The sequence below is a fragment of the Aliivibrio sp. A6 genome (genome assembly GCF_028765505.1).
Taxonomy (GTDB): domain Bacteria; phylum Pseudomonadota; class Gammaproteobacteria; order Enterobacterales; family Vibrionaceae; genus Aliivibrio; species Aliivibrio finisterrensis_A.
In genome coordinates this window covers 115,344-173,014 of the sequence record NZ_JARACR010000005.1, presented here as the reverse complement: position 1 = coordinate 173,014, position 57,671 = coordinate 115,344, and the positions used below count along the sequence as shown (strand labels likewise).

General features: G+C 38.4%; 48 protein-coding genes and 2 tRNA genes (2 of these 50 cut by a window edge). 24 read left to right on the top strand and 26 right to left on the bottom strand.

Translation table 11 applies throughout. From position 1 onward, the window contains the following. The 5 genes from PVK70_RS05220 to PVK70_RS05200 form a co-directional block, all read left to right on the top strand. Nucleotides 1–401, top strand: partial view of an MIP/aquaporin family protein gene (locus tag PVK70_RS05220; protein ID WP_130047585.1) — the final stretch only. It extends 454 nt beyond the left edge of the window; the window shows 401 of its 855 coding nt (coding positions 455–855); the start codon falls outside the window, past its left edge; it ends in the stop codon at nucleotides 399–401. Between the two features lie 71 nt (nucleotides 402–472). Beyond that, nucleotides 473–1,987: a glycerol kinase GlpK gene (gene glpK / locus PVK70_RS05215; RefSeq protein ID WP_130045213.1), complete on the top strand. Its 1,515-nt coding sequence runs from the start codon at nucleotides 473–475 to the stop codon at nucleotides 1,985–1,987. A 190-nt stretch (nucleotides 1,988–2,177) separates the two neighbouring features. Beyond that, nucleotides 2,178–2,945 carry a DeoR/GlpR family transcriptional regulator gene (locus PVK70_RS05210; RefSeq protein WP_130047586.1) on the top strand — a complete coding sequence of 256 codons (768 nt, stop codon included), beginning with the start codon at nucleotides 2,178–2,180 and terminating at the stop codon, nucleotides 2,943–2,945. A gap of 180 nt (nucleotides 2,946–3,125) precedes the next feature. Next, entirely contained in the window at nucleotides 3,126–4,673 is a 1,548-nt protein-coding gene (gene glpD, locus PVK70_RS05205; RefSeq protein WP_130047587.1) for a glycerol-3-phosphate dehydrogenase, read from the top strand. Between the two features lie 123 nt (nucleotides 4,674–4,796). Further along, nucleotides 4,797–5,885 carry a linear amide C-N hydrolase gene (locus tag PVK70_RS05200; protein ID WP_130047588.1) on the top strand — a complete coding sequence of 363 codons (1,089 nt, stop codon included), beginning with the start codon at nucleotides 4,797–4,799 and terminating at the stop codon, nucleotides 5,883–5,885. A 22-nt stretch (nucleotides 5,886–5,907) separates the two neighbouring features. Here the strand turns inward: PVK70_RS05200 and PVK70_RS05195 are convergent, their stop codons facing one another. The 4 genes from PVK70_RS05195 to glpA all read right to left on the bottom strand — a co-directional run bounded on the left by PVK70_RS05195 (nucleotide 5,908) and on the right by glpA (nucleotide 12,163). Continuing rightward, nucleotides 5,908–7,608 carry a GGDEF domain-containing protein gene (locus PVK70_RS05195; protein WP_130047589.1) on the bottom strand — a complete coding sequence of 567 codons (1,701 nt, stop codon included), beginning with the start codon at nucleotides 7,606–7,608 and terminating at the stop codon, nucleotides 5,908–5,910. Between the two features lie 225 nt (nucleotides 7,609–7,833). Then, nucleotides 7,834–9,105: an anaerobic glycerol-3-phosphate dehydrogenase subunit GlpC gene (gene glpC, locus PVK70_RS05190; protein WP_130047590.1), complete on the bottom strand. Its 1,272-nt coding sequence runs from the start codon at nucleotides 9,103–9,105 to the stop codon at nucleotides 7,834–7,836. Beyond that, the gene (glpB, locus tag PVK70_RS05185) at nucleotides 9,102–10,469 is read right to left on the bottom strand and encodes a glycerol-3-phosphate dehydrogenase subunit GlpB (RefSeq protein ID WP_130047591.1); all 1,368 of its coding nucleotides are present in this window, start codon (nucleotides 10,467–10,469) and stop codon (nucleotides 9,102–9,104) included. The genes glpC and glpB overlap by 4 nt, the downstream gene beginning before the upstream one ends. Then, nucleotides 10,466–12,163 carry an anaerobic glycerol-3-phosphate dehydrogenase subunit A gene (gene glpA, locus PVK70_RS05180; RefSeq protein WP_130047592.1) on the bottom strand — a complete coding sequence of 566 codons (1,698 nt, stop codon included), beginning with the start codon at nucleotides 12,161–12,163 and terminating at the stop codon, nucleotides 10,466–10,468. The genes glpB and glpA overlap by 4 nt, the downstream gene beginning before the upstream one ends. Nucleotides 12,164–12,457: 294 nt before the next feature. Between glpA and fdhF the strand changes: the two genes are divergently transcribed. Further along, complete coding sequence (fdhF, locus tag PVK70_RS05175) at nucleotides 12,458–16,618, top strand: formate dehydrogenase subunit alpha (protein WP_130047593.1); 4,161 nt, start codon at nucleotides 12,458–12,460, stop codon at nucleotides 16,616–16,618. Nucleotides 16,619–16,701: 83 nt separating this feature from the next. Here fdhF and pepT read toward each other — a convergent pair whose 3' ends face one another. Together pepT and PVK70_RS05165 are read right to left on the bottom strand one after the other, a co-directional pair. Then, a complete protein-coding gene (pepT, locus tag PVK70_RS05170) occupies nucleotides 16,702–17,931 on the bottom strand; it encodes a peptidase T (RefSeq protein WP_130047594.1) in 1,230 nt (409 codons plus the stop codon). Nucleotides 17,932–18,058: 127 nt separating this feature from the next. Next, entirely contained in the window at nucleotides 18,059–18,439 is a 381-nt protein-coding gene (locus PVK70_RS05165) for a helix-turn-helix domain-containing protein (RefSeq protein ID WP_130045205.1), read from the bottom strand. A 498-nt stretch (nucleotides 18,440–18,937) separates the two neighbouring features. Between PVK70_RS05165 and PVK70_RS05160 the strand changes: the two genes are divergently transcribed. Beyond that, entirely contained in the window at nucleotides 18,938–19,726 is a 789-nt protein-coding gene (locus PVK70_RS05160) for an AraC family transcriptional regulator (protein ID WP_130047595.1), read from the top strand. 6 nt (nucleotides 19,727–19,732) lie between these two features. On the opposite strand, the gene PVK70_RS05155 is transcribed toward PVK70_RS05160, so the two are convergent. Continuing rightward, nucleotides 19,733–19,924: a hypothetical protein gene (locus tag PVK70_RS05155; RefSeq protein ID WP_130045203.1), complete on the bottom strand. Its 192-nt coding sequence runs from the start codon at nucleotides 19,922–19,924 to the stop codon at nucleotides 19,733–19,735. Nucleotides 19,925–19,965: 41 nt separating this feature from the next. Here PVK70_RS05155 and PVK70_RS05150 point away from each other — a divergent pair, with 41 nt between their 5' ends. Next, entirely contained in the window at nucleotides 19,966–20,346 is a 381-nt protein-coding gene (locus PVK70_RS05150) for an MmcQ/YjbR family DNA-binding protein (protein WP_338000488.1), read from the top strand. Between the two features lie 157 nt (nucleotides 20,347–20,503). Further along, nucleotides 20,504–21,856 carry a diguanylate cyclase gene (locus tag PVK70_RS05145; RefSeq protein WP_130047596.1) on the top strand — a complete coding sequence of 451 codons (1,353 nt, stop codon included), beginning with the start codon at nucleotides 20,504–20,506 and terminating at the stop codon, nucleotides 21,854–21,856. 76 nt (nucleotides 21,857–21,932) lie between these two features. On the opposite strand, the gene PVK70_RS05140 is transcribed toward PVK70_RS05145, so the two are convergent. Beyond that, nucleotides 21,933–22,496: a hypothetical protein gene (locus tag PVK70_RS05140; protein ID WP_130047597.1), complete on the bottom strand. Its 564-nt coding sequence runs from the start codon at nucleotides 22,494–22,496 to the stop codon at nucleotides 21,933–21,935. Nucleotides 22,497–22,631: 135 nt separating this feature from the next. Between PVK70_RS05140 and PVK70_RS05135 the strand changes: the two genes are divergently transcribed. Beyond that, nucleotides 22,632–24,146, top strand: coding sequence for a DUF3612 domain-containing protein (locus PVK70_RS05135; protein ID WP_130047598.1), 1,515 nt, complete (start codon nucleotides 22,632–22,634; stop codon nucleotides 24,144–24,146). 111 nt (nucleotides 24,147–24,257) lie between these two features. On the opposite strand, the gene PVK70_RS05130 is transcribed toward PVK70_RS05135, so the two are convergent. The 6 genes from PVK70_RS05130 to PVK70_RS05105 all read right to left on the bottom strand — a co-directional run bounded on the left by PVK70_RS05130 (nucleotide 24,258) and on the right by PVK70_RS05105 (nucleotide 30,651). Continuing rightward, nucleotides 24,258–26,174: a monovalent cation:proton antiporter-2 (CPA2) family protein gene (locus PVK70_RS05130; RefSeq protein ID WP_130047599.1), complete on the bottom strand. Its 1,917-nt coding sequence runs from the start codon at nucleotides 26,172–26,174 to the stop codon at nucleotides 24,258–24,260. Between the two features lie 6 nt (nucleotides 26,175–26,180). Further along, nucleotides 26,181–26,798, bottom strand: coding sequence for an NAD(P)H-dependent oxidoreductase (locus PVK70_RS05125; protein ID WP_130047600.1), 618 nt, complete (start codon nucleotides 26,796–26,798; stop codon nucleotides 26,181–26,183). A gap of 208 nt (nucleotides 26,799–27,006) precedes the next feature. Beyond that, nucleotides 27,007–27,423, bottom strand: coding sequence for an RNA-binding S4 domain-containing protein (locus PVK70_RS05120; protein ID WP_130047601.1), 417 nt, complete (start codon nucleotides 27,421–27,423; stop codon nucleotides 27,007–27,009). Between the two features lie 85 nt (nucleotides 27,424–27,508). Further along, nucleotides 27,509–28,681 carry a YcbX family protein gene (locus PVK70_RS05115; protein ID WP_130047602.1) on the bottom strand — a complete coding sequence of 391 codons (1,173 nt, stop codon included), beginning with the start codon at nucleotides 28,679–28,681 and terminating at the stop codon, nucleotides 27,509–27,511. Between the two features lie 67 nt (nucleotides 28,682–28,748). Further along, the gene (locus PVK70_RS05110; protein ID WP_130047603.1) at nucleotides 28,749–30,011 is read right to left on the bottom strand and encodes a sensor histidine kinase; all 1,263 of its coding nucleotides are present in this window, start codon (nucleotides 30,009–30,011) and stop codon (nucleotides 28,749–28,751) included. Further along, the gene (locus PVK70_RS05105; RefSeq protein WP_130047604.1) at nucleotides 29,986–30,651 is read right to left on the bottom strand and encodes a response regulator transcription factor; all 666 of its coding nucleotides are present in this window, start codon (nucleotides 30,649–30,651) and stop codon (nucleotides 29,986–29,988) included. Before PVK70_RS05105 ends, PVK70_RS05110 begins: the two co-directional genes overlap by 26 nt. A gap of 83 nt (nucleotides 30,652–30,734) precedes the next feature. Here PVK70_RS05105 and PVK70_RS05100 point away from each other — a divergent pair, with 83 nt between their 5' ends. After that, the gene (locus PVK70_RS05100) at nucleotides 30,735–31,616 is read left to right on the top strand and encodes a DUF5666 domain-containing protein (protein WP_130047605.1); all 882 of its coding nucleotides are present in this window, start codon (nucleotides 30,735–30,737) and stop codon (nucleotides 31,614–31,616) included. 145 nt (nucleotides 31,617–31,761) lie between these two features. Continuing rightward, nucleotides 31,762–32,667: a DUF808 domain-containing protein gene (locus PVK70_RS05095; RefSeq protein WP_130047606.1), complete on the top strand. Its 906-nt coding sequence runs from the start codon at nucleotides 31,762–31,764 to the stop codon at nucleotides 32,665–32,667. Nucleotides 32,668–32,723: 56 nt separating this feature from the next. Here the strand turns inward: PVK70_RS05095 and PVK70_RS05090 are convergent, their stop codons facing one another. Next, the gene (locus PVK70_RS05090) at nucleotides 32,724–34,775 is read right to left on the bottom strand and encodes an alkyl/aryl-sulfatase (RefSeq protein ID WP_130047607.1); all 2,052 of its coding nucleotides are present in this window, start codon (nucleotides 34,773–34,775) and stop codon (nucleotides 32,724–32,726) included. 187 nt (nucleotides 34,776–34,962) lie between these two features. Here PVK70_RS05090 and PVK70_RS05085 point away from each other — a divergent pair, with 187 nt between their 5' ends. Next, nucleotides 34,963–35,868 carry a LysR family transcriptional regulator gene (locus tag PVK70_RS05085; RefSeq protein ID WP_130047608.1) on the top strand — a complete coding sequence of 302 codons (906 nt, stop codon included), beginning with the start codon at nucleotides 34,963–34,965 and terminating at the stop codon, nucleotides 35,866–35,868. A 4-nt stretch (nucleotides 35,869–35,872) separates the two neighbouring features. Here the strand turns inward: PVK70_RS05085 and PVK70_RS05080 are convergent, their stop codons facing one another. Next, complete coding sequence (locus PVK70_RS05080) at nucleotides 35,873–36,886, bottom strand: acyltransferase (RefSeq protein ID WP_130047609.1); 1,014 nt, start codon at nucleotides 36,884–36,886, stop codon at nucleotides 35,873–35,875. Nucleotides 36,887–37,093: 207 nt separating this feature from the next. Between PVK70_RS05080 and PVK70_RS05075 the strand changes: the two genes are divergently transcribed. Beyond that, nucleotides 37,094–38,068 (top strand): S1 family peptidase, encoded by a 975-nt coding sequence (locus PVK70_RS05075; RefSeq protein ID WP_130047610.1) that lies wholly within the window; start codon nucleotides 37,094–37,096, stop codon nucleotides 38,066–38,068. 70 nt (nucleotides 38,069–38,138) lie between these two features. Here PVK70_RS05075 and PVK70_RS05070 read toward each other — a convergent pair whose 3' ends face one another. Beyond that, complete coding sequence (locus PVK70_RS05070; protein WP_130047611.1) at nucleotides 38,139–39,266, bottom strand: acyl-CoA desaturase; 1,128 nt, start codon at nucleotides 39,264–39,266, stop codon at nucleotides 38,139–38,141. A 202-nt stretch (nucleotides 39,267–39,468) separates the two neighbouring features. On the opposite strand from PVK70_RS05070, the gene PVK70_RS05065 reads away from it, so the two are divergent. Beyond that, a complete protein-coding gene (locus PVK70_RS05065; RefSeq protein WP_130047612.1) occupies nucleotides 39,469–39,705 on the top strand; it encodes a DUF3389 domain-containing protein in 237 nt (78 codons plus the stop codon). A gap of 10 nt (nucleotides 39,706–39,715) precedes the next feature. On the opposite strand, the gene PVK70_RS05060 is transcribed toward PVK70_RS05065, so the two are convergent. From PVK70_RS05060 to PVK70_RS05040, 5 genes are all read right to left on the bottom strand, one after another. Further along, entirely contained in the window at nucleotides 39,716–40,948 is a 1,233-nt protein-coding gene (locus PVK70_RS05060) for a sensor domain-containing diguanylate cyclase (RefSeq protein ID WP_130047613.1), read from the bottom strand. Nucleotides 40,949–42,048: 1,100 nt separating this feature from the next. Next, nucleotides 42,049–42,125, bottom strand: a tRNA-Asp gene (locus PVK70_RS05055). Between the two features lie 38 nt (nucleotides 42,126–42,163). Beyond that, nucleotides 42,164–42,254 (bottom strand) — tRNA-Ser (locus PVK70_RS05050). A gap of 82 nt (nucleotides 42,255–42,336) precedes the next feature. Continuing rightward, entirely contained in the window at nucleotides 42,337–42,834 is a 498-nt protein-coding gene (locus PVK70_RS05045; protein ID WP_130047614.1) for an ATP-dependent zinc protease family protein, read from the bottom strand. Between the two features lie 162 nt (nucleotides 42,835–42,996). Continuing rightward, nucleotides 42,997–43,941: a TerC/Alx family metal homeostasis membrane protein gene (locus PVK70_RS05040; RefSeq protein WP_130047615.1), complete on the bottom strand. Its 945-nt coding sequence runs from the start codon at nucleotides 43,939–43,941 to the stop codon at nucleotides 42,997–42,999. A gap of 390 nt (nucleotides 43,942–44,331) precedes the next feature. Here PVK70_RS05040 and PVK70_RS05035 point away from each other — a divergent pair, with 390 nt between their 5' ends. Next, nucleotides 44,332–45,510, top strand: a complete 1,179-nt coding sequence (locus tag PVK70_RS05035) for a tetratricopeptide repeat protein (protein WP_130047616.1) — start codon at nucleotides 44,332–44,334, stop codon at nucleotides 45,508–45,510. Between the two features lie 76 nt (nucleotides 45,511–45,586). Here PVK70_RS05035 and PVK70_RS05030 read toward each other — a convergent pair whose 3' ends face one another. Next, nucleotides 45,587–46,471, bottom strand: coding sequence for an endonuclease/exonuclease/phosphatase family protein (locus PVK70_RS05030; RefSeq protein ID WP_242504760.1), 885 nt, complete (start codon nucleotides 46,469–46,471; stop codon nucleotides 45,587–45,589). A 240-nt stretch (nucleotides 46,472–46,711) separates the two neighbouring features. On the opposite strand from PVK70_RS05030, the gene nrdD reads away from it, so the two are divergent. From nrdD to PVK70_RS05010, 4 genes are all read left to right on the top strand, one after another. After that, the gene (gene nrdD / locus PVK70_RS05025; protein WP_130047617.1) at nucleotides 46,712–48,832 is read left to right on the top strand and encodes an anaerobic ribonucleoside-triphosphate reductase; all 2,121 of its coding nucleotides are present in this window, start codon (nucleotides 46,712–46,714) and stop codon (nucleotides 48,830–48,832) included. After that, entirely contained in the window at nucleotides 48,832–49,302 is a 471-nt protein-coding gene (gene nrdG / locus PVK70_RS05020) for an anaerobic ribonucleoside-triphosphate reductase-activating protein (RefSeq protein WP_130047618.1), read from the top strand. Before nrdD ends, nrdG begins: the two co-directional genes overlap by 1 nt. 90 nt (nucleotides 49,303–49,392) lie before the next feature. After that, entirely contained in the window at nucleotides 49,393–50,580 is a 1,188-nt protein-coding gene (locus tag PVK70_RS05015) for an amino acid aminotransferase (protein ID WP_130047619.1), read from the top strand. Nucleotides 50,581–50,647: 67 nt separating this feature from the next. Next, nucleotides 50,648–51,301, top strand: coding sequence for a putative ATP-dependent zinc protease (locus PVK70_RS05010; protein WP_130047620.1), 654 nt, complete (start codon nucleotides 50,648–50,650; stop codon nucleotides 51,299–51,301). A gap of 242 nt (nucleotides 51,302–51,543) precedes the next feature. Here the strand turns inward: PVK70_RS05010 and PVK70_RS05005 are convergent, their stop codons facing one another. From PVK70_RS05005 to PVK70_RS04995, 3 genes are all read right to left on the bottom strand, one after another. Then, nucleotides 51,544–52,962 (bottom strand): lytic transglycosylase F, encoded by a 1,419-nt coding sequence (locus tag PVK70_RS05005; RefSeq protein WP_130047621.1) that lies wholly within the window; start codon nucleotides 52,960–52,962, stop codon nucleotides 51,544–51,546. Between the two features lie 257 nt (nucleotides 52,963–53,219). Further along, on the bottom strand, nucleotides 53,220–53,759 hold the full coding sequence (locus PVK70_RS05000) for a hypothetical protein (RefSeq protein WP_130047622.1): 540 nt from the start codon (nucleotides 53,757–53,759) through the stop codon (nucleotides 53,220–53,222). An 81-nt stretch (nucleotides 53,760–53,840) separates the two neighbouring features. Then, nucleotides 53,841–54,221, bottom strand: coding sequence for a YgiW/YdeI family stress tolerance OB fold protein (locus PVK70_RS04995; RefSeq protein WP_130047623.1), 381 nt, complete (start codon nucleotides 54,219–54,221; stop codon nucleotides 53,841–53,843). A gap of 212 nt (nucleotides 54,222–54,433) precedes the next feature. On the opposite strand from PVK70_RS04995, the gene PVK70_RS04990 reads away from it, so the two are divergent. The 4 genes in view from PVK70_RS04990 to modC are tightly spaced (at most 13 nt apart) and all read left to right on the top strand, a layout consistent with a single transcriptional unit that may run on beyond the window. Continuing rightward, entirely contained in the window at nucleotides 54,434–55,939 is a 1,506-nt protein-coding gene (locus PVK70_RS04990; protein ID WP_130047624.1) for a cobyric acid synthase, read from the top strand. Nucleotides 55,940–55,952: 13 nt separating this feature from the next. Beyond that, nucleotides 55,953–56,687: a molybdate ABC transporter substrate-binding protein gene (gene modA / locus PVK70_RS04985; RefSeq protein ID WP_130047625.1), complete on the top strand. Its 735-nt coding sequence runs from the start codon at nucleotides 55,953–55,955 to the stop codon at nucleotides 56,685–56,687. Next, entirely contained in the window at nucleotides 56,687–57,376 is a 690-nt protein-coding gene (gene modB, locus PVK70_RS04980) for a molybdate ABC transporter permease subunit (RefSeq protein WP_130047626.1), read from the top strand. The genes modA and modB overlap by 1 nt, the downstream gene beginning before the upstream one ends. A gap of 3 nt (nucleotides 57,377–57,379) precedes the next feature. Beyond that, nucleotides 57,380–57,671, top strand: partial view of a molybdenum ABC transporter ATP-binding protein ModC gene (gene modC, locus PVK70_RS04975; RefSeq protein ID WP_130047627.1) — the 5' portion only. The gene runs 803 nt beyond the window's last position; the window shows 292 of its 1,095 coding nt (coding positions 1–292); its start codon is at nucleotides 57,380–57,382; its stop codon lies off the right edge, out of view.

Below are 57,671 nucleotides of genomic sequence, written 5' to 3'. Positions count from 1 at the left end.
CTGTTGAGTTTGTTATTACTGCTGTTCTTATGTTCGGAATTCTTGCTTTAGGTGATGAACATAATGGCGCTTCTCGCGGTCCTATGAATCCACTTCTTATTGGTTTACTAATTGCGGTTATAGGTGGTTCTCTTGGTCCTCTAACCGGTTTTGCAATGAACCCTGCGCGTGATTTTGGTCCAAAACTATTTGCTTACTTAGCGGGTTGGGATTACGCATTAACAGGTGCAAAAGAAATTCCTTACTTTATCGTTCCAATTTTAGCACCAATTGCTGGCGCATGTTTCGGTGGTTGGGCATATCCAAAAATGATTGGTGCTTATCTACCAAAAGCAGGTCATGGTTGTACGATTCCAAACCAGTGTGATGTGGAAGAAGACACCAAAACTGCTGAAGTTTAATAAAATAGTTAACTAACAAATATAGCCCTACGAGCTAATACATTACAACTAATACATAAAAGGATTCCATCATGACTGAGCAAAAATACATTGTTGCACTTGACCAAGGAACTACCAGCTCTCGTGCCGTCATTCTTGACCACAATGCAAATATTGTCAGTGTTTCTCAGCGTGAATTTACTCAGATTTATCCTCAAGCAGGCTGGGTAGAGCATGACCCACTAGAGATCTACGCAACGCAAAGTTCGACTCTAGTTGAAACCTTAGCAAAAACAGGCATTCGCAGTGATCAAATTGCTGCAATTGGTATTACGAACCAACGTGAAACGACGATTGTTTGGAATAAAGAAACCGGAAAACCTGTCTATAATGCGATTGTTTGGCAGTGTCGTCGTACTGCTGACACCTGTGAAAAGCTAAAAGAAGCAGGTCTAGAAGAGTATATTCGTGAAAATACAGGTTTAGTTGTTGACCCATATTTCTCAGGTACAAAAATTAAGTGGATTCTTGATAATGTGGAAGGCGCTCGTGAAGACGCTGAAGCAGGTAAATTATTGTTTGGTACCGTTGATACTTGGCTTGTGTGGAAGATGACACAAGGGCGTGTTCACGTTACAGATTACACCAATGCTTCACGTACAATGGTGTTTAATATCAATACGCTTCAGTGGGATGAAAAACTGCTGAAAGAGTTAGATATTCCACTTTCAATGATGCCTGAAGTGAAATCATCATCAGAAGTATATGGCGAAACAAACATTGGTGGTAAAGGCGGTACACGTATTCCGATTGCTGGTATTGCAGGAGACCAACAAGCCGCACTTTATGGTCAAATGTGTGTGGAGCAAGGCCAAGCGAAAAATACCTACGGCACAGGTTGCTTCTTGCTAATGAATACAGGCAAAGAGAAAGTAACGTCTCGCAATGGCCTATTAACAACACTAGCATGTGGCCCACGTGGTGAAGCCTCTTACGCACTTGAAGGTGCAGTATTTATGGGGGGAGCATCAATTCAATGGCTACGTGATGAGATGAAATTACTGGCAGATGCAAAAGATTCAGAATACTTTGCAACTAAAGTCGATTCATCAAATGGCGTGTATGTGGTTCCAGCTTTTACCGGGCTTGGAGCACCATATTGGGATGCGTATGCGCGTGGTACGATTGTTGGCCTAACACGCGGTTGTGGTTCAAACCATATTATTCGTGCAACATTAGAGAGTATTGCTTATCAAACTCGTGATGTAATTGATGCGATGCAAGCGGATTCAGGGATCAAATTATCAGCACTTCGTGTCGATGGTGGTGCGGTTGCCAATAACTTCTTAATGCAATTCCAATCGGATGTATTGGATGTTGCAGTTCACCGTCCACAAGTTACAGAAGTAACGGCGTTAGGGGCTGCTTATCTTGCTGGCTTAGCGGTTGGTTTCTGGGGTAGCCTTGATGAGTTGGCAGATAAAGCCGTCATTGATCGCTCTTTTGAACCTCATCATGATGAAGAGAAGCGTAACCAACGTTATCGTGGTTGGAAACGCGCAGTAAAATGTGCGCAAGCATGGGCAGAGTTACATGATGAAGAGTAATTAACCTAATCTGATTATTAATCAAACAAAAGGAGCGCATTTAATGTGCTCCTTTTTTCTTTTCCGAACTTTGTTTGATATATATCACGCATATTTACATCAAAAACTACCACTATTTATTCCTTCTTTAGTACACTAATTCGAGTTGAAAATATAAGTCATTGATTGTTCGAAATTAGGGGAGTAATTCGTGAAGCAATTATCAAGACATCAAGAAATAGTAAACCTTGTGCAGCAACATGGATACGTCAGCACTGAGGATTTAGTCGAACAGTTTAAAGTAAGTCCGCAAACCATTCGTCGTGATTTAAATGAATTGGCTGACGAGAACAAAATTCGCCGTCATCATGGCGGAGCTACCATTCCACTAAGCTCGGTAAATACAGCATATACAACGCGTAAAGTGATGCAGTTAAACGAGAAAGATACGATAGCAGAAGCGTTAGCGAAACATATTCCAGATGGTGCAACCTTGTTTATTGATATTGGCACAACGCCAGAATCAGTAGCAAAAGCATTGGTAAAAAATCATAAAGATTTACGAGTAGTAACCAATAACATCAATGTCGCTATGATCTTAATGGCAAATCCTGATTTTAAAGTGATTCTTGCTGGCGGTGAAGTTCGTAACCGAGATGGTGGTATTGTTGGTGAAGCTACGTTAGATTTCATTAAACAATTCCGTTTAGATTTCGGAATATTGGGGATCAGTGGTATTGATTATGATGGTTCGCTATTGGATTTCGATTATCATGAAGTTCGAGTAAAAAAAGCCATTATTGAAAATAGCCGCAGCGTATACCTTGCGGTTGACCATACAAAATTTGGTCGTAATGCGATGGTGAATCTAGGTAGTATTACTGAGTTGCAAATGATCATTACCGATCAAGAACCACCAGAAGAGATCGTGGTGATTTTAAAAGATAATGAAATTCCTTATGAAGTAATTTCTAAGTAACTCTCATTATTCATAAATAAAAAATCCCTGCTCTTGATTAAGATCAGGGATTTTTTGTATCTGTATCACAGTAAATGTTCGGAATCGAAAATAAAAAGTGACTCAAAGCGAAAGTTAAGTTATCGTGTTTTTGTCGTAATTAATGTTCGTTCGCTCATTTGAGTCTTTAAGGTCACTACTATGAATAATGAAAACCAAACACACACAACCTGCGCTGTTTTAGATTTAATTGTAGTTGGTGGTGGTATTAACGGGGCTGGCGTTGCTGCTGATGCCGCTGGTCGAGGATTAACCGTTGGTCTATACGAAGCGTCTGATTTTGCTTCAGCAACCTCTTCAGCAAGCTCAAAGTTAATTCACGGTGGCTTACGTTATTTAGAACATTATGAATTTCGTTTAGTGTCTGAAGCGCTTGCCGAGCGTGAAGTGTTATTAGCTAAAGCCCCACATATTGCCAAACCAATGCGTTTTCGTTTACCTCATCGCCCATTTTTACGTCCTGCATGGATGATCCGTGCTGGTCTTTTCCTTTACGATAATTTAGGTAAACGAACTACACTTCCTGCAAGCCATTCAGTTAACTTAGCGAGCTCTGGCTTACTAAAACCTGAAATGACCAAAGGTTTTGAATATTCAGATTGTTGGGTTGATGATGCGCGTTTAGTGATCCTAAATGCAATGGCTGCAGAAAAAAATGGTGCAGAAGTGAAAAACTACTGCCGAGTTGAGAAAGCCGATCGTATTGATGATATTTGGCATGTCACTATTTTTGATGAGCAAACAAACACACGTTTTGAGCGAAAGGCCAAAGCACTGGTTAATGCTGCGGGTCCATGGGTTAAACAGTTTTTTGATGACAGTTTAGAAGATGAATCCCCTCGTAATATTCGTTTGGTTAAAGGCTCGCATATTGTGGTGCCTAGAATACATAATGAAGAGCAGGCGTATATTTTACAAAATAAAGATAACCGAATTGTATTTGTTATTCCTTACATGGAAGATTTTTCAATCATAGGTACAACGGATGTTGAATATAAAGGTGACCCAAGAAAAGTTGCGATCTCAGAAGATGAAGTAAATTACTTAATTGATGTTGTAAATCAGCACTTTGTTGATCAAATAAAACGCGATGATGTCGTTTGGACTTACAGCGGTGTGCGTCCATTGTGTGATGATGAGTCTGATTCACCTCAAGCGATCACTCGTGATTATACTCTGGAGTTAGAGCAAGAATTAGATCAAGCACCATTGTTGTCTATTTTTGGTGGGAAGCTTACGACGTATAGAAAGTTGGGTGAAACAGCAATGAAGATGCTAAACCCATACTTTTCTAAAATGGGAAAACCATGGACAAGAAATGTGGCGTTACCGGGCGGTGATTTTGATTACCCTCGTTCGCAATTAGTAAGTAATATTTGCAGCCAATACCCATGGTTATCAGAGAAAACAGCCACTCGTTATGTAAATCAATTTGGAACACTGGTTTGGACGTTATTAGAAAATGTAACTTCAGAAGCAGATATGGGCCGAGTATTTTCTGAAGGTGTGTACCAAACAGAAATCGACTACTTAATGCAGCATGAGTTTTCTCAAAAAGCCGAAGATGTATTGTGGCGTCGAACCAAGTTAGGGTTGTATTTAACTCAAGACCAGCAAGATGCCGTAGCTCAATATATGAATGAGAAATTAGGAACAAAGAAGGGGGTTAAACTTGCGCAAGTGAGTTAATGTTAAATTTAAATCTTTTGATTAAGCCTGAAGTATGCTTCAGGCTTTTTTGATTTTATAGAAATACTTGGATTTATCATCTATAAGAGTACTATCTTAAGGTCATATTAATGGGATCGTAAAATGAAAATTAAACTTCTTTCAGTGCTTATTGCGTCTTGTGTCGCGTATTCAGCGAGTGCCTGTACGGGTATTTCTCTTTCAACGGTTAATCATGATTACATTCAGGCTCGAACGATTGAGTGGGGTCAAAATGATCTGAACAGTAAATTAATTGTATCTCCTCGTGATTATTCATACGTATCTACCATGCCAGATCAAAAGCAGGGATTAAAGTGGGATTCTAAGTATGGATTTGTTGGTATCTCGGTCAGCGATGATCGTTTTATTGCTGATGGTGTTAATGAGGAAGGATTAACGGCAGGCCTATTTTATTTTAAAAATTATGGGTCGTTAGAGAAATACAACCCAAATGATACTAAGACAACGATTACTGATATGGACTTTAACCGTTGGATGTTATCGCAGTTTAAAACAGTAGCTGAAGTCGAACAAGCGATTAAGCACATAAAGATAGTACCAGTTTATATTGATGCTAAAGGAGTGCCATCACCAACAGCACACTGGCGCGTAGCTGATAAGCAAGGTAATAACATTGTTATTGAAATCATGAATAATGGTGAAGTTAATATCCATAAAAATGCGGCTAAAGTGCTGACAAATGCTCCAGATTACCAATGGCAGGTAACTAATTTAAATAATTATATTCATTTAACTCCAGGAGTAAGTCCGGGACAAAAGATCAACGATGTAGATGCTTTCTCTTTTGGTGTTGGTTCTAGCTTTTTAGGGTTGCCGGGTGATATTACGCCACCGTCAAGATTTGTGCGTGCTGCCTTTTATGTAAATTCAACGCCTGTAATGAAGGAAGGGTCCGATGCGGTATCTCAGGCATTCCATATTTTAAATAATTTTGATATTCCGATTGGAAGCGAATTTAATGATAAAGCACATATTTCTGATTTACCAAGTGCGACGCAATGGACTTCTGTCGTAGACCAAACAAATGGATTATTCTTTTATAAAACCATGCGTGATAGTACGATAAAAAAAGTGGATTTAAATAAGATCAATTTTACTGGAAAAGTAGAAGAAAAACGGTTGTTAGATTCAGGAACATTCCATGTTCAAGATGTGACTCCAGATATATAGATAACTCTTTAATCAAGCCTCACTATGAGGCTTGATTATTAATGATTTTTTTACGTTTTCTTTTATTGATGTACATCTTTTTATCAGCACTATCTAAGGCAAGCTGGATATCCATGTCTAATGGAGTTACCCCAAAAGAATAAGATAAAAAGATCTCTCTCTGTTGAAAATGATGTTCAAGATTGGTTCGGATCATTCTCATCTTAGTTTGAATATCTTGAATTGAATGAGAGTCAAAACAAAGCACAAACTCATCCCCACCAAAACGAATAAGAAGATCTTCTTTTCTTAAGTTTTGATTGATTAATCGTGCAGCTTCCTTAAGTTGTTGATCTCCAAATTGATGTCCATATTGGTCATTAATATTCTTAAACCCATCTAAATCAATAAATACCATGGTGTTATAGGCGTTTACATCAATATGATTAAGTTTAGCTTTAGTAAAGCATCCTGTTAATGGGTCAATCGGCGATTGTACATCTTGGTTATCTTCATAAACAAATATCATGACAAAGGTTTTATCAAAATACTTTATTTTTTGGCGATAAGTATGGAAATGCGTTGTTGTTGAATCGACCTCTACCGTCTCATTCGACATTAATATATCGGACTCATTATTGAGTAACTGTTGATCAAGTTGCAGACAAGTTTGATAGTCTGGGAATCGTTCTAATACTTTAGATACAGGCATTCCAACTAAATCACAACCAAGGTAGTCAGTGTGTTTTTTATTATTGTATATTGCTACACCGTGCTCATCTCTTAGAATAAAAAGACAATTACAGTGTTTCATTAGATTGGTTGTAAATAGAATCGAAGGACTTTTTATGCCATCGAGTAATTCTTGGTATTTTGTATTAAGTGCCTGCAAGTTGAAATTGTTGTAGTCAATACCTAATAAATTAAATGGGTCCTGTGGCTTTAGGGCTTCTAACGCTTGATTTAATTGGGTATTGTCTTTTGCTACATTGATATTGTAAATGAAGCGATCAATTGGTGGCATTGAGTCATTTAATTGATTATCAATAGTAGGAGCATGTGATTTAAGTTTTTGATCTAACTCAGAAAGCGAGATAGGGTAAGACAGGTAATACCCTTGAGATATTACTGACCCTAAAGATTGAATCAAATTTAATTGATTAACGTTTTCAATTCCCTTAATCACGACGTTATTACCTAAAAATTTATTTAACTTTTGGTACAACGAGCGTAAGAAACAAAATGATAAGTAGTCATCTTCAATTGGGCTAATTAAAGAGCGGTCGATCTTTATATAGTCAAAGTTAAGGCTTAATAATGGATCTGAATTTTTGCATTCTGTGCCGTAGTCATCAAGCGTAAAAAACAGGTTGAGTTTTTTTAGCCGCTGCATATTTGAACGTATTTTTTCAAGATTCACGTTTTGATGCTTAAAGTTTAACTCAAACGAGAAGCCTTTATGATGTTTGAATACGGATTCACAATATTCAATAAAAGATTCAGACTCTAAACTGCTGACTGATATGTTGATTGAGATATGAACATTATCTTGATTATTTAGACTCAATTTATCGGAAATAATATGAGAAATTACTGCTTTATCAAACTCTTCTTTATTATTAATCGTTGAAATAAAGTCTAGAGGTAAGTCGTCAGAGCCCTTAACTCTTATTAATGCTTCATAAGAAACAATGGAGCCTTCGAAGAAATTTGGTTGATAAATGAAGTAGGTATTCTCAAGCATTATTATAATTATATTCTAGATTAAATTTGTGGCTAATCTATCACGCTTAGCTGTTTAGTTACTATGTTAATAGGTGTTTAAATTGAGATCTAAGTCACATTTATAAAATGAATGTATTTGCATTAATTATATGGAATTCTGGTGTTGTTTTTGAGGGTTTGTTTGGTGCTGGATATATCTAATACAACAGCCTGATCACTTATGAGGCAGGCTGTTGAGGTTAATTTACACCAATGCTTCACACAATAACGAAATTGGATGAATAGTTGTCACATTGGTATTCTCTTCAATTTGCCATTTACAGGTTTCACAATCAGTAATTGCATAATCTGGTTTAGCCGCTTTTATTTGGTCAAAGATATTTTTACCAATAGCGATAGAGGTATCGTAATTCTCTGTTTTAAAACCGTAAGTTCCAGCTAAACCACAGCATTCACTGTCTAGTACTTGCACTTCCAAACCGGGGATAGCACGCAGCAATTCGATAGTGTAGATATTGCCACCACTGCGCTCTAAATGACAAGGCGTATGGTAGACAATCTTCTTATTTAAGGGTTTCATTTTAGGCCCACGACCATTCATTATTTCTTTTAGTATGAAGCGTGTAACGTATTCTATTTTTTTCGCTACTTTGCTGTTATCGACATCTAATACGTGTGGATACTCTTGTTGTAAGGTGAATGAACAGGTAGAAGAGGTCGATAGAATCGGCACATCTCTACGTTCAATCGCCGCTTCTAAATTAGCCACATTAAACTCGGCGTTTTTCTGTGCTTTTTTATGGAAGCCATTAGCAATAAGAGGGACACCACAACATTTCTCTTTATCTAATAACTGCACGCCAATGTGCATGTTATTCATGACGCGGATAAAGTCTTTCCCTAGTTGCGGGTGGTTATAGTTTACAAAGCATCCGTGAAAATAGTGGACTTGTTGCTGGTAAATCGATTGATCAGACACTTCTTTTTTATACCAACGGCGGAACGTTCCGTGAGAATACTTAGGCAGTGATTTATGGTCATGAACACCAATGGTTTTGTGCATTACTTTTTTTACTAAGGGTACACTCGTGACAGCGTTTACAATAGGGGCAACAGGCGTTGCTACCGAGCCAAATAGATCGGTATGACTTAATACGAAGTCACGGATCCCCTTCATGTTATAAGCTGGTTTTCCGTGTTTACCACGCGCAACTGCAATCATGTCACCAATTTTAACCCCTGACGGACAAGCGGTTTCACAGCGCTTGCAGTTGGTGCATAGCTTTAAGGTTTCGTCATAATATTCTGGGCTTTTAAAGCGTAAACGCTCGCCATCAGGGCCGCATTGTTTTGGCCCAGGATAATCAGGGTTCTCTTTAGCAACAGGACAATACACGGTACATACGGTGCATTTTAAACACTGATCAAAACTCGTATTTGCTGGTGCTCTGAAGATTAAGTTATCTTTTGCAAAACGATCTTTTAATAGATTTGAATTAAATAGTGGGCTGCTCATAATGCGACCTCTTGTTGTTCTGTTTTATTATGGGATAAACATTCAGGTTTTATCTGCTTGATTATTGATTCTGCAGCATGAAACCCAGAGCTAATTGCAACACCACTGCCGCTGCCTTCTAATACAGGGTTATAACCCGATAAGATCGCTCCGGCGCAATACAGATTATCAATAATATGACCTGATTTTATTGCTTGTAGTTGTGAGGTTGTTGTTACGCCCATACTTAAAAATGGGTGAGATTGAGGGCTAAAGAAGCTTGGATTATACCAACCCGTTCGAGTGTTACTTTGATTAAGATCTAAACCAAAAATAGGTTCTTCCATTGAACTTGCACTTGCTTTTAAACCTTGGCTAAAAAAGCTGCCGGTTGCTAGTACAAACTGCTTTGCTTGCAGTGGGAAGTCACCATGATTTTTAGTGAATATACGGTTTAATCTGTAGTGCGAATGCTCAGGATCTTCTCTATCAACATACGAAAATTCACCCTGAATAACGTGGTCCCCATTGAGTAGGGTTCCACCTTGTTCAATGAAAGCGTGTTTCATGGTTTCTTCTAATCGAATACCCAATAATGATGGTGGCATAGTTGGAACTTCACATAAGGTCAATTGAGTTAACGCTTCAATCTCCTTTAAAAGCCCCAAACCTTTGCCATTACCAAAAATAGCCGGAATTACGACAAGATCGCCGGGATTCGCGTGTTGCTGCAGTGCATGTGCAAATTCTTGTAGGTTCGCTCGTTTTGCTAATAATCGAGAAAGATCAATAGAGCGTAATTCACAGTGATTGCGTTGAATGTCATTAAAAGCAGACAAAGAGACGGTTGCTGTTGAAATTTCAACATCAGATAATTGACTGATTTGCTTTAGGTTATCTTGCGCTAACTTTGGTTGAAAATCACGAAAGCCATCAATCGTCACCAATACTATTTTTTGCACTGTATTGCTTTCTAGTGCCATTGGGAATTGATGAACAAAAGGTTGCGATAACCACGTTGATTTCATTGTGCCTAGTGGCGTTAATCGATAATGATTACGTCCGTTTGTTTGAGAGGTTAGTGGAACACCAATACTAGATAGCGTCGCTTGGTACCAATCAATCGCACGGTTTACCGTTTCTTTTCCTAATGTGGCATAAGGGTGTTCAGGATAATGAGTCGAAAAGCCATCAATTGCTGACATAGGGTCGATAACATGCGTGCCATCAGGTGTTTTTGCTAATACATCAATAGAGCCTGATGAGAAGTGTAGGGCACTTTGACCAGAGGCAATCACCGCTGTTTTTAACCCTGCTTCTAAGCAGCGAAGAGCACAGCTTAAGCCAGCCATGCCACCGCCAATGATAATGGTATCGAAGTTCATAATGTTGCCTCTTGTTCTTTTTGTTGTTGAGACGTCTCTGTTTGTTCTGACGTTATCGCTGTATCAGTACTGGTGTTCGCGGTTGGTATATCGCTTGCACCAAATAAGCCTTCATAAATCCAATAGCTAAATTCAGCCTCACGCAGAGCATCACCCCAGAAAACGGGCTTGATACCTTTCCAGCGTTCTTCTAAAAAGTGAGTCAGTAATTGGCTTGATTGATTGCCAGAGACTTGTCCACATTCTTCAAATAGCCCAGCAGCGCGATACGTACATAGTTCGCCTTGGCAAGGTCCCATACCTAAACGGGTACGACGACGTAGATCGACTAAGTTGTGCACATCTAATTGATTGATGGCATAGTTGATTTCACCTTGAGTTACCATTTCACATTCACAGATAACCGCTTGATCTTTTGCATTATCAGTTAAGAAACGTTGTGCTCGTTCACCATGGCGATAAACCGCACTTTGATAAACAGGTTTTGCTAGGCTTGCGGTTTTTTTCGCTGCGATAGAAGCACTGTTTGACCCCGGAAGTGGACGGCTGTGTGTTGTGCATTGTTGGGTGTTATTCAGTTTTTTAGCTACAAGATCCGTGGTCATTTCTGCCATTAAGCGTGACGTCATTAATTTACCGCCGGTAATGGTCGTTAATCCGTTCAGTCCATCTTTTTCACTATGGTCAAGTAAGACAATCCCACGGCTAATATTACGGCCAGAACCATCATCATCTACCGCGACTAAAGGACGTACACCAGCATAAGCGCGAAGTACACGAGTATTCGCCATAATAGGGGCAAGTTTGGCACCTTCGCTTAGTAGAATATCCACCTCTTTAGCGCTAACGTGAAGGTCATCTATTTTGTCATAATCAATATGCTCTGATGTGGTTCCTATTAATGAAATAGTGTCACCCGGTACTAAAATGTCGGCATCAGAAGGCTTACGGCAACGGTTTATTACTAAGTTATTAATACGATAATCTAAGATCAGTAATGAGCCTTTAGCTGGGAACATCTTGATGCTCAAATCAGCGTATTCACAAATGTTTTGCCCCCAAATACCTGCGGCATTAATGACTTCTGATGCGAATATTTCAAATTTTTGATTGGTTCTAACATCAATACATTTAACCCCAAGAACCGTATCTTGGTGGCGAATAAGAGACGTAACATGAGTATGAGTGAGCAAACGCGCACCATTTTCTTTCGCATCAAGCACATTTGCCGCACATAAACGAAAAGGGTCAAGTGTTCCATCCGGCACTTGAACCGCACCAATTAGGTTAGGGTTGACGTTTGGTTCAAGTAATAAGGCTTCCTTAGGGGTGAGTTGTTTTGCTTCAATACCAGCAATTTGGCATGATTCAATAAACTGCTTTTGAAAATCTAAGTCATCATCAGGAAGAGAGATAAACAGGCCTTGTGTATCTTCAACACAATGCTTTGCGATGTTTTTTAATATTTTATTCTCATGAATGCATTCTTTAGCTGATTCGTTATCCGTAACGGCATAGCGAGCCCCAGAGTGAAGTAAGCCATGATTTCGGCCTGTGGTTCCAGAAGCTAAATCGTCTTTTTCAATTAAAATGCAATCGATACCGCGCAGAGCACAGTCACGCATGATCCCCGTGCCTGTCGCACCACCTCCGATGATGATCACTGACGTTTCTAATCGAGACGTTTTATCCATAATTCACTCTCTTTTTACCACTTATGATGTATGGATCTATGATGATATTTATCTTCTGCACTTTCTTTGATTTAGCGCAATTATGTTCGTTCGCGCATTCGTGTTATTTTCGTTTTGGTATATAAGTCACATGAATTTCATTAAACGAAGGTGGGCTTAGGGGTTTAACCCGATGGTAAAGAGAATAATTTGCGCGTTTTCGAATAGAAGGACGGCGGATTTGCGAGTCATATCAAATTTTATAAAGAACAGATGATATAATTGGAATAATTAGTAATAAATCTAGGGTACTGAATGATGAAAATAACTATAGATAACCAAACATTCACTATCGATGAAGAGATAACACTGTTAGCAGCTGCAAAGGAATGCAATGTCGAGATCCCGTCACTATGCGGAAACAATATCAATGGTGAGAAAGTACCATGTGATCTGTGTGTTGTAGAAGTTGATGGTCAAGGAATTCAACGCGCTTGTGAAACTCAAGTCGTTGATGGTATGCAAGTGATCACTTCGTCTGAAGCGTTAGCAAAACGTCGTCAAAGTGCATTAAATAAAATTCTTTCTGATCATTATGCAGACTGCGAAGCGCCGTGCCAAACCGCATGTCCTGCAGGCGTAGATATACAGTCATATCTGTACCACATTTCGCAAGATGATCATCAAAAAGCCATTGAAGTCATTAAACGAACATTGCCAATGCCATTATCTATTGGTCGTGTTTGTCCTGCGTTCTGTGAAGCGGAATGTCGTCGTGGTTTGGTTGATGAGCCATTAGCTATTCGTCAATTAAAACGTCATGCGGCTGATGTGGATCTACATGCTCAAGAATCTTATGTGCCACCAAAGAAAGCAGACAAAGGAAAATCCATTGCTGTGATTGGTAGTGGTCCGGGTGGATTAACCTGTGGTTATTACCTGACTAATGAGGGTTACAGTGTAACGGTATTTGAGTCAATGCCTAAAGCAGGCGGTTGGCTACGTTATGGTATTCCTGAATATCGTTTACCAAAATCGATTTTAGATAAAGAAATCGAATTGATGTGTCGTAACGGTATGGAAATTCAAACTTCTGTGAAACTAGGTGAGGATTTCTCATTAACACAGTTAAGTGATGAGTATGATGCTGTCTGTTTGGCAGTCGGTGCTTCAAAAGCCGTTGAAATGCATTATCAAGGCAGTGAGCTTGGTGGTTGTTATTTAGGAGTTGATTACTTAAAAGATTACGTAACAGAATCTAAATTAACGACAGGTAAAAAAGTAGCGGTTATTGGTGGTGGTAACACGGCGATTGACTGTGCTCGTACAGCGGTGCGTGATGGTGCCGATACAACGCTTATTTATCGTCGTACTCGTGAAGAGATGCCCGCTGAAGATTATGAAGTGGTTGAAGCTGAACACGAAGGTGTTAAATTCCATTTCTTAACCAACCCGGTTGAAAATATTGCTGATGAAAATGGGCGAGTGACTCAAGTTCGTTTGGAGAAAATGGCATTAGGTGAACCTGATGCATCTGGTCGTCGTAGTCCTCAGGCAACCGGTGAATTTTTTATTGAAGAGTTTGATACTGTAATTTCTGCGGTATCACAAAAACCGGATTTAAGCTTTTTAGAGAACGATACGATTGATTTGCCACTGACTCGTTGGAATACCGCTGATGCAAACAGTTTGACAATGCACAGTGGTGTGAAAAATATTTTTAGCATCGGTGATTTTCGTCGTGGTCCTGCAACGGCAATTGAAGCGGTTGCTGATGGTCGTATTGCTGCAGAAGCGATTGATCGTTTCTTTAACGGTGACATGGAGAAAATTCCAACTAAACCGTTTAATTCTCAAAAAGAGAAGAAAACTAAGCAAGTTGATCCTAAGCATTTTGAACATATCCAAAAAGCAATGCGCGTCATCATGCCTGAACTTACGGCTAAGCAGCGTGAGCAAAGCTTTGATGAAGTTGAAACGGGCTTTGATAATTTAGATGCGATTCGTGAAGCTGAGCGTTGCTTAGAGTGTGCATGTCAAGCTAACACCAATTGTGGACTGCGTGATTATGCAACGGAATATAAAGCGGATGAAACGGATTTAAGCAACGAAAGTAAACAGAAGTTTGCTATCGATACCAGCTCTGAATTTATTGTTTTTGATGCCAACCGTTGTATTAGTTGTGGTCAATGTGTTGAAGCGTGTAACGAAAAAGGCGTGCATGGCGTTTTAAGCTTCATGAAAAATGAAGACGGAACCAATGCTTCTCGTCCTGAATGTCGTGCAGGGTTTGAGCACGGTTATCAAATGGGTAACTCAAACTGTGTGCAATGTGGTGCGTGTGTTCAAGCGTGTCCTGTTGGTGCATTGGTTGATTCTCGTGATAAATCTCAAGGCCGAATCGAAGTTTTAAAACCGGTTGATACGATTTGTACCTATTGTGGCGTAGGTTGTAAGTTAACCATGATGGTTGATGAATCGACAAACAAAATTAAATATGTTCAAGGTGCGAAATCATCTCCTGTGAACGAAGGCATGCTGTGTGTTAAAGGTCGCTTTGGTTTTGATTTTGTTAGCAGTGATGAGCGTTTAAAAACACCGTTAATTCGTAAAAATGGTGAGTTAGTTCCTGCAAGTTGGGAAGAGGCGATCACATTAGTTGCTGATAAGTTCAGTGCCATTAAATCTCAACATGGCGGTAATGCGCTAGCTGGATTCTCGTCTGCAAAAACCACCAATGAAGATAACTACGCGTTCCAAAAATTAGTACGTCGTGAGTTTGAAACCAATAACCTCGACCATTGTGCGCGCTTATGTCACTCAACCACGGTAACAGGCCTAGAAGCCTCTATTGGTAGTGGGGCGATGACCAATGATATTCCAAGTATCAAACATTCAGATCTGATCTTTATTATTGGTTCAGATACCACATCTGCTCACCCGATTATTGCTTCTCACATTAAACAAGCCATCCGTCATCACGGTGCTCGTTTGATTGTTGCGGATCCAAAGCAAGTAGATATCTCTGATCATGCTGAGTTGTATGTTGCTCAACGTCCTGGTACGGATGTGATGTTACTTAACGGTATTATGCAGCAGATCATCAAAAACAACTGGCACGATCAAGCGTACATTACAGAACGTGTTGAAGGTTTTGATGAGCTGAAATCAGAAGTGATGTCAGAGACATATTCACCTGAGAAAATTGAGCTAATCACAGGCGTAAAAGCACAAGATGTGATTGAAATGGCACGTTACATTGGTACCGCTAAACGTACTGCTATTTATTACTCAATGGGTATTACGCAGCATACGACAGGGCATGACAACGTTCGCTCTATTGCTAATTTACAAATGCTGTGTGGCAACATTGGTATTGAAGGTGGTGGTATTAATCCACTTCGTGGCCAATCAAACGTACAAGGTGCGTGTGATATGGGTGCGTTGCCAACAGATTTCCCAGGTTATCAAAAGGTCGAGAATCCTGCGGTTTACGAGAAGTTCGTAAAAGCGTGGAATAAGCCAAACTTACCAAATAAGAAAGGCCTAACGTTAACCGAAATCATTGATGCAGCGTGCCATGAGCAAGTAAAAGGTTTATTCGTCATGGGCGAGAACCCAGTGTTGAGTGATCCTGATCAAACACATGTAATTCACGGTTTAGAGGCGTTAGATTTCTTAGTTGTACAAGATATCTTTATGACAGAAACCGCGGCTTATGCTGATGTTATTCTGCCATCGTGTTCGTTTGCAGAAAAAGCGGGTCACTTTACCAATACTGAGCGCCGTGTTCAACGTATCTCACCTGCGGTAAATCCTCCGGGCGAAGCGAAAGAAGATTGGTGGATCATTCAAGAAATTGCTAATGCAATGGGTGGTGAGTGGAATTACCAATCGGTTGAAGACATTACTGAAGAGATCACTCAAGTGACGCCTCAGTACCAAGGCATGCACTGGGATGCCATTGGTAAAAATGGACTTCAATGGCCATGTAATGAAGCGAATCCGCAAGGCACTCGCATTATGCATAATCAGCAGTTCTTACGTGGTAAAGGTCAAATGGCAGCGGTTCCATTTAGATATGCGGCTGAGTTGCCTGATGAAGAGTACCCATTAGTGCTCACAACGGGTCGCTTATTGGAGCAGTACCATACAGGTACCATGACACGTAAAACTAAAGGGTTGAACAACCTTGCTGGTCCGCGCGCCATGATGAGTGTGGCTGATGCTGAGCGTTTAGGTATCTCAAACAGTGAGATGGTTCGAGTATCAACACGCCGTGGCACGATTGAAGCGCCTGCATTTGTGACTAAGCGTATGCAAGAAGGCGTGATATTTGTACCGTTCCATTTTGTGGAAGCGGCAGCGAATAAACTGACCACAACAGCGCTTGATCCTCATGCGAAGATCCCTGAGTTTAAAGTGGCAGCGGTGAAGGTTGAGAAGGTATTACAACCAGAACCTGAAATGTGCTAAATAGCGACTAAGCTAAAATAAAATGCCCGATGATTTGAGTTAATCATCGGGCATTTTTTATGTTTTAGAAATAGTGTTATGAATTACTTATTGTTGATAGCGTTTAACTCTGCAATTTTCACAATCACATCAACGGCTTGTTTCATGCCATTAATCGTAATGAATTCATGAATACCGTGGAAGTTGTAACCACCCGTAAAGATATTAGGGCAAGGTAAACCCATAAAAGATAAACGAGCACCATCAGTCCCGCCTCGGATTGGTTTAATATCAGGTTGAATGTCACAAGCGGTCATTGCTTGTTTTGCTAATTCGATGACGTGTGGATGAGGTTCTACCATTTCACGCATATTGAAGTAGCTGTCGGTTAAAATCAGTTCAACACGGCCTTTTTCTAGTTTTGCGTTTAGCTCATCTACTTTTTGCTGCATAAAGGCTTTACGATCAGCCATACCTTCACGGCTAAAATCACGAACAATATAACCAAGTTCAGTTTTTGCTACGCCAGTTTCCATTGATTTTAGATGATAGAAACCTTCATAGCCTTCAGTGCCTTCTGGGGTTTCATCTGTTGGCATCATTAATTGGAATTGCGCGGCAATGTTCATGGCGTTGATCATCTTGCCTTTAGCTGTGCCAGGGTGAACGTTTACACCGTGGCAAATAACATCCGCACTTGTGGCATTAAAGTTTTCATATTCTAATTCACCCACAGGGCCACCATCGATAGTGTACGCCCACTTAGCATTGAATTTTTCAACATCAAATAGGTCTGCGCCACGGCCAATTTCTTCATCTGGGGTAAAGCCAATGCAGATATCACCATGTGGGATCTCAGGGTTGGCTTTTAGTACTGCAATCGCAGTTAGAATTTCGGCAATCCCTGCTTTGTTATCGGCACCAAGGAGGGTTGTGCCATCTGTAGTAATTAAGTCATGCCCAATTAGATTTTTTAAATCAGGAAATTGAGTTGGGTTCAGCTCTTCACCACTAGTGCCAAGCGTAATAATATTACCTTGATAGTTTTCAATAAGCTGTGGTTTTACGTTTTCACCTGATGCATCAGGGGCAGTATCCATATGAGCAATGAAACCAATCGCTGGCACATCGTAGTCGACGTTTGATGGTAAGCGAGCCATGACATAGCCATTGTCATCAAGAGAGACATCAGAAAGTTCAAGCTCAGTTAATTCAGCGATTAATTGCTTTGCTAAATTAAACTGCTTTTCTGTACTTGGGCATTGAGGTGCTGAAGGATTGGATTGCGTATCGATACTTACATAACGAAGAAAGCGTTCTACGAGATCTTTCATGATAGTCACTCTATATAGTTGAAAAGAAGGCAAAGAATGAGTATGGATCAAAAAAGAAGATGAATAATTGCGATGGGTCATAAAAAGTAAATTGGAGTAGCGCACATTTACGCGCTACTCATACAGATTATTTGTTGTCTTTTGTTTTTAAAATAAAGCCGAATTGACTGATTAAGTTACTGATTGATTTAAATAGCATGGTGCGTTCTGATTTCGAGTATTTTGATAGTTCCTGATGGAACTCGATCACATCAGACATCGTGACGCCTAGCCAATCAGGAATGTTATCGCTACCTGAAACAATCCAGCCAATCTCTTTTCTCAGAGTAAAACTTAATGGAATCAATTTGGATATATGAGGGCTAGAAAGGCCACTTGTCCAGTTAATAACCGTTCTGGTTGATACATCGCATGCGGTAGCAATTTGAGTATTGGAAAGTCCTAGCTCTTTTTTTCTGGCCTCGATCCGTCGAGAGATACTTTCCATAGAGGTGCTTTCATCTAACATAATAAACCTCGGAATTGTAAATTTAATAGAATGTTAACAATTCAACATCTAATTGAAATTATATTTCCAACTATTTTATATACAAGTGAAATAAACTTCATTAGCTAACTTATAGAGTATAAGCTTTTATTTAATATTCGTTGAATTGTAGATAAACTTATTTAAGTGAGCAGATTTTAAGTAATAATCTGTTTGATGTTGCATGTTAAAATTAAATGTTACCTTGCTGTAACTTATTAATTTTATTGATAAGTATCCAATAAGAAGGTATCGGATTGATTTTGTGAATGCATATTAATCATATTGCTCATTTAATGCAAATTGTTTGTTCAAAAAATAATTTAATGACTTAATGTACGAATTAAATTGTTAATATATATATATTAAAATATAAAAAATTAGAGGGTTACGTAGATTTATTTATTTGTATTAATATAACTTGTTCACTGTAAATAACTATGATTAGATACACTAACTCTAGTTAATTGAGGTTAAGGAATGGTAGGCCAACGACATATACAAGCATCCGTTACTTTTGATACGTTGCCTTCAGATATTTATTTGTTGTTTGACGCTTTTCGTTCAAATACCGAAACTCGTGCTCATTCTCACTCATGGGGGCAATTACAAATCATCAGTGGGGGCATTTTAGAACTCAAAGCCGAGGGGCAGCGTTTTCTTGCTCCATCTCATTTTGCAATTTGGGTTCCAGCAGGAGTAAAACATCAAAGCTATAACCGAAAGCCTATTGCTTACTGCTCTGTAAATATTATCCCAGAATTAGCTAAAAAACTTCCTGAGCATACTTGTTTACTAGAAGTGAGTGCGTTAGTTGAGGCATTAATTGAAGAACTACGAGAGCATAAAATCCAAAAGCCAGAAAATGAACAGCAAGATAGATTAATTAAGGTACTGTTTGACCAACTATTAATTGCTAAACAAAGTGAACGCTTTTTACCTACCTCTACAGATAAATTATTAAAACCAATTCTTGAAACGCTTGAAGCGAATCCTGCAGATGAAACATCGTTAGCTGAGTGGGCTGCAAAAAATCATACGACAGAGAGAACGTTATCCCGACATTGCCAAAATGAGTTAGGGATGAGTTTTACGGAATGGAGATTAAGGATCCGATACCTTTACTCTTTAGAGTTACTAAGAAAGAAAATGTCGATTAAAGAAGTCGCGTTTAGCTTAGGCTATAATCAAACTAGCCCGTTTATTACCATGTTTAAGCGTTATTCTGATTGCACACCAGAGCAATATAAACTGAAACATTCAATTTGAGGTGCGTTATCGCTCATCATTTTTTATCGCAAACTTAAAAGCGAAATAAACAATGATAATCATACTTAATGGGATGATTGCCGCTGCGTATTCAAGCCAGTTAGCATCAGAAAAAAGGCTACTGAGAATAAAGTGACCTATAATAGAGAGAAACGCACAGAACAGAGCAATAGGGATAAGTTTGAGTTCTGATGGCATGGTCACTCTCCAGTAATAAAATAATTAAAGGGATATTAACATTGAATGACACTCTTGTAATTGAACCTATGCAAATGACAGAAAGAGAATTGATAGATTATCTTCTTGCTAAACCTTGTAGTGAAGACTCTTACCCATTTGGTCCGGATGCACAAGTCTTTAAAGTTTTTGGTAAAATGTTTGCTCTAATTGGTTACCGTAATGAAAAACTAACCATTACGCTTAAAGCCTCCCCAGAGAATGTTACTTTTTTAAGTGAAGAGTTTGAATGCATTGAGCGGGGGTACCACATGAATAAGAAACATTGGATTACAATCGCAGTCAATAATGAAGTGTCTATTGGAATGTTAGAAGACTGGATTGATAGCTCTTATTCTCTTATCACCTCTAAATTAACGAAAGCACAGAAAATGATTATCTAATAAAAATCTTAACTGAGATACCACTACATTGGCTGAAGATAATAATTCTATAAATAGAACTGATTGATAAACATACAAATATTATGTTTAAATACAATTATTTTTTAGCGCAATATCAGTTTTGTGTTAACAGGTGTATTTCAGATAGAGAGCAGAAATGAAGGTTAAACTATTTTTAGCTAAAAAATCTACAATTATAATGCTGCTAAGTTGTTGTATTTTTGTCGTTATCTGGATGGTTGAAGATTTACATATAAAACAAAATAGGTATTTGAAAGACAAAGTTAATAGTAAGTCTAAAGCTGAGTTGGCTACCGTAAGGGCGACTTTAGAAAGCTTTATTTATTCTGATATTTATTATGCTAATAGCTTATCTACATTACTTACGGTTAACCCGCACTCTACGATTAAACAATGGGATCTGATTGCAGCAGAACTGTATCGAGATTCTTTAAATATTAGGCATTTGGCAATCGCCCCTGATGATATAGTCAAATATGTTTACCCTTTAAAAGGGAACGTTAAAGCTTTAGGTCTTGATTTTAGAAGCATACAGAATCAATGGTTAACGGTACAAAAAGCACGTAATTTAGAGACTATTTTTATTGCTGGCCCTGTTGATTTAATTCAAGGTGGAAGTGCTTTTGTTGCCCGAATGCCAGTATTTACTGATCCTCCTTATAATCAAAACTATTGGGGGTCAATTAGTATTGTCCTTGATATTGATGGCTTATTTTATGAGTCTGGAATTTTTGATTTAAAAACCAAATATCATTTCGCAATGCGAGGAAGAGACAGTAAAGGGGCTGAAGGCGATGTGTTTTTTGGCAACCCTAAGATATTCGATAACCCTATCATTACTGAGACAGTGACGCTTCCCTATGGTGGTTGGCAAATGGCCATTAAAGAGAAAAAACTAAATGAGGTCTATCCTTGGTATCGAATTAATATTATTCGGTTAGTAGGTTATTCTTTTTTCGTTTTAGCATTGCTGTCTATTGCGATTATTTTTAGATTGTATGTTATGGCAACAAGTCGTTCTTTCGAGGATGAACTGACTCAGTTACCTAACCGTCGATACTTCATGTACACATTAAATTCTTTATTTTCTAAATCTAAAAAGCAAGGAATGCCTTTTACATTATTGAATTTAGATTTAGACAAGTTTAAAAATATTAATGATACCTACGGCCATGCTGCGGGAGATGAGGTATTAAGAGAAGTAGCAAAAAGGATAGTGACTGCGCTAAGAAGTAATGATGTCGTCGCTCGTATTGGTGGTGATGAATATCTTGTTCTTTTGCCAAGGCTCCACCAGAAGAAAGATATTTACTTCATTATAGATAAAATCAAATATGAGATCAGTAATGAGCCGATAGCTTATAAAGACATTTCTTTTAATGTGAATGCAACCATTGGCTATAGTTGTTTTGACACTAAAATGGAGTCTGCGGATGATTTACTGCATAAGGCGGATCGCAGTATGTATTTTAATAAAATCGTTAGTTGAATTAGCTATAGTGCGTTTGTATGAGATGCAATAAAGACCACATTAGTTAATGTGGCCTTTATTCTTTTAGTTTGTATTAAATGCTAAAGCAGCACGCTAATTGATAATCATCCCCATTTTTTGCAGTGTATTCTTTATCTTCTCTATGTGCTTTATGATTTGATTTTTCATCACGCTTTAGTAGGCTAATCCAATGACGCATGGCTGCTAGACCAAAGTCTTGAGTAAAGGTCGTACAAGTTTCCATCTCAATATCTTCAATAGTTACCAAAGTGTTTTTCCCCGGTTCATGATGACCAAAAATGATCTCTACATGGCTACCGCTGTTGTCTTTTAAAAGAATGGTATTAGGTGATGAGCGATGGCCAGTAAAAGCAACAAATTTTCCTGGGTTACGTAACCCACTGCATCCACCATCTTTAAAGAAAACCACTAAGTGATGGTAATCTAGCAGATAATTAGTTACGTCTTTGTGTGAGCCTTTAGTTAAAGGGAATAGTTGATCAAGTAGAGACTTAATTTGATTCTGCTTTTCTTCTCGTTTGCTGGTATCCATCGTTTCTACGGCATAGACAGCTTCAGCCATAAACGGAGTTTCTTGTTGTGCCTTATTCGTGTTGTTTATAATTGTGATAGCCATAGTCTTGCCCTCAATTTTCGTCCTGAAAGATAAGTAAGTCACACTGGTCAGAGTTGTTTGCTTACTTGTATTGAAGCTTAGCTTAATATTTACTACAATTTCACAACAAAAACTTAACAGTGTGAATTTTACAAGATGCGCCAGTCAAAAAGTATTATTAGACAAAGTCATTTTCTTGGAACAAAAATTCGAAATCTGAGAAAACGCAATCACTTAACGATGGAAGATCTCTCCACTCGCTGTATTCGAGTTGATCCTGAGAATTCACCATCGGTTTCTTATCTTTCAATGATAGAGAGAGGAAAGCGGGTTCCCAGCGCTGATATGTTGGAAGTTATCGCTACGGTATTTCAAAAAGAGTCATCGTGGTTCTTAGATAGCGAGCCAGAAGCACAAGCCATTACGCCAGATAAGGGACGTAGAGGTGGGATCAGCGGTATGGCACTTGAACCGAGTTTTTTATTCTCTAATGATATTCTTCAAATAGCGATCCCTGAAATGCTGAACCAAACAGGAGTGACTGGTCGTCAATTCGCACATCTTCTTATTAGAGCCCATCAAGAAAATAATCAAAATCACTTTCCTGATTTAGAACGAGCAGCAGAAGAGGTAGGGCAGAAACAATTACCATTAAGTGTCGAACAGATGATGGACTTGGCGGCATTTCATGGATTAACTCTGAAATGGGTACAAGATACGCCAAAATCCGTTGTCGATGAGTTTGGTGTTAATGGCAAAGAACTACTGACTTCTTTTTTTGAACCACCTTGTACAGTCTATCTAAATGAAGTCTTAAAGCATCACCCGACACGATTGAAGTACGATTTAGCGGTCTACATTGGTCATTGTGTTTTACATAACAAAGAAGGTTTGAAGAGTTCTTTGTCTGTGGGTAGCCATCGAGTGTTTGATGATGAAATACACCACACAGATAGTTCATTAAACGCGCAAGATATTTTACATGCATGGCGCGATTTTGAGTCTAGCTTTTTTGCCGGCGCTTTATTGTGCCCAAGAGTTCCCTTTAGGCAGTTATTAGACCGTTATGGCTATGAGATTGATGCACATCGTTTAGCTGGGGTTTCTCCTTCTGTGGCGATGAGACGAATGACTGTGGTCTCTCCGTATCCTCATTGGCATTATTTTGATGCGTACGCACCAGGGAAATTGAAAGCGGTTTATCGTGGAAATGGTATTCCCTTACCTTGGGGAAATATGAAACAAGTAAATGATCCTTGTCATCACTGGGCGGTATTTCGCCGATTATCTGAGCCAAAAGAAGGGAGTTCGGCACAAATATCGATTCTTAATGTAAATAACGAACCTCGTATCTATTGTTGTGAATCGGTAAATATGACTGATCCTGCAGGTAATAATCGCGTGTTATGCGCTGGTATTGATTTGAATCCGGCAATTGAAGCTCAGGGAAAAGACGCGGTGTCATTAGCTCGTGATTTACAAAAAGCATGTGTAAAAAATGGTGGTGAGAGCCCTATAGCAAAAGGAATAAAAAGAGAGTTAATTAGTGTCGCTAAGATATTAAATATTAATTGGATTGAGCGTGGGTTAGAAACGGATGCGAGAGTAATTTGTTCTCGTGGTGCTGTTTGCCCAAGAAAACCAAGTTGTTATTCTGACTGTAAAGATTAGAACGTTTTTTTTTAAATAAAATGCCCTAGTCAGTGAGAATAGGGCATTTTTGTGTAGAGATGTTTGACCAGTAATAATGATCAGATAATTAATGGAATTGGTATCATTTGATTATTCATCAAGATCATCAGCGTAGCCTTTGGGTGGTGGTGTCCATGCACGCTCTGATTGGTTGTGTTTATCAGAACGATCTTTACTCATGGCATGTTTAATTGTGCTTTCAAGTTCAATAAACAATTTACGATAGTTATTATCAAATCGCTCGCCTTCTGAATCATCTAACCACGCTTGATATAATTTATCAGAGCTTTGATTCTCGACCTTTTTGTACGCTATTTTTTGTTGTTCTACATGGAATGGGTGTTGACCTAATCCACGCATGGCTTCTGCACCCATTTCAAGTGCTGAACGGGTGGTTTCTGATTCAATGAAATCTGCACCAGCACAACGAAGCATATAAGAATGGCCTCTATCGTAAGCACGAGCGAGCACTTTTACTTGTGGGTAAGTGTGCTTAACATACTTAACCAGTTCAACACTGCTTTCTTGGTTATCGATGGCAACCACCAACATTGCAGCATGTTCAATCCCTGCCGTATGCAGTAGATCAGGACGAGTGGCATCCCCAAAATAACTCTTAGTATTGATTTGACGTAATGAATCAACCTGATCGGCTTGATGGTCAAGCACAACGGTTTTTACATGGTTTGATACTAAGAAGCGATTGACTACTTGGCCAAATCGACCGCCACCAGCGATGATCACTGTGCCTTTTTCGTCAATGTTATCCGACTCTCTATCATTTGATTTTTGCTCGAAGCGAGGTAAGATCACTTTATCAAAAAGAATGAATAATCCCGGCGTAAAGAACATAGAAAGAGCAACGACTAATGATAATGGCTGTGCGACTTCTGGTGGTAATACATGGTTTTGAACCGTAAAACTCAATAGTACAAATCCAAACTCACCGGCTTGAGCCAAACTTAACGTGAATAACCAACGATTACTGTTTTTGATCTTAAATATTAAGGCCAAAACATATAGAACCGCGGCTTTTAGTGCCATTACCCCAATCGTTAAACCGATAATAGTGAAGAAGTCATCAAACAGAATGCCAAAGTCGATCCCTGCACCCACGGTAATGAAAAACAGGCCGAGTAATAGTCCTTTAAATGGATCAATATTCGATTCTAGTTCGTGTCTGAATTCGGAGTTTGCTAATACCACGCCAGCTAAGAAAGTCCCTAGTGCAGGTGATAGCCCTACTAAGCTCATAAGAGCAGCAATACCAATCACAAGCATCAATGCCGTTGCGGTGAATATTTCACGTAGGCCTGAGCTTGCCACAAAGCGAAACAGTGGGCGGCTAAGATAATGACCACCAACTACAACAAGCGCAATCGATGCGGTAATCACTAAACCATAAGCCCAGCCCGGTAATCCCGCCACAATGCTTATTTCATCATGGTGTTCTGCAGCAGTTGCTGCGGCTAACTGTGCTTTTTCTATTAATTCAGGCAATGCCAATAATGGAATAAAAGCCAACATTGGGATCACGGCAATATCTTGAAATAATAATACAGAGAAGGCATTTTGACCGCCTTCAGTTTTTGCTAGCCCTTTCTCATTAAAGGTCTGTAATACAATCGCGGTTGATGAGAGGGCGAAGATTAAACCGATGGTGAGGGCGATGGTCCAAGGCTGACCAAAGAACAGAGCTATACCCATGACAATGGCAGTTGTTCCTCCCACTTGTAAGCCACCTAACCCCATTAAGCGGTTACGCATTCCCCATAGCATTTTGGGTTCAAGTTCAAGGCCGACAAGAAACAACATCATTACTACGCCAAATTCAGCAAAGTGTTGAATAGTTGTTGTTTCTTCACCCACTAAGCCAATGATAGGGCCAATAACCACCCCAGCAATTAAGTAGCCAAGTACAGACCCAAGACCAAGACGTTTAGCAATAGGAACAGCAATAACAGCGGCAAAGAGATAGATAAAAGCTTGTAAAAAATATCCCGTCATAATGCGTTAATCCTTAATAAATTTATCAAATGAATGGTTTAGCTTGGGTAAGGTTTTTGCCACTGAAATATCCACGCGATCATTAATTAACGCAGAGAGTAAGTTTTTAAATCGTTCTGTGTGTCTTTCTACACGCTGATCTTCTAGCGCAGTTCGAGCACCAAATAACACTAATGGTGCGATGTATTCCATATGGGTTAAAGACGCCATTTGTTCAAGCGGATGTAAAAGCTCACGAATGGTAAATTGGTTATAACCATTAGTTTGATAAGCTTCTTCTTTACCTCCAGCAGTAATGGCAGAGAGAAAAATTTTACCCTCCAACGATTTACCTTCTGTCCCATAAGCGAATCCGTATTCAAGTACCATATCCTGCCATTCTTTTAAGATAGCGGGGGTTGAATACCAGTAAAGTGGAAATTGAAAAATAATGACATCATGCTCAAGCAAGCGTTGCTGTTCTTTATCAATATCGATATTAAATTTCGGGTAGTCATGATACAAATCAACCACGGTGACATGATCGATTTTCTTTGCTGCCTTTATTAGAGAGACATTCACTTCTGAACGATGTTGAGAAGGATGAGCAAATAATATCAATACTTTTTTGGGTTGCTTTGTCATAAAACCTCTTTGTTTTTACTAAGTTTATAAGGTGAATCTTGAATACTTTACAATCATAGCAATAAAAGGGGCTTAATGGGTATGCAGAACGGATGAAAGATTTATGATCGCAATACAGATATGAGTAAACCCAAGAACTAATCGGTTTATTAAGAGAGGTAGAGGAGAGAATAAGCTCCTTGAAGAGAGGAGCTTATAAAGTATCGGATTAGAAGAAGTTAATTGAACGACGACCGCTTTCTGGATCAACCGTTGTTGGAATTTCTGGTTTTTGCTTCTTCTTCTTTTCTTTTTTCGCTTTTTTAGGCTTTGGCTCTGTATATTCAGGTTCTACTGGAATAAATTGAGGTTTCTCTTCAATTTCTGGCAGCTCACCAACAGGAGTATCACAGATAACAACGTAATATTCTTCATTGAATTCAATAACATCCCCATCATACATTTTACGACGTTTACGTTGTTCTAATTCGCCATTTACACCTACATAGCCTTCACTAATCATGTGCTTAGCTTCACCACCGCCATTCACAACATTAGCAATTTTTAATACTTTATAGAGTTCGATAGGTTGAACATTTACTTCAACGCCAATCGCTTCTACTTCAAATTCTTCTTGATCTGACATGAGGATCTCTTTAATTACGAATTGTGACTATTGTAACTGAGAGAAAGGCATCGTCCTAGCGCCTTTCTTTGCAATTAAGGTAAAATCAATCAACCACTTCAATGTCAGTTTTAGGGACGGAGCAACAAGCCAGTATCATTCCTGCATCTTTTAATTGTTGATTGAGTGCAGGGGAATCTTCTTGTTCAACATCACCTGATTCTAAAGTGACTCGACAAGCACCACATAAACCAGCACGACAACTATTATTAATGCTAAGCCCTGCTGCTTCCGCTTGGTTCAATAATGGGGCTTGTGTATTACCTTTAAACAGGTTTCCATTTAAGCTAATGGTAATTTCTTCTGATTTAGTGTCTTCTGTTACGTTGATTGGATCTACTGTGACTTGTTGAATTGCAACGGTAGAGGTTGAATCTGAATAGTATTCTTTCTCTTTGGTTTCTAATACTTCGATCTTATCACCGACGTTAATCGTCCCTTCGTTTTTAGCAATGAGGTTTTGACCAAAATACACATTACCAGAATCATCAGCACGGAATGTTGAGAAGGTTTTTAATGGCTCTTTATTTGGGTGATACTGAGCCGTATTTGGATTTACTGTCGTTAAAATGCAGCGCTGGCAAGGTTTAACCACTTCAAATTCAACCTCCCCAATACGAATACGCTTCCAAGAATCTTCAATAAAAGCTTCATTACCTGAAACAACTAAGTTAGTACGAAATTGAGCCATAGTATGATGACTGCTGCTGCGTTTATTTAGTTCAGTAAGAGAGGCTTCACTGATCACTAGCAATGGGTAACCGTCGGCAAAACTCACGTTGGTTTGAATTTTTTCACGCATACGATTGGATTGCTCGCCAGAGAATAGCAGTTGTGCTTCAGTGCCTAAAATAGAAGTGAACCACTGATTGGCTTCTTTTGTCGTGGAGTAAGCCGTAAAAGTATCACTCCAAACGGTTGTATCGATCTCTTTCATTTCTAATTCATTAAAGGTGAAATGTAGATCAATCAACCCTGGGTAACAAAGGATTAACCCATCAGGTTCAATAATGGCTTTAATTTTTACCATTTGTGGATGAGTGCGAGCGGTAATCATTTTTCCATCTAATGATGCAACCATGAATCGGCGATCGCATTGTAAGCCTTGCTTTTCAACTTGAGCAGTAGATAGCGAAATCCCTGCGATTGATTTTACAGGGAATACATTGATGTTTGATAAATTTGGCGTTGAATTAATTTGGCTCACGATAGCATCCATTCTTTGTTCAGTTATTTACGTAAAGTGTATCAAAGTCTATTTTATTTTACTGTCTATTATCTATTCATTATGACTCTGAAAGATCATATGAGCTAAAGGTGACGGTAGTAATGAAATCTTTCTCCGTTTTTTGTATATCAAATTCCCAAGTCATTCGTTCACAGATCCGCTCAACAATAACTAAGCCGCAGCCATAGCCAGCATTGTAGGTGTCGTTACCATCATGACAATTGATGATACACAGCTGGTTTTTATCTAGGCTTATTTGAATGTCGCCCACGCTGTAGCTAAAGGCATTTTTTATTAGGTTATTGATCACAACCGTTATAAAGCTGCTCGGAGCAAGGCAAGGTTCACCTTCAATAATCGTTAGTTGAGCACCCATCTCTTGTTTTGCGAATAGAGGCTGTAGATGTTCAAGTTGTGTTTTTAAAATTTCTTCTATTTGATAATTATGGAAGTGGTGTGCTTCAATTTCTTGCTTACCTAATAGCAAAAAAGTTTCAGTAAGTAGCGTCATCTCTTCGCTCGCTTGATGTAGCCGATTAATTGCTTTGAGCGCGACTCTAGGTTGATCTGGTACCTTTGCAAGTAAGTCTGCAGATCCTTGAATAATCATGATAGGAGTGCGTAATTCATGAGAAGCAAAGCGGCTGAACTCTTTCTCACGAGTGAAAAACTGGGCAATATGATGCTTACTTTTTAATAAGGAACGTTCAATATCTTGGGTTTCTTGGTATTTAGTGTCAATAGTAAAGTCTGGGTGCTCTGGTGACATTAAATCTACTTTGTGCTGAATATGTCGTAAAGGTGTTGAAATACTACGAACAAAGTAAATCCCATATAAAACCATTAAAATAGTCGTAATAATGCCTAAACCAACAGTAATGTAATGCAAGTTGGCTTCATACTCATCGAGGTAATCATCGGCATCATCTTGAAAGAGAATATAGAGGAGTCCATCACCCGATGGGTGGTCGATAACAATAAAGTGCTTATCTTCTGTTCCTAGCAGTTGTTCATATAACCCCGTTTTTTTGTAGTTATTAAGCCAAAGTGGATGTTCTCTTTTACTCCAATACGTAGAAAACTCTTCTTCATTAGGTAATGGGGTATCTTTACCTAATTGAGCGTATTTTCGAGTGTATTGGCTGGCTTCTGTATCTAACCAGTGGTGTAAACTAATGATTTCTAACTGATCTTCTGCAATATAAATAACTGCCCAGAAAAGCCCAAACATTAGAAAGGTTAGAATGGCAAATGTCCAACGGATTTTTTTAAAAAAGCTCGGCTGCTGCGAGTGATTATTTAAGTCGGTAACCTTTTCCATGAATGGTCTCTAGTCGTGGTGTATCAAAGCCTTTGTCTACGGCGTTTCGAATGGTGTATAAATGACTTCTTAATGCATCACTTGACGGAGATTCCTCTCCCCAAACGTGCTCTACAAGTTCGTTTTTACTGACAATGTCAGGCGCTTTTTTCATTAATAACGCAATGATTTTTAGCTGAATTGGTGCCAATTTAATGAGTTTTCCTTGGCGATATAGAGTGCCTGCTTTGACGTCCATTTCCATATCTTCAAACGTCAATTTTCCAATATCAGTGCGTCGACCGCGATTAGATAAAGCAAGTAAACGCATATGCAACTCTTCCATTGCAAATGGTTTTACAAGGTAATCATCACCACCAACTTCAAAGGCGTGAATTTTATCTTCTAAGGTGTCTTTTGCTGTTAAGAAAAGAATAGGGGTACTGCAGGCGTGATCATTACGTAATGTTTCAACGGTGCTGATCCCATCTAGTTTTGGCATCATGATATCCATAACGATAACATCGAAGCTCTCTTTTTTTAATAATTCTATTGCGGCGACACCATGGTAAGCGCAATCAATATCGATACCGACCAGTTCTAGGTAGTCAGCGATTGTTTCTGCAACATGATGGTTATCTTCAACAATTAGTACTTTCATTTTTCTTCTTCACGAATCCTTCACACTCATTACGCTATCTTACCCTTATTGAATACAATTAATTATAAGAATTAGGTAAAAAAATGAAAAAAGTCGCTGTTTTATTATTAGGAACTGCAATGTTATCTGGCTGTGGATCGGATGATTCAGGCGATAGCCGTGCTTCACGCTCATATATCGGAGCAATTGAGTCGGTTGATCAAAGCAATGATTCAATGACAGTTAACTCAATGCCATTAAGTTTAGCGAGTGCTCGTATTGAGTTAAATGGTCATTATGTTAATTCAACAGAGCTTGATGTAGGTATGCAAGTCGACATTGAATATGACGATGGTGTGGCTTATGAAGTAGATATTGATCCTGAAATTGTGGGTATGGTAACCGAGGTTACATCGACGACAATTACGGTTAATGGACAAGTACTCAATACGAAAAAAGACTTTACTGGCAATGCCCTTGAAGGAAAAAGAGCGATGTTGTTTGGCTATGTTGATCAACATGAACATTGGCAGATCAATGCAGCTTATGAAGTTGGCTCAATCCCAGTACTGGATTTATATGAAGGTCGAATTACATCTGTTCCAACATTTGGTTCTTTTAACATAGGGACACTGTCTGTTAATTATTCAAACAACAATATTGATTCTGAGGATCGCCATGAATTAAAACAAGGCGCTTGGGTTGAAATTGAAGGTAGATATGATAGTGCTAACAATTTTTCAGCTTATGAAGTTGATGTTGAAGATGGTTTAGATTTAGCAAATGCCGAAATAGAAGGTTATGTAACCGCTATTAATACTAATAAAACATCAATGACATTAAATGGTAAAACAGTTGTCGCTATTACTGAAAATACTCGCTTTGAAGATGGCATTAAATCTGATCTAGCAATAGGCAGAAAAGTTGATGTTGATTTGATTAATAATGCTGGACAACTACAAGCAGCTGAAATCGAATTTGATTAATTTGTAAGATTACTAGAAACCACTGCTTTTTATAAGTCAGTGGTTTTTTGCTTTTATGCCTTATCTAAAAAATAAGTCATCATAATTGATAAATTCGGCTTACTATTTAATGAGAACTCAAAAGAATTATTAAAAAGGAAACAAAATGGCTGGCTTAAGTTTATTAACGTTGTTAGATGACATCGCAACAGTACTTGATGACGTTGCTTTGATGTCAAAAGTTGCGGCAAAGAAAACCGCGGGCGTATTAGGTGATGATTTGGCGCTTAATGCTCAGCAAGTGTCTGGTGTACGAGCAGAACGTGAAATTCCTGTTGTGTGGGGCGTGGCAAAAGGTTCATTTCGAAACAAGCTAATTTTGGTTCCTGCAGCGTTGTTAATTAGTTCAATCGCACCTTGGCTAATTACTCCGTTATTATTGATTGGTGGTTTATTTCTTTGCTTTGAAGGCGCAGAGAAGGTACATGAAAAATTCTTTCATCACCATGATGCTCAAAAAGCACATGAAAAAGAAGAACAAACGACGCCAGAAGATATTGAAGACTACGAGAAGAAGAAAATAAAAGGCGCGATTCGCACCGATTTTATTTTGTCTGCTGAGATTATTGTTATTGCTTTGGGTACGGTACAAGGACATCCGTTTTTAACTCAAGTGTTAGTGATGAGTTTAATTGCTATTTTAATGACGATTGGTGTTTATGGCTTGGTGGCTGGCATTGTAAAAATGGACGACTTAGGCTTTTATCTTCAACGTAAAAGTGAAGGAAAAGGCGTGATGAGCTCTATTGGGAATAGCTTAGTTGCAATGGCACCAAAGTTAATGAAGTTCTTAACTGTCGTTGGCACCATCGCTATGTTCTTAGTTGGTGGTGGCATTGTGGTGCACAGTCTTCCATTTGTTCACCATGCGTTAGAAAGCGTAGTTAGTTTACTTCCTACTATTCCTTATGTTTCTGTGACATTTCCAACCGTTGGAAATGGGGTAGTAGGGCTAGTAAGTGGTTTTATTCTTCTTACTGTGATGAGTTTATACCATAAAATCAGAGCGTAATACTAAACAGCCGATGTGTTATACATCGGCTGTTTAGATCTTACTATACTTTGTAATTAGTGTTTATGAGTGTTTTCATATAATTCTGCATCTACCTCTTCACCTTTTTCTGGACGAGGAACAATCTCAAAGCTTTCATCTGCATGAGTTAGTGAACTTGTCAGTTTTTGTAGTACTGACTTATCGCCTTTTATCCCTGCTTTTCCATTTTCAATCAGTTCTACTAATGTGGTTTTCCCTAGTAAAATTTGCGAGATATCGACATGGTTAATGAATAGTGTCGCATCGGCTTTCATTGCTTTATCTACTAAAATATTGTTTAAGTTACCGTTAGACATTTCCACAAAGTATGTTTCTTTGTTATCAGGCAGAATCACATTTAATGTAAATGGTGTGTGTTGAGCCTTTACTGAATCCACTTGTACTGCCAGGTAATCTAATAAGTTTTCAACCGTCATGTTTGCAAGAACATCTGGAGATGCAGTTTTTGGTGCGCCAGGCAGTGTGCCAACACGCAGCTCTTGAGCACCTGTTAGGTAAATATTTCTCCAGCCAGCTCCTTCTGATTGATAACCTAGTTGCTCGTACGTGTCTGCTAGTAATTCACGAGCATCCTTGTTTTTTGGTTCAACTTGGATAACTTTATTCAAAACAGTGGCAACAAAGCGATATTCGCCTTTTTCAAAGTCAGCCTCTGCTTTCTCTAGAATTAATTCACTGCCACCCATGTATTCTACAAACTTTGCCGATTCAGGTTTTACGGGTAGTGGGTTTAAGTTTGCAGGGTTCATGTCAAAGTAGCCTAAGTACATATTGTAAACGGCACGAGCATTATGAGAATAGGTTCCATGGTAACCATTGGTGTGCCACGTTTTTTGGATGCTTTCTGGCATTACTGTGTAAATTTCATCACCCATGTCTTGTAAAACAACACCGTTGTTCGCTAGACGTAGAGTTTGGTTATGCGTAAAACCGTAGGCATCACGCTGCATCTTTAAGAAATCAGAGATCTCGTCTGTTCCCCATACAGGTGCAGAATGTGAAGCAAACAGAACATCGGTGTCTTCTCCCCATGTCACTAGCATTTCATTGATTTTTTTAGACCATTTTAGTCCATCACGTACTTTTGCCCCACGAAGCGTATAAAGGTTATGCATGCCTTGGTAGGTTAATTCTGCTGACCATAACGCTTTCATACTTGGAATGTAGGTAATCATCTCTGATGCCGCTTCTGTACCTGAAGCATCCATAAATTGCATTTTTAACCCATCAATAACTAAGGTTTCAATTTCTTCGTTATGGTTGAGTTCGTAATCTGGCAGTACGTAAGTAATTGCGCCTTTTGATAAGCCTTTAGCTAACGCAGCATCAACTATGCCATGCTCATGACGATTCAGTGTCGCACCGTATTGATAAGCGGTACGGCGAGACATCGCGTTACCTGCTAATACGTTTTCATCAACAATTTCTTTGGTTATGTGTTTTGAACCATACACTTTCACATCAGGAAAGGCTTCTTTAATCGCTGCTGAACCACCGAAATGATCGGCATGTGAGTGAGAGTAGATCATGGCAACAACAGGTAAGTCACCACCTTCTGGTACATTCTCTTGGAAGAATTTTAATGATTGGCTTGCTGATTCTCGTGTTAATAATACGTCATAAGCGACCCAACCACTATCACTTCGGATAAAAGATATTGAAGCTAAATCAGTGCCACGAACTTGGTATATTTTACCTGGAATTACTTCGTATAACCCTTCAGCTGCTTGGTTTAAAACGGCTTGTCGCCATAGAGATGGGTTTACTGAGTCAGGTGCATTATCAGCGTTAGCTACAGATGGGTCGATAAAGTCAAAGCTATTACGGATAATGTCACCGGTCTTTTTATCGAATGAAGCAATGAGACCTTTGTTATTATTTTCAAAAGCACGAGTATCAGAAAAGTTTAATGTTTTTGCGAAAGCGTCATTTTTCTCAATGGTTGTTTTGGTTGCTGGTTTGCCGCCTTGTTTACCAATTTCACTAAAGTGTTCATGGTTGTGCTCTGTTGCGATTGAACCTAAAGATATTGATGAGATAACAACAGCTAAAATCGTCTTTTTCATAAATCCACCTGTGTAAGTAAATTAGAACTGAATAATAAAATGATATGAGGAATTAATGCTTTGCCTCAGTGCTGGAATCTATATTAGTGATCTCTATATATTTAAAAAATAGAGAAAACTGTATACTTGATATTTATAATATAAATGGATTGATCGGTTTAATTGCAGGAATCGAAGGGAGCAGAAAATGCCAAAGCAAAAAGATTTCGATATGAATTTATTACGAGTTTTTGTTTCTGTATGTCAAACGGGTTCATTCACTAAAGCGGCAGAAGAGCTTGATTTAACGCAGTCGTCGGTGAGTAATGCGATTCGTCGTTTAAAGGAATCTTTAGGCAGAGAATTGTTTGTGCGTTCAGGTCGTGGCATAGAGATGACAAATTATGGTGCGAGTTTGTTTAAACAAGTTGAGCCTTCGATTATGGTTTTAACAAATGTCGGTGACGAAGGTGAGGCATTTGATCCTAAGACATCGAAGCGTACCTTTTCTATTTATGCGTTAGAGTCAGTATTACCTCGGTTGCAGATACGATTAAAAGCATTGCTTAAAGAGAGTGACATTACGGTGACATTAAGAGAGTTACCGAGTAATGAAGAAGAGATTATTGATGCCTTGATGTTAGAGAAAGTAGATTTGGCATTGGATGTGATGAAACCAAGACAGTCGTCATTGAGAAGCATGGTGGTATCAGAAGATAAAATATGTTGTATTGCACGGTGCGGTCATCCAAGAATATCAGGAACTATTACTCGAGATCGATTTTTTGAAGAAGATCATGCGTTTTTAAACATTCGTCGTTTTAAGCAAACAATAACAGACTACTTAGCTGAAGAGGCATTGCCGAACCGTAAAATGGGCAGTGAACATACTTCTATGATGGGAATGATGGCGTGTGTTGCTCAATCGGATGTTATTGGTATTAATTCGGTTCGTTTGATTTCTCAGTATAAAGAGAGTTTTGGCTTGCAACTATTGGATGTCCCTTTTCCTGTACGAGCAACAAAAATCCATATGCTTTGGGCTACGAAATTTGAAAACAACAAAGCGAATCAATGGCTGCGACAACTAATCATCACAGCCGAACAGGGTTAATAAATTAAGGCACAAGCCAGGCTGTTTTCTTGGATTTAGAAAGTAACCAACTTAAGCCAAGTGCCCCAGCACCACTAAGGACAACCCAAACAGGAATAACCCACATCGGATTGTGTCCTTGGTACCAAGCGTAATTTTTCATTGGCCATAAAAATAATGGATGAAGTAAGTAAATACCTAAACTGTAGGTACTGATAAACCCAATAATTTTACGTGATTTATCTGAAAGTGATTCACCATAATAGCGACAAACAAAAAACAGCATTCCAGCGGCTGCAACGGTATTTATGGTCTTATAAGATAACCATCTACCTACCGTATATTCTCCTAATAGCAGACTTTGGCTTATCACCATATAAACCGTCGTTACTAATGCTGTAATACCAATTAACAGTGCGATTATGGTGTTCGTTTTAGTTAATGAAACTCGTTGGTATAACGCATAGCCTAACAGTAAGTAACCACTATACAACCAGATCTCTGTGCTCCAGAACCCTTCAAATTTAACAAGAAAGAAACAGGTAGTAAGTAACCACACACCAATAAGTGAAAAGAGAGCGGTGTTATCCATTTTTTGAACCATCACTCGAAAAAACGGGATAACAATATAAAGTGGAATAAAGTAATAAAAGAACCCTAAGTGGTAATAGGTGTATTCAAAAGGCAGATCGATAAGAACTTTTTTTGCTGCTTCAAAGTCATAACCTTGCGCAGTTAATCCTGAAAATAACGCATAAAAAACTGACCAGAAAAGAAAAGGAACAAAAACCTTACCAAGCCGTTTTTTTACATAATATGAGGCGTCAAATTCTCTTTTGTCACTGAGCATTAATGCGCCGGTTATCATAATAAAAACAGGAACAGCCCAGCGGCTTAAACTGTTTACAGAAACCGCCGTTGCCCATTCATTAAAAGGGATGGCATTTAACTCGTGTCGATAGGGAGCTAATACGTGGATCGCCACGACTGCAACTGCGGCAATACATCTTAGTAAATCAAAAAAGAAAACTCTTCCCATCGTATTTCCTACTCATTATTTATTTTGGTTAGCTTAGTTGTACTTTAAATATCGCTATAAAGTGTCTAATTTATGTAAGGACATTGAAATATGTTAACTGCAACGTAAAATGTTACGGAAGATGATAAAACAACAAGTATGAGATAAAATTGAAACAACTTGCTGTTATATTGTCAACATATATTATCTGCGTATCAAGGAATAAAGATGAAAGCAGTTCTTGGTTTAGTATTACCACTATCATTGTGCTCTTTTGCTCTACAAGCAGAAGACATTAATATCACCCCATATATTGTTGGAGGGGAGCCTGTAAATGTAGCTGAATACCCATTCATGGCGTCTCTGATGTTTGAATATGAGAGTCAACCGGGGGTTATTTATCCATTTTGTGGTGGTTCCATATTAGATAGTACTCATATTTTAACGGCAGCACATTGCGTTTATGATGTGGCTTCTTACCGTATTAGAAATATGAAAGTTGCCATAGAGGCTAATAATGCACAAGAGATGTTTGCTGTTCAAAGAGTCTCAGTGAAAAATATTTATTATCCACGCGATTATAATAACTCAACGTTACTTAATGATGTAGCAGTGCTTGAGCTATCAGAGCCTCTCCCGACTTATTCTACAAACCATAAAGTGAAATTAAGTGATCTTTCTGAGCAAGGTTACCGCTCTGCTAATGAGAAGTTTACGATTATTGGTTATGGTCGTTTAGACTCAAATATTCAAAATGCAGATTTAGATTTTTTGAAAGCTGAAGTTGAGTATGTTAACCCTCTTGACTGTGATGTATGGACTAATTTTACGACGTCAGATAAGCAGATATGTACAAAAGGAAGCTCTTTTGATGATAGTAATTTAGTGACTGCAACGTGTCAGGGTGACTCCGGTGGTCCATTAGTTTGGGATAATAATGGCGTAAAAACACAAATAGGAATTGTTAGTTTTGGGCCGAGTATTTGTGGTCAACCTAATCAATCTAATGGGGACCCTTTAGCTGCTCAGTCCGTTTTTACCGATGTTAGTCAATATGCCGATTGGATACGTAAAGCGCAGAGCGGTGAAATAGCAGCAACAAGAACAGCGACAGATTTAAGTGATAGCTCTGGTGGCACTCTTGGCTTTGGTAGCTTACTTTCATTGGCTTTGTTTAGTTTATATCGCCGTAAATATTCTTAATTTTTTATATTCATATCAATAATATAAAAGGACAGCCAATTATAAGCTGTCCTTTTTACGTCTAAAACGATTAAACATATTGTAGAACCAGAGAGTTCCATGCTTTTTTCTGCTGCTCAAATTGCAGTTTGATCTGCTTATGCTGTACACGAAGTAATGCTAATTCATATTGTTTTGATAATGCATTCTTTTTGTTTTCAAGCAGTTTCTTTTTAGAATCATAATACTCAGACATACGTTCAATCAGCGCATCATACTCTGCTTCTAAATGTTCTTTAACGACATGATAATTATGGAGAGATGCAATTTTATCTTCCGCTTTCTTACGTAACATAAGGGCTTTAGCTTTCTCTATTTTTGCTTGCGGACTTACTCGAAGTTTGTCTGTTAAGCCGAACCATGAACAGCTTTTGATGAACCACTTTGTCGGATCATACTGCCACCAGTAAATACCATTGCGATAATCGTTCTCAAAAATATGATGATAGTTATGGTACCCCTCACCAAAAGTAAATACAGCTAAAATGCCATTATCACGCGCGGTATTTTTTTCAGTATAAGGCTGGGAACCCCAGATATGAGCAAGTGAGTTGATAAAGAAAGTGGTGTGGTGACTCAATACCAAGCGCACAGCACCAACTACAAGCAGCATGCCGATAATGTCTCCGTAAATCACGCCAAGTAATACAGGAACTCCTATATTCATTAGTAGAGCAAGTGGCACGTAATGATTATGTTGCCACATGACTATATTGTCTTTTTGTAGATCACGGCAGTTTGCATAATCATTATAAGTGGCAGGTTGGTAGTGACGTAGCATCCAGCCTATGTGAGAGAACCAAAAACCACGTTTGGCTGAATAAGGATCTTTGTCGTTATTGTCAACATGGCGATGATGAACACGATGGTCAGAAGACCAATGTAGTGCACTATTTTGTAGTGCGAACGCACCACCTAAAGCAAAAATAAAACGAAGGGCTGGATGAGCATTGTAGGCTTTATGCGACCATAAACGGTGGTAACCTGCTGTGATAGATAGATTACAAAAACTGAAAGCGACTAATAGCCAGATCCAATGTTCACTGCCTAGGCCATTGTAATAGGCATAAAGAGGAGCCGCGACTAAAGCGAGTAATAAACTTGATGTAAATATAAATACATTTAACCAAATAATAGGTGGTTTTGATCCTTGATGCATAATAAATATTCCATTTAAGCGTACAGTTGTGCGCTAGAATAGTTTGTGCCGATATTATAGTCAAGAAAAGGCTGTGATGAATATGTAACAAATGTGATGAGCAAAAAATATGAGATAACGAGTATGGTGTAAAAGAGCACTTTCTATCAGAGAAAAGAGTATAATTTGAGGTTGTAGGCATTCTAAAATTGGGAAGTAGGGAATGAAAGTTACGTTTTCCGAAGGCGATATAATTGTAAATCCACACGAGATGGTAGTGAGGCTTAATAACACCTCAAGAGTAACCATGCAGGCTGAAACAGACGCACTGACTTTAATTGGTGGGGTTAATGTAATAAGTGCCGTAGGAAGTGGTATGAAGTGGTCAATTAAACTCGATAATGCTGAGCAATTAGAGATACTTGCCCAGGAATTGGGTATTGCTATCGAGTTTTATTAATCTATATGATCTATTCAGGCATAACAATTTGGTTTTTACCCTGTTGTTTTGCCTGATACATGTTGTTATCTGCGTCTTGGATTAGAGCTTCAATATGACAATGCTTAGATGAACAAGTACTGATACCAATACTTACGGCAACGGTATGTTTATTTCCTGAGAACTCATAGTGTTCTTGTTTACATCCCTGAAGAATACGTTTTGCAAGGGTATAGGCTTGTTCTTTATCTTTTTGTGGTAGGAACACAATAAATTCCTCACCGCCCCATCGACCGACTAACCCTGAATCACCGACAATGGCTTTACATTGTTGAGAAAACCGCTTAATCACCTCATCTCCAGCATAGTGACCAAATTGATCATTGATAAGCTTAAAATTATCTATGTCAATTAATAGGCATGTTTTTGAAGGGCAAGATATACCTAGCGTTTTCTGTGTTATTTTTTCGGAAATAGCTCTGCGGTTTAACAATCCTGTTAAATCATCATGTGATGCTTGATATTTGATTTGTCTTTCTAAATTATACTTTTCCGTTACATCAATCATGGAGCTTTGAACGGCAGGTTCTCCGTCCCAATTGATGACACTTTCAAATAAATGAAAGTAGCGTATCTCGCCATCAAATGCGATATTTTCAACAATCGAATTTGTTGATTTAACTTTTCCGCTAATAAGTTCTTGGTAGCGATTTTTAGCATAATCATGGTTACGTTCAGGGATAATACGCATGAAATTATCTAGAGCCATGACTTCAGCTACGGATTTTGCTCTGATTATTTCAACAAAAGAAGGGTTGATCATTAATGGTCTAAAATCTCTATGAACAAGGATCCCTTGTAATGAATGCCAAATAAGATCTTTATATTTTTGTTCTTGCTCTAGGATTTGTTCATTCGCTTGGTCGATCATTGACATATCAATAACCGTAATTTGAAGAGCGGGTTGACCTTCCCATTCAATGACATGATCTACAGTAAGTACTGAGAATATTTCGCCATGCACATTTTGATTTACGTAGGAACGAACTTTAGGCCGTTCTTTACCTGACATTACATCGTTATAGGCTTGTTGTGCCGCGCAATGAAATTTTGGATCAATGATGTCAAATAAAGAGTTCAAATTCATTACATCATCAATGGATTCAAAACCAAACATTTGTGCGTATTTTTCATCAGCATAAAGAGGTGAGAAATTACGATGAATAACAACACCATAGGTGGAGTCGATATGTATTGGTTTCATTGCCTATCCTAGCTTATATATCCAAGCATCCATGCTATACCTTTGTTAAGTATAAAGAAACCCAAAAGCATAAATTAAAGTGTGATGCTTGTAGTATTAATAATTTAGAAGAAATTAATGAGATTGTTTGATTCTAAAAGGTTTATCTACGGATGGCTTATACCAATCTACATAAGTATTTGATCATTCTTGCTTGTTAAAATCGATTATATCAGCGTTATAAATTTTGTAATTAGATCCACTAGTTACTGTAATTTATGCCTTGTTCTAATCGATTTTTCCTAAGCAATTATCTGAACAACTACTTATCCAGAATGGTATTACAGAAATAACTAATGGTAGTGATGTGAACTACCGCTTCAATTTGTAAAAGCCAGACGCTATCTGAATTTTTAAAAGTGGTGATTTTTGTATTCGACAGATACAAAAAAGCCTCGTCATTTCTGACAAGGCTTCGTTGTGTTGGCGGAGCGGACGGGACTTTCTATCTCACCTTGAGAGCAGCACGTCCCCCGGCGTGTCAGGCCGCTAAGCTCTCCAATAGAAAGTCTAACCAACTGAACTACCGCTTCAATTTGCAAAAGCTAGACGCTATCTGAATTTTTAAAAGTGGTGATTTTTATATTCGACAGATACAAAAAAGCCTCGTCATTTCTGACAAGGCTTCGTTGTGTTGGCGGAGCGGAGCGGACGGGACTTTCTATCTCACCTGAGAGCAGCACGTCCCCCGGCGTGTCAGGCCGCTAAGCTCTCCAATAGAAAGTCTAACCAACTGAACTACCGCTTCAATGTGTAAAATCCAGACGTTATCTGAATTTTTAAAAGTGGTTATTTCTGTATTCGACAGATACAAAAAAGGCATCGTCTTTCGACAATGCCTTCGTTGTGTTGGCGGAGCGGACGGGACTTTCTATCTCACCTTGAGAGCAGCACGTCCCCCGGCGTGTCAGGCCGCTAAGCTCTCCAATAGAAAGTCTAACCAACTGAACTACCGCTTCAATTTGCAAAAGCTAGACGCTATCTGAATTTTTAAAAGTGGTTATTTCTGTATTCGACAGATACAAAAAAGGCATCGTCTTTCGACAATGCCTTCGTTGTGTTGGCGGAGCGGACGGGACTCGAACCCGCGACCCCCGGCGTGACAGGCCGGTATTCTAACCAACTGAACTACCGCTCCAATTTGTAAAACCCAGACTCTATCTGAATTTTCAAAAGTGGTGGAGGGATAGGGATTTGAACCCTAGAACCGCTATTAACGGTTGCCGGTTTTCAAGACCGGTGCTTTCGACCACTCAGCCATCCCTCCAGTGCGGTGAATAATAGTCAGCTTTGATTTTTATGTAAAGCACTTTTTGAAGAAAATTACTTAACCGTATAAAAAATAAACGTTATTCTGCATTTTTTTCCACATCGACTAAATAATCACCTTCTAACCAGTTACGACCAATTAAAAGTTTGTAGTCTAATTTGCTTCTATCACGTAGGTTCACGGCAACTTTTTTATCTTTACCATCAAATTCTAAATGCATTCTTACAGCATATCGACGCTCTACTCCTTGAGCATTACGTATTTTACTTACTTTAATGATACGGCTGGTATGTTGAGTTGCTTCACCGTCTTCGTTGTAAGTTGTAAATTTAACCGTATCGCCCAAGTGATTACGCATATTTTCACTCTCTTCATCTTGGCCAATAATTTGGATATTAGTGGCGTGAATTGAGGTGGTTGCGGCTCCTGTATCAATACGAGCTTCATAATTGGTGTTTAATTCTTTTATGTGAATGGTTTCGATTTGACCAACAATGGTTTTATTTGAGCATGACTCCGCTGCAAAGCCAGAAGTAGAAAGTAACAATAAGCACGTTGAGAGGATTAGTTTTTTCATGAATGCCTTTAATATTGTAAATTTTATCCAATGAGAAGTATCTATTAATAATAGACGTTTAAATATGAATTGAGTTCAACGATATGTAAAGAATAAGACAGAATAATGCAAAATTAATAAATGAATCAGCGGTATCCATATTTGGTTACCGCTGAGTTCGTATTAAGCGTTTTGAGATCGGTTTTTCATCATTGAACCAAGGATCGCTAAGGTAATTATACCGACAATGGTTAATAGTGAAATGATGGTAGGAACTTCATAAGCAGTACCCATCAAGAACATCTTAATACCGATGAAACTTAGGATGAATGCTAATGCTGGTTGTAAATAACAGAACTTGTCTAACATACCTTGAAGTACAAAGTACAAAGAACGCAAGCCTAGCAGTGCAAATACATTTGCAGCAAACACTAAGAAAGGTTCTTGAGTGATAGCAAAGATCGCAGGGATTGAGTCTAAAGCAAACATAATGTCAGTAAACATAATAACAATAACAACCAACATTAATGGGGTTGCGATGGTTTTTCCATTTACTTTAGCAAGTAGTTTATGACCGTGGTATTTGTCATCAAATGGAATGTATTTCTTAGCGAACTTCACCAATTTTGATGATGAGAAATCACTGCTTTCCTCAGTATTAGCAAACCATAATTTCACACCAGTAATGATCAAGAACACCGCGAAGATGTATAAGATCCAATGGTATTGAGCGAGTAACCCTGCACCAACAAAGATCATTACTGCACGCAGAGCAAGTGCCCCAATAATTCCCCATAATAAAATTCGAGGTCGGCTTGATTCAGGTACGGCAAATTGACTAAAGATTAATGCGAAGACAAATAAGTTATCGACACTAAGCATTTTCTCAAGTAGGTAACCAGTAATAAAAGCGATGCTTGCGTCTTTTGGTGAGTAGCTACTGTTTGGAGCCATTAACGGCCAGTAAACATAAAGTGCCGCACAGAAGATAAAAGCAAGAATGAACCAGAAAAGTGACCATACAAGCGCTTTTTTTAAGCTAGGTGCTTCTTTTCTTGTTTGAAATAGATCAAGGGCAAATAAAGCGAGAACAACTAAACCAAAAAGTTCCCAAGTTAACGGTGACATAATAATTCCTTACAGGTAGGTGAAAGGAATCCCGCTAAAAATGAGTGAGTTAACCTTTCACCATAAACAATAAAATTAACGTTATGGTTATTGGTCTTGTCAAAGTGATTGGCATTCTTTGCCCACTTACAGATACCGGAAGCCGAAGCTTCGGGATGACGATACCTGAACAAGATTAAGTATTAAATCTTGTGACTACTCCCCAAGATCTGGATAGTAATCTTCATTCTTAAAATATACAAATAAAAAATACGTGAAATGAAATTAATTTATAAACTTATCTTTGTCCTAGGTGAATTTTTTGAATATACATCACGATTTTTTTTCATGTTTTGGTCATTAAGGCCGATAATAACTGGTAATATCAAAAATTTAGAATAATGGTGTAGCATGGATTGGATTCAAATCGCTGTCGTTGGGCTTGTTATTTTGCTCGTGTTAGTGTGTATTAATTTCTTTTTTGCGAATGGTAAGCAAAAGAAAAAGCAACAACAAAAAGAACGAGATGAAAGTTCGTACCGTAGAGCTTTAGCAGAGGCTCGAGCAGCAGAGCGCCAAGAGCGCGTATATAAAGCACAAACAGGGCATATATCAACACAATTGTTTTTAGCAAAAGAAGCTGAGATGAACAATTTTGAAGAGGCTTTGCACTGGTATGAGATGGCTGCAAAATTAGATAATAATATAGCAATGCGATCGGTTATACGCTTATGTGATGGTCGTCGTGATAATGTTGAGTTACGCGAGAAATCAGAGTTTTGGGCGAAAGTTGTTGCAGCTCAAGAAGGGGGAGCAGAAGAGAAACTGGCACTAGGAATTGCGTATCTACAGGGTAATGGGGTAGAGGCAGACATAGAAAAAGGTATTTCTTATATTACTGAAGCTGCAGAGTTAGATCATATTCCAGCTCAATTATTTATTGCGGATTGGTATGTGGCAGAATCAAACCCTCAGCCAAACGCCAAATTTGCCGCTGAATGGAACCTACGAGCAGCAATGCTTGATAATATTGAGGCGCAAATTCGCATCGGTAAACAGTACGCTGAAGGTAGAGGTGTGGAGGTTGATCCTAAAAAAGCCACGTATTGGTTGGAGGTGGCTGCCGAAGCTGGAGACGCTAAAGCACAATATTTTGCTGGTGAGATGGGAGCAGATACCAACGAAAAAGGTAATTCGATTGCGTATATCTGGTTATGGTTAGCGGCAAAAAATGGTATTGAAGCGGCTGCCACTCGACGAGACCATGTAGGACATCTAGTGGGTGTTGATGCTGTGATTGGTCTACAAAGTATGGCAAAACCACTTCTTGAAAAAATGGCAAAAGGTAAAGTAAAAAAACACGTCATTATCAAGTCACTGGATAAACTGTATCAACGTGAGAGTTATTTTCCAGATGGTAATGAGTTTGTCGTTGGCGGCTCAATATCAGAAAAAGCATCACAAGAGAGTGATGTGAAAAAAACAGACTCACAATCAGAAGAAATGACGCAATCAACAGAAAGAGAAGACGATAAAAAAGAAAGTATTAATTTTAGTCAAACAAAGATGGACAGTAATATGAAATTTTAAACTCTTTCTTTTTCAATAAAAAAGGGACACTTATCATTAGTGTCCCTTTTTTATGGGTTTCTTTTATTTGACTCTTTTATTGATAGGTAAACAAAATCGGGCAATGATCGGTTAACTGGTATTTTTTCACATCAGATTGTTTAAAAATTTGCTGAGTTACTGTGAAGTTGTTTGGTGCAATATTTGAAATACCATGATCAATTAAACGAGTAAATGTGGTGTATTTAGGCCAGCCTCGTTTCCACTGCTTTGCAGTACAGTTACCTTTTGTGTTTTTTGTTAATAAAATAGGTGTTTTATTTGCCTGCTTATCAATATTTCGCCATAGCCAACTTCTTGGATGAGCGAGTGTATGATTAAAATCCCCTAAAATTAAATATTTTTCATTATTATCTTCTCGTTCATTTATCCAATCTGTGAGTTCTTCTGTTTGCTGCTCTAACGTAGAGCATGAATAGTTATTTTTCTTTTGACCTAGGCAGCCTGACTTTAAGTGTACAGAGAGTAAGTGGACAGGTTGCTCATTAATGGTTGCAATTACATAAGTAGCGTAACGTAATCGACTGCTTTTTTTATTTGGAAGAAGAGAAAAATCTCTAGGATCAATGACTGGGATTGAAGAGTGGATCGCAAAACCAGTGTATTGATTAATGTCATTAAATTGCTTTTTAGGGTTTGTTGAGCGATCTGAGATAAAAATTTGATAGTCATTACCAACAACTTTTTGAATTGATTCTATTGAATCTACTTCTTGAAAGGCCAAAACTTGGCTATTGGATAATGAAAAATAGTGATTCAGTTGTTCAAAATCTTGCTGGTGTCTTTCTGAAGATTGAAATTTTTCATTAGAGTTTAGGGTTAACCACTCCATATTCCATGTCGAAATTGTGATCGCATAGCTTGAAAATGAGCTAAAAATAAGAATGAAAAAGCTAAAAAAATGAGTAATTCGTTGATTCATAAGTCCTCCAGAAATCGCAAGCAGTTTAATTAAAAAATACGCATATAGCACACAAAAAAATGTTTCATTTTCATACATTGCAGCAAATTTGAGAACAATCATAAAGCAGTGGTGAAACTAGAATCACCCTCAGGTGTAGCTTGATCTAGATCAAGGTATTTTATTCTCAGATCGAGCTTAATACACCACATCTTGTGTTAGCTGATCTAATACACCCACTATTTAGTATTTGGAGCCACTGTGAATATAACTGTAATAAAGCGAGATGGAAGCCGTGCAACCTATAACAATTCTCGTATTATTGATGCTGTAAAAGGCGCGTCAGAGCAGGTAACTCCTGAGATTGAGAGTTATGCGCAGTTAGTGGCTCATGCAGTAGAAATTGCATTACAGGGACAAAAAGAAGTAGGTATTCGCCAGATCCAAGACTTGGTTGAAAACGAACTAATGCAAGGCCCACACAAAGTATTAGCCCGCGCTTATATTGAATATCGTCACGACCGCGATATCGCTCGTGAAAAAATCAGTGTACTAAATAAAGAGATCAGCGGCCTGATAGAACAAAGCAACGCTGAACTACTTAATGAAAACGCGAATAAAGACGGTAAAGTTATCCCTACTCAGCGTGATTTATTAGCGGGTATTGTCGCTAAGCACTACGCAACGCGTCATATATTACCTCGTGATATTGTACAAGCACACGAGCGTGGTGAGATCCACTACCACGATTTAGATTACGCACCATTTTTCCCAATGTTTAACTGTATGCTGATTGATTTAAAAGGCATGTTAACTGGTGGCTTTAAAATGGGTAATGCAGAAATTGATACACCAAAATCGATTGCAACTGCGACAGCGGTAACCGCACAAATTATCGCGCAAGTAGCAAGTCATATTTACGGTGGCACAACGATTAATCGTATTGATGAAATCCTTGCTCCGTATGTCACTATCAGCTATCAAAAAGCATTAAAACTTGCTGAGAAGTGGGGTATTCCTGACGCAGAAGCATTTGCTCAAGCACAAACAGAAAAAGAGTGTTATGACGCATTTCAATCGCTTGAATATGAAGTCAATACATTACATACCGCAAACGGCCAGACTCCATTTGTTACCTTTGGTTTTGGCTTAGGTACAAGTTGGGAATCAAAATTGATCCAACGCTCTATTTTAGAAAACCGCATTGCTGGTTTAGGTAAAAATCGTAAAACAGCGGTATTCCCTAAATTAGTGTTCGCAATTCGTGATGGATTGAACCATAAGAAATCTGATCCGCATTATGATATTAAGCAACTTGCTCTTGAGTGTGCTTCTAAGCGTATGTATCCAGATATTCTTAACTATGACAAAGTAGTTGAAGTGACTGGCTCATTTAAAACCCCAATGGGTTGTCGTAGTTTCTTAGACTTATATGAAGAAAACGGCGAGCAAATTCACGATGGTCGTAATAACTTAGGTGTGGTGAGCTTAAATCTTCCTCGTGTTGCTATTGAAGCAAAAGGGGATGTAGATGCATTCTACAAGCTACTTGATGAGCGTTTAGTCTTATGTCGTCGCGCTTTAGAATCACGTATTTCTCGTTTAGAAGGCGTGAAAGCACGTGTAGCTCCTATTCTTTATATGGAAGGGGCATGTGGTGTTCGTCTAAAACCAGATGACGATATTATTAATATCTTCAAAAACGGCCGAGCTTCGGTATCGCTTGGTTACATTGGTGTGCATGAAACAATCGAAGCGCTATTTGGCAGTGATGATCACCTGTATGACAATGCTGAACTTCAAGTTAAAGCATTAGAGATCATTCAGTATCTAAAAGACGCAGTTCAAGTATGGACCAAAGAAACAGGCTTCGGCTTTAGTTTATACGGTACGCCAAGTGAAAACTTATGTTCTCGCTTCTGTAAACTTGATAACACTCAATTTGGTGTGATTGATAAAGTGACAGATAAGGGATACTACACAAACAGTTTCCATTTAGATGTACAAAAAACAGTCAATCCATACGATAAAATTGATTTTGAAATGCCATACCCAGAGATCTCAAGCGGTGGTTTCATTTGTTATGGTGAATTCCCTAACATGCAGCGCAATATTGAAGCATTAGAAAATGTATGGGATTACAGTTATAGCCGTGTGCCTTATTATGGAACCAACACACCGATCGATGAGTGCTATGAATGTGGTTACACCGGTGAGTTTGAATGTACAAGTAAAGGTTTCACTTGCCCTAAATGTGGCAACCATGATTCTACAAAAGTATCGGTGACACGTCGTGTTTGTGGTTACTTAGGGAGTCCTGATGCACGTCCATTCAACTTCGGTAAACAAGAAGAAGTTCAACGTCGAGTGAAACATTTATAATGAACTATCACGTCTATCATTCGATTGATGTGATTAACGGGCCGGGTACGCGTTGTACCCTGTTTGTTTCTGGTTGTGAGCACAACTGTAAAGGGTGCTACAACAAATCCACATTGAATCCAAATTCGGGGCATCTTTTCTGTCAGCAGCTAGAAGATAAGATTATTGCTGATTTGAATGATACGCGTATTTATCGCCGAGGATTATCATTATCAGGCGGTGATCCGCTGCACCCAATGAATTGTGAAGCGATACTTAAGTTAGTCAAACGAGTTAAATCTGAATGCGAAAATAAAGACATTTGGATGTGGACGGGTTACGAATTAAACGAGCTTAATGAGACACAAAAAGAGATAGTGGCTCTGATTGATACACTCATTGATGGTCGTTTTGAACAAGACAAAGCCGATCCGTCATTGGAATGGCGTGGTTCGAGCAATCAAATTATTCACACAATTAATGTGTTGTAAGAAAATTGTAAAAAACTAAACAATAAAACGTGATATTTTCCTATCTGAATGGTAACTTAAATACATTACAGATCATAAGGATATGAAAATATGCTGCAAAATATAGCGACTCCTGCTAAAGATCCTATTCTTTCCCTTTCTATTGAATACCGTGCTGATGATCGTGACAACAAAGTCGATCTCGGCATTGGTGTTTATCGTAATGACAAAGGCCAAACCCCAATCATGAAAGCCGTGAGTGATTCGGCGAAATCCATTGCGGCAGAGCAAACAACAAAAGCTTATGTTGGTCTTGCTGGTTGTGAAGTTTTTAATCAGAGTATGGTTGATTTATTACTACGTGATACCTCTGCGTATGAGCGTGTTTCTGCGATTCAAACTCCTGGTGCGAGTGGTGCTTTACGCATGCTTGCAGACTTAATCAAATCAACTGAGCCTGATGCAACGGTTTGGATAAGTAACCCTAGCTATATTAATCATCAGCCAGTAATGGAAGCGGCTGGCTTAAAGGTTAAGCACTACAATTATTTTAATCCTGCAACAAAACAAGTCGATAGTGCCGCTCTGATGGCTGACCTTTCAAAAGCAGGCCCTAAAGATATTATTTTGCTTCACGGTTGCTGTCATAACCCTACAGGTGCAGATATTCGTCTTTCTGACTGGATTGCAATTACAGAATTAGCGCTAAAGAATGGTTTTATCCCGTTTGTAGATATTGCGTATCAAGGGTTTGGTGATGGATTAGAAGCTGATGCTGCAGGTCTGCGTTTTATGGCTGACCGTGTTCCTCAAATGTTTATTGCTACTTCATGCTCGAAAAACTTTGGTTTATATCGTGAGCGTACTGGCGCAGCGATGGTTATTGCTGCCAATATTGAAATTGCAATGAATGCCAAAGCAAAACTTCTGCAAATGGCACGTGCTACTTATACCATGCCACCCGATCATGGTGCTGCGATTGTTGGACGTATTCTAAATGATGAGGCGCTAACCTTATCATGGCGTACAGAGCTTGATGAGATGCAAAAAAGACTGCTAAGTTTGCGTGCCGATCTGTGTGCAGCGCTACGAGTTGAGACTCAGTCGACAGATTTTGATTTTATTGAGCAGCATAAAGGTATGTTCTCTGTTATCGGTTTTAATCCTAATCAGATGGCAAGTTTAAAATCGGAATATGGTATTTATGCGGTAGGTGATGGACGAATTAATATTGCGGGAATGCAAAAGCAGCATATTGATTATATTGCCAAATCTATTGCTTCTGTTGCAAATAAGTAACAGATATTTTTGAGATATTCACTATACTAAAATGAATGATTACAAATGAGACAGTAAAGGAAAGCGCATGAAAATAACAAAAAAATGGTCAACGTTACTTTTACCTATTTTACTTGCTGGTTGTATGTCTACAACAGCAACAACGACACCTGATGAGGCGGTGGAGAAGCCTGCAGTTGAGCAACCAGTTACTCCTGAAAAAAAACCAAAGATAAAACCTGAGCAAAAACCACAAGTTGATCCAAAACCACCAGTTAAGAAACCAGTTGCGACTAATTTAAAAACAGCAGATGGTAAATTAATTCTAGGTGAAGAAGAGTGGATGTACATCAAGGCGATTAATCATAATGCGAAAGCTCGTATTGACACCGGAGCAACCACATCATCAATCTCAGCGATTGATATTGAGATGTTTGAGCGTGATGGAAAAGATTGGGTGAAGTTTAAATTAGCGCATAATGATAAAGAAACAAAAGAGTTTGAATCACCTGTTGTGCGTATTGTAACGATACGCCAGTCAAGTACAGAAGAGCGAACAGATCGTCCTGTTATCGATGCTTGGGTTCAAATAGGTGATCTAAAGACCAAAACAGAGTTTACATTGAATGATCGTACGCACATGACTTTCCCTGTACTATTAGGGCGAACTTTCTTCCGTGATGTTGCAGTTGTTGATGTAAGTAAAAAGTTTGTTCAACCAAAAGTGAAATTAGCTAAATAAAGCCTACTTATTCTGGTTTAGGTTATCTAATACCAATCTACATAAGTATTTGATCATTCTTGCTTGTTAAAATCGATTATATCAGCGTTATAAATTTTGTAATTAGATCCACTAGTTACTGTAATTTATGCCTTGCTCTAATCGATTTTTCCTAAGCAATTATCTGAACAACTACTTATCCAGAATGGTATAAGTATAATTAGTAAAAAATGCCCAAATTAGATTTGGGCATTTTTGTATGACTAAAACAGTTTGTAGTTGGAGGCATTTTGGTGTTCTCTAAGTGATTGTAGTAGCGCAATCTGCTTATAGATAACATAGTAACGGCTAATATTTGCAACATAATGCACAGGCTCTTTGCTGACGTATTTACGGGCCATTATTTCCACATTATTAAACCAAACATTTGGATCATATCCATGTTTTACTGCCATTCTACGCATTTTTCTTACATTAGCGGGCCCTGCATTATAGGCAGCCAATGAGAAATACATTTGATTCTCTTTGGTTATCTCAGGTTTTAAGAAGTAGCGTTTATGGACAAAATCCATATATTTAACCCCTGCGTGAATATTTTGCTCTAACTCTCTGAAGTTTTTAATGTTAATGTAAGGTTCTCTTGCTGTTTTTGGTAGGACTTGCATAATGCCTACGGCCCCTATATGAGAAACCAGTCGATTATTAAATCTTGATTCTTGATACGCTTGGGCTGAAATCATTAGCCAATCGAATTGGTATTGTTCTGAATATTGTTCAAACAAGAGAGCAAGATTATTAAATTGTTTCACAGTGTTTGGGTTTAATGCATTTTTTAGCCATTTGGTATTATCAAGGTATTTATTATAAATAACGTTACCTAGAAAAGATCCTTGTTTGATTTTTTTTACGTATTGGTTGATCGCAGATTTTAATTGAGGGCTGTCTTTTCTGATTGCCCATCCTATATTAGCGTTAGTACGGATAGGGAGAGATTCATGAATCACTATATTATCCATGATCTTTGTCCACAGCTGAGATTTATGACTATCGATGACGGTTATTGGCAGGATACCTTGATTAATCATTTCCATTAATTCGTAATCTTGGAGATTTTCTTCAATAAATTGGACATGAATAGGGGGGATCCCATCAGAAGAGAGCTGTTTATTAATTTGCTGTAGGCTTTCAAAGTAGCTTGAGCTTGCTCTAACCCACACTTCTTTACCTGATAACTCTTCAAATGATGCAATTGTAGCTGTTGATTTTGATGTCACAAGCCATTCTTGGCTGTTACTTATAATGGGGTCACTAAAGTCCACATATTTAAGACGTTGAGGCGTAATTGTTAAATTTGCTACTGCAATATCACCAAATCCAGCTTCGAGTGCATTGAGTAGATCATCTCGTGGCACGGGAATGACTTGAACATTGACATGAATTTTATTTTTATGTAAATGCAGTTCAAAGTGATGAACAAACTCAGCAATGATCCCCTTAGGCTGACCTTTTTCTATATAATAAAAACCGAGATCGGCAGAGACAAGAACTCGTATAGTCCCTTTCTTTTCTAGTGCTTTTAAGTCTCCAGCATAGGGAACTTGAGCTAATGGAGAAAGCTCAATAGAAAAAGCCAAGTAGGGAATAAACCAAAGTAATAATAGTAATTTATGCAACACTTTCATGTCGTAACATCCTTTTTAACAACATAGTAACAAGTTAGGTGTAAAAGGAAGTGAAATCAAGTGTTTTTCTGTTGATTTAAAGAATGCTTATTTTTGAAACAAAAAAGCCAGTGAATTAATTATAAATTGCACTGACTTTATGCTGATTTTTCTAAAATTGACTTGAAAGGCTAATATTTAAGTAAATTGATTAGTCATTATTTAGGCTTTTTAGTTACTTAAAAATGTATGGAGCCATTAAATTGTTCTTAAGTTTACTAGAACGTAAATCTTGCTGTCATCATCATCTGACCACCATAGATACCGCTGAATTTTGCTTCAGCGCCAACAGAAAGTTGCTCTGTGGAGTGGAAGCGAAAATGTACGCTACCAATATCTTTGTTCGTATCGCTATTAAAGAGTTGGCCATATTTTGCACCCACTTCAATCTGTTGCATTAACCAAACTCGAACACCAATATTAACTTCAGTGAGCATTTGATCACCAAATTTGTCACTTGATTTATCTTTTACGTTATGAAGTAGTAACTGGCCATAAATATCAGCAAATTCATTAATAGGACCATTAAAACCAATACCACCATTTATATCCCAATCACCTTCAAATTTACTTTCAATTTGCCCAACTAAGTGCGAATTTTCTGTAAATTGTTGGTTAACTTGAGCTCCAAATGTACCAGGACTCGTTCCTACTCGAGCTTCAAAAAAGCTATAAGGGAAGTTATTAGCCATCGCTGTTGAAGAACTCAATGCTGTTGCCAATATAAGTGCCTTTTTAATGTGTTTTGTTGATTCCATAACCTATTAACCTAACATTCATGAATTTTATCTATAAAAAAGCCTGCAATATGCAGGCCAAGTTATGATAAGTTAATTTTTTTACAGGATTTGCATTCTATCTACTTCTATTTCAGGTACTTTACCACCTTCATATTCACCAAATAAACGCACCTTCGTGGTTTCATTTATAGCGGATGGTAATGAGATATCATCGTCTAACTCAATTTGGATTTCTGTTGTACCGTCAGAGAACAGGTATTTATCTTTACGAATATGGCGAATGATTTTTCCATCTACAATAGCATTCTTTTCTGTAAACATACTTGTGTCTTTCAGTAATTCAGCAACGGTAATTGTACTTACAGGGCCCGTATAGTTAAATTGTGCTTGTTTATGGTTGTTGTGACCATCATTACCAGCAAGAGCGATAGTTGGAGATAGGATTAGAGCTGCGGTAATGGCAATAATTGTCTTTTTCATAATAGATCCTTAAGTGATGCATAAAAGTTGATTTAAGCGATGTCGCTTCGATAGAGCTATTAAAACAAAACCCGCTTGAATCTATCGTGAGTAAATTATTCATATTCCATTCATCTAAACTTAAGAAGTGAAGAAGATAAACTGATCCTCCCTCTTAACAGAGAATAATGATAATATCAGTGGCTTAATATCTAACGTAAATAGATGGAATTATGAATAAAATTTCTCCACTGATGGTTCAAGGAACCACCTCTGATGCTGGTAAAACGGTGCTGGTGGCAGGCTTATGCCGAGTTCTTGCCAATAAAGGGATCCAAGTTGCCCCTTTTAAACCACAGAATATGGCACTCAACAGTGCAGTAACCGAAGAGGGAGGGGAAATTGGTCGTGCTCAAGCGCTTCAAGCTGATGCCGCAAGAGTTAAGCCTCATGTTCATATGAATCCTATTTTATTAAAACCTAACACAGATATTGGTGCTCAAGTAATTGTTCAAGGTAAGGCGATTGAAACAATGGATGCTTGGGGCTTTCAAGATTACAAAAAATTAGCCATGCCTTATGTATTGGAATCATTTTCTTATTTAACTGATAATTATCAATGTGTTGTTATTGAAGGGGCAGGAAGCCCTGCTGAAATCAACTTACGTGAAAACGACATAGCCAATATGGGGTTTGCTGAAGCGGCTGATGTTCCGGTTATTATTGTTGCCGATATCGATCGTGGCGGTGTCTTTGCTCATCTCTATGGTACATTAGCTCTTCTCTCAGAATCAGAACAAGCGCGAGTAAAAGGGTTTGTTATTAACCGCTTTCGTGGTGATATCTCTTTACTTGTTCCCGGTCTCGAGTGGTTAGAAGAAAAAACAGGTAAACCAGTATTAGGCGTTATTCCTTATTTGCATGGGTTAAACCTAGAAGCTGAAGATGCAATTAAGAGCGAGCAACAAGAGAAAGGTAAGTTTGTTGTAAAGGTGCCAGTTGTGACTCGAATTAGTAACCATACTGATTTTGATCCATTACGCTTACATCCAGAAATAGATCTTCAGTTTGTTGGCAAAGGACAATCATTATCAGGTGCTGATTTCATTATCCTTCCTGGGAGTAAGTCTGTGCAAGCCGACTTACATTATCTTAAATCGCAAGGTTGGGATAAAGATATTGAAAGGCATCTTCGTTTTGGTGGCAAAATCATGGGCATTTGTGGTGGTTATCAAATGTTAGGTGAAAACCTTTCCGATCCACTTGGTCTTGAAGGAAAAGCCTCATCTATTGCAGGTTTAGGGTATTTATCTATTACGACGGAACTTAAAAAACAAAAACAATTAACGTTGGTCGAAGGAGAGCTTAAGTTACCAAACCAAGAGACAGTAAAAGTCAAAGGATACGAAATTCATGCAGGAGTAAGTACTTACATAAAAGAAGAAGAAAAAGGGGGTGATAATCAATTCCCTATCTCAATTACAAATGAAAGTATTGTAAGGCATGATGGTACACTTAATGATGAAAGCACCATTTTTGGTACTTATTTACATGGTATTTTTGATGAACCAAGCGCGTTTGAAGCAATTCTGTCTTGGGCTGGGTTAAAAGAAAATAAAGCGATAGATATGGATGCGATCCAAGAAGAAGCGATTGAACGCATTGCTGAGTCTATAGAAGAGAGTTTAGATCTATCGCAGATCTGGCCAAATGAATTTGAAAAAAAAGCGGCTTATTAAGGAAGGTATAAGTATGTCTCGATTGACATTATTTTTAGTATTGGTGTTTAGTTCTTTATCGGTATCAGCGAATGTTACTGTTTATGCTGCTTCGTCCTTAACCAATGTAATGAATGACATTGTTGATGATTATCAAGATAAAACGGGTGATCGAGTCCGTGTTAGCTATGCAGGTTCATCGTCACTGGCTCGACAAATAGCCAATGGTGCACCAGCAGATATTTACCTTTCTGCAAACACTAAATGGATGGAATACTTGGTAGAGCAAGATCAAATTGATACTGCAAGCAAAGTTGATTTATTACGAAATAGCTTGGTTCTTATTGCCTCTAAGACAACACCAAAAGAAAATACATGGCAATGGTTTATTGGGCAAAAAGGCTTTCGTATTGCAATGGCTGATCCAAGACATGTTCCTGCTGGAATCTATGGAAAACAAAGCCTTACAAAACAGTATCGTTGGCCAGAAGTAAAAGATCATATAGCATCAGGTAACAATGTTCGATCGGCTTTATTGTTTGTTGAGCGTGATGAAGCGCCTGTCGGAATTGTATATAAAACAGATGCACTACTATCAAAAGGCGTTACGATTGTTGAAGAGTTTCCTGCAGATTCACATGATCCGATTGTCTATCCAATGGCTATCATAAAAAATAAAAACTCAGATAAGGTGACTCGCTTTTACCAATACCTATTGTCTGATGAAGCAAAAAATACATTCATCTCTTATGGATTTTCGACTATCTAATGATATTAACGGATTACGAAGTAGAGGCTTTACTATTAAGTTTAAAAATTGCAGGTATTGCCGTTAGCTTTTCTTTGCCAATTGGTATTCTCCTAGCTTGGGTATTAGCTCGTTGTGAATTTAAAGGAAAGGGCTTACTTGATGGTTTAATTCATTTACCTTTAGTGTTGCCACCGGTAGTGATTGGTTACTTACTGTTAATTTCAATGGGGCGACAAGGTGTTATTGGTAAATGGTTATATGAGCTATTTGGTTTAACGTTTAGTTTTAATTGGAAAGGTGCTGCACTTGCCTCCGCTATCGTTGCATTACCTTTAATGGTACGTGCAATTCGCTTAGCTCTAGAATCCGTCGATCAAAAGTTAGAGCAAGCCGCAAGAACATTGGGCGCTTCACGTTCTAAAGTATTTACTACGATTACTTTACCATTAATGTTACCGGGAATTTTAACGGGCGCGGTATTGGCTTTTGCACGAAGTTTAGGTGAATTTGGTGCCACGATTAGTTTTGTCTCAAATATAGAGGGTGAGACTCGAACGCTTCCTCTTGCTATGTTCAGTTATATTGAAATCCCAGGGGCCGAAATGGAGGCTGCACGCCTATGTGTTATTTCTATTATTGTTGCTTTAATCTCATTATTACTCTCAGAATGGTTAGCGCGTGCCAGCAAAAAAAGGTTAATGGGTTAATTCATGTTAGTCATTGATATAAAAAAACAATTAGGTGATTTGAATCTTGATGTTCAGTTAACGTTACCCTCATCTGGGATCAGTGCCGTTTTCGGGCGTTCGGGTGCAGGTAAGTCCTCACTTGCTAATATAATTAGTGGACTTAGCTCACCAGATTCAGGGCGAATCACTCTTAATAACTCCGTATTATTTGATTCTGAGAAGAAAGTATCTATACCACCAGAGCAGCGTCATGTTGGTTATGTTTTTCAAGATGCGCGCTTATTTCCCCACTATAAAGTAGAAGGAAATTTGC

Coding starts and splice junctions, on each gene's coding strand:
- glpK (WP_130045213.1), top strand. CDS start 473: ATGACTGAGCAAAAATACATTGTTGCACTTGACCAAGGAACTACCAGC.
- glpD (WP_130047587.1), top strand. CDS start 3,126: ATGAATAATGAAAACCAAACACACACAACCTGCGCTGTTTTAGATTTA.
- PVK70_RS05200 (WP_130047588.1), top strand. CDS start 4,797: ATGAAAATTAAACTTCTTTCAGTGCTTATTGCGTCTTGTGTCGCGTAT.
- PVK70_RS05195 (WP_130047589.1), bottom strand. CDS start 7,608: ATGCTTGAGAATACCTACTTCATTTATCAACCAAATTTCTTCGAAGGC.
- glpC (WP_130047590.1), bottom strand. CDS start 9,105: ATGAGCAGCCCACTATTTAATTCAAATCTATTAAAAGATCGTTTTGCA.
- glpB (WP_130047591.1), bottom strand. CDS start 10,469: ATGAACTTCGATACCATTATCATTGGCGGTGGCATGGCTGGCTTAAGC.
- glpA (WP_130047592.1), bottom strand. CDS start 12,163: ATGGATAAAACGTCTCGATTAGAAACGTCAGTGATCATCATCGGAGGT.
- fdhF (WP_130047593.1), top strand. CDS start 12,458: ATGATGAAAATAACTATAGATAACCAAACATTCACTATCGATGAAGAG.
- pepT (WP_130047594.1), bottom strand. CDS start 17,931: ATGAAAGATCTCGTAGAACGCTTTCTTCGTTATGTAAGTATCGATACG.
- PVK70_RS05165 (WP_130045205.1), bottom strand. CDS start 18,439: ATGTTAGATGAAAGCACCTCTATGGAAAGTATCTCTCGACGGATCGAG.
- PVK70_RS05160 (WP_130047595.1), top strand. CDS start 18,938: ATGGTAGGCCAACGACATATACAAGCATCCGTTACTTTTGATACGTTG.
- PVK70_RS05155 (WP_130045203.1), bottom strand. CDS start 19,924: ATGCCATCAGAACTCAAACTTATCCCTATTGCTCTGTTCTGTGCGTTT.
- PVK70_RS05145 (WP_130047596.1), top strand. CDS start 20,504: ATGAAGGTTAAACTATTTTTAGCTAAAAAATCTACAATTATAATGCTG.
- PVK70_RS05140 (WP_130047597.1), bottom strand. CDS start 22,496: ATGGCTATCACAATTATAAACAACACGAATAAGGCACAACAAGAAACT.
- PVK70_RS05135 (WP_130047598.1), top strand. CDS start 22,632: ATGCGCCAGTCAAAAAGTATTATTAGACAAAGTCATTTTCTTGGAACA.
- PVK70_RS05130 (WP_130047599.1), bottom strand. CDS start 26,174: ATGACGGGATATTTTTTACAAGCTTTTATCTATCTCTTTGCCGCTGTT.
- PVK70_RS05125 (WP_130047600.1), bottom strand. CDS start 26,798: ATGACAAAGCAACCCAAAAAAGTATTGATATTATTTGCTCATCCTTCT.
- PVK70_RS05120 (WP_130047601.1), bottom strand. CDS start 27,423: ATGTCAGATCAAGAAGAATTTGAAGTAGAAGCGATTGGCGTTGAAGTA.
- PVK70_RS05115 (WP_130047602.1), bottom strand. CDS start 28,681: ATGGATGCTATCGTGAGCCAAATTAATTCAACGCCAAATTTATCAAAC.
- PVK70_RS05110 (WP_130047603.1), bottom strand. CDS start 30,011: ATGGAAAAGGTTACCGACTTAAATAATCACTCGCAGCAGCCGAGCTTT.
- PVK70_RS05105 (WP_130047604.1), bottom strand. CDS start 30,651: ATGAAAGTACTAATTGTTGAAGATAACCATCATGTTGCAGAAACAATC.
- PVK70_RS05100 (WP_130047605.1), top strand. CDS start 30,735: ATGAAAAAAGTCGCTGTTTTATTATTAGGAACTGCAATGTTATCTGGC.
- PVK70_RS05095 (WP_130047606.1), top strand. CDS start 31,762: ATGGCTGGCTTAAGTTTATTAACGTTGTTAGATGACATCGCAACAGTA.
- PVK70_RS05090 (WP_130047607.1), bottom strand. CDS start 34,775: ATGAAAAAGACGATTTTAGCTGTTGTTATCTCATCAATATCTTTAGGT.
- PVK70_RS05085 (WP_130047608.1), top strand. CDS start 34,963: ATGCCAAAGCAAAAAGATTTCGATATGAATTTATTACGAGTTTTTGTT.
- PVK70_RS05080 (WP_130047609.1), bottom strand. CDS start 36,886: ATGGGAAGAGTTTTCTTTTTTGATTTACTAAGATGTATTGCCGCAGTT.
- PVK70_RS05075 (WP_130047610.1), top strand. CDS start 37,094: ATGAAAGCAGTTCTTGGTTTAGTATTACCACTATCATTGTGCTCTTTT.
- PVK70_RS05070 (WP_130047611.1), bottom strand. CDS start 39,266: ATGCATCAAGGATCAAAACCACCTATTATTTGGTTAAATGTATTTATA.
- PVK70_RS05065 (WP_130047612.1), top strand. CDS start 39,469: ATGAAAGTTACGTTTTCCGAAGGCGATATAATTGTAAATCCACACGAG.
- PVK70_RS05060 (WP_130047613.1), bottom strand. CDS start 40,948: ATGAAACCAATACATATCGACTCCACCTATGGTGTTGTTATTCATCGT.
- PVK70_RS05045 (WP_130047614.1), bottom strand. CDS start 42,834: ATGAAAAAACTAATCCTCTCAACGTGCTTATTGTTACTTTCTACTTCT.
- PVK70_RS05040 (WP_130047615.1), bottom strand. CDS start 43,941: ATGTCACCGTTAACTTGGGAACTTTTTGGTTTAGTTGTTCTCGCTTTA.
- PVK70_RS05035 (WP_130047616.1), top strand. CDS start 44,332: ATGGATTGGATTCAAATCGCTGTCGTTGGGCTTGTTATTTTGCTCGTG.
- PVK70_RS05030 (WP_242504760.1), bottom strand. CDS start 46,471: ATGAATCAACGAATTACTCATTTTTTTAGCTTTTTCATTCTTATTTTT.
- nrdG (WP_130047618.1), top strand. CDS start 48,832: ATGAACTATCACGTCTATCATTCGATTGATGTGATTAACGGGCCGGGT.
- PVK70_RS05015 (WP_130047619.1), top strand. CDS start 49,393: ATGCTGCAAAATATAGCGACTCCTGCTAAAGATCCTATTCTTTCCCTT.
- PVK70_RS05010 (WP_130047620.1), top strand. CDS start 50,648: ATGAAAATAACAAAAAAATGGTCAACGTTACTTTTACCTATTTTACTT.
- PVK70_RS05005 (WP_130047621.1), bottom strand. CDS start 52,962: ATGAAAGTGTTGCATAAATTACTATTATTACTTTGGTTTATTCCCTAC.
- PVK70_RS05000 (WP_130047622.1), bottom strand. CDS start 53,759: ATGGAATCAACAAAACACATTAAAAAGGCACTTATATTGGCAACAGCA.
- PVK70_RS04995 (WP_130047623.1), bottom strand. CDS start 54,221: ATGAAAAAGACAATTATTGCCATTACCGCAGCTCTAATCCTATCTCCA.
- PVK70_RS04990 (WP_130047624.1), top strand. CDS start 54,434: ATGAATAAAATTTCTCCACTGATGGTTCAAGGAACCACCTCTGATGCT.
- modA (WP_130047625.1), top strand. CDS start 55,953: ATGTCTCGATTGACATTATTTTTAGTATTGGTGTTTAGTTCTTTATCG.
- modB (WP_130047626.1), top strand. CDS start 56,687: ATGATATTAACGGATTACGAAGTAGAGGCTTTACTATTAAGTTTAAAA.